This is a genomic window from Pseudomonas faucium (assembly GCF_021602585.1).
GTDB lineage: Bacteria > Pseudomonadota > Gammaproteobacteria > Pseudomonadales > Pseudomonadaceae > Aquipseudomonas > Aquipseudomonas faucium.
Map to the genome: position 1 here is coordinate 1 of NZ_BQIP01000017.1, position 57,671 is coordinate 57,671.

At 65.8% G+C, this 57,671-nt stretch carries 45 protein-coding genes (1 of these 45 running past the window's edge); 19 read left to right on the forward strand and 26 right to left on the reverse strand.

Annotation, left to right across the window (positions count from 1 at the left end; genetic code table 11):
* On the reverse strand, positions 1-2,300 hold a 2,300-nt coding region (locus tag L6D75_RS18840; protein ID WP_236193766.1), incomplete at its 3' end, for a diguanylate cyclase.
* Positions 2,301-2,393: 93 nt separating this feature from the next.
* A complete protein-coding gene (rlmKL, locus tag L6D75_RS18845; RefSeq protein ID WP_176511838.1) occupies positions 2,394-4,586 on the reverse strand; it encodes a bifunctional 23S rRNA (guanine(2069)-N(7))-methyltransferase RlmK/23S rRNA (guanine(2445)-N(2))-methyltransferase RlmL in 2,193 nt (730 codons plus the stop codon).
* 562 nt (positions 4,587-5,148) lie between these two features.
* Between rlmKL and rmf the strand changes: the two genes are divergently transcribed.
* Complete coding sequence (gene rmf, locus L6D75_RS18850) at positions 5,149-5,364, forward strand: ribosome modulation factor (RefSeq protein ID WP_003248687.1); 216 nt, start codon at positions 5,149-5,151, stop codon at positions 5,362-5,364.
* Positions 5,365-5,461: 97 nt separating this feature from the next.
* Here rmf and L6D75_RS18855 read toward each other — a convergent pair whose 3' ends face one another.
* The 9 genes from L6D75_RS18855 to ppsA form a co-directional block, all read right to left on the reverse strand.
* Positions 5,462-6,487, reverse strand: a complete 1,026-nt coding sequence (locus tag L6D75_RS18855) for a quinone-dependent dihydroorotate dehydrogenase (RefSeq protein WP_176511839.1) — start codon at positions 6,485-6,487, stop codon at positions 5,462-5,464.
* Between the two features lie 144 nt (positions 6,488-6,631).
* Positions 6,632-7,669 (reverse strand): OmpA family protein, encoded by a 1,038-nt coding sequence (locus L6D75_RS18860; protein ID WP_176511840.1) that lies wholly within the window; start codon positions 7,667-7,669, stop codon positions 6,632-6,634.
* A 110-nt stretch (positions 7,670-7,779) separates the two neighbouring features.
* Positions 7,780-8,346 carry an RNA polymerase sigma factor SigX gene (gene sigX / locus L6D75_RS18865; protein ID WP_033696348.1) on the reverse strand — a complete coding sequence of 189 codons (567 nt, stop codon included), beginning with the start codon at positions 8,344-8,346 and terminating at the stop codon, positions 7,780-7,782.
* A gap of 113 nt (positions 8,347-8,459) precedes the next feature.
* Complete coding sequence (locus L6D75_RS18870) at positions 8,460-9,284, reverse strand: mechanosensitive ion channel family protein (protein ID WP_176511841.1); 825 nt, start codon at positions 9,282-9,284, stop codon at positions 8,460-8,462.
* A 2-nt stretch (positions 9,285-9,286) separates the two neighbouring features.
* Positions 9,287-9,538, reverse strand: coding sequence for a CrfX protein (locus L6D75_RS18875; protein WP_176511842.1), 252 nt, complete (start codon positions 9,536-9,538; stop codon positions 9,287-9,289).
* A 114-nt stretch (positions 9,539-9,652) separates the two neighbouring features.
* The gene (locus L6D75_RS18880; RefSeq protein WP_176511843.1) at positions 9,653-10,648 is read right to left on the reverse strand and encodes a zinc transporter ZntB; all 996 of its coding nucleotides are present in this window, start codon (positions 10,646-10,648) and stop codon (positions 9,653-9,655) included.
* A gap of 27 nt (positions 10,649-10,675) precedes the next feature.
* Positions 10,676-11,167: a ribonuclease E activity regulator RraA gene (rraA, locus tag L6D75_RS18885; RefSeq protein WP_176511844.1), complete on the reverse strand. Its 492-nt coding sequence runs from the start codon at positions 11,165-11,167 to the stop codon at positions 10,676-10,678.
* A 184-nt stretch (positions 11,168-11,351) separates the two neighbouring features.
* Positions 11,352-12,344, reverse strand: a complete 993-nt coding sequence (locus tag L6D75_RS18890; RefSeq protein ID WP_176511845.1) for an alpha/beta fold hydrolase — start codon at positions 12,342-12,344, stop codon at positions 11,352-11,354.
* A 101-nt stretch (positions 12,345-12,445) separates the two neighbouring features.
* Complete coding sequence (gene ppsA, locus L6D75_RS18895; RefSeq protein WP_176511846.1) at positions 12,446-14,821, reverse strand: phosphoenolpyruvate synthase; 2,376 nt, start codon at positions 14,819-14,821, stop codon at positions 12,446-12,448.
* Between the two features lie 177 nt (positions 14,822-14,998).
* Between ppsA and ppsR the strand changes: the two genes are divergently transcribed.
* Positions 14,999-15,817 (forward strand): posphoenolpyruvate synthetase regulatory kinase/phosphorylase PpsR, encoded by an 819-nt coding sequence (gene ppsR, locus L6D75_RS18900; RefSeq protein WP_176511847.1) that lies wholly within the window; start codon positions 14,999-15,001, stop codon positions 15,815-15,817.
* 93 nt (positions 15,818-15,910) lie between these two features.
* Here the strand turns inward: ppsR and L6D75_RS18905 are convergent, their stop codons facing one another.
* On the reverse strand, positions 15,911-20,776 hold the full coding sequence (locus tag L6D75_RS18905) for an NAD-glutamate dehydrogenase (RefSeq protein ID WP_176511848.1): 4,866 nt from the start codon (positions 20,774-20,776) through the stop codon (positions 15,911-15,913).
* A 245-nt stretch (positions 20,777-21,021) separates the two neighbouring features.
* On the opposite strand from L6D75_RS18905, the gene L6D75_RS18910 reads away from it, so the two are divergent.
* The 4 genes from L6D75_RS18910 to L6D75_RS18925 all read left to right on the forward strand — a co-directional run bounded on the left by L6D75_RS18910 (position 21,022) and on the right by L6D75_RS18925 (position 24,932).
* Entirely contained in the window at positions 21,022-21,375 is a 354-nt protein-coding gene (locus tag L6D75_RS18910) for a hypothetical protein (RefSeq protein WP_008092792.1), read from the forward strand.
* 173 nt (positions 21,376-21,548) lie between these two features.
* Entirely contained in the window at positions 21,549-22,259 is a 711-nt protein-coding gene (locus tag L6D75_RS18915) for a FadR/GntR family transcriptional regulator (protein WP_176511849.1), read from the forward strand.
* A gap of 103 nt (positions 22,260-22,362) precedes the next feature.
* Positions 22,363-23,556, forward strand: a complete 1,194-nt coding sequence (gene lhgO, locus L6D75_RS18920) for an L-2-hydroxyglutarate oxidase (RefSeq protein WP_176511850.1) — start codon at positions 22,363-22,365, stop codon at positions 23,554-23,556.
* A 44-nt stretch (positions 23,557-23,600) separates the two neighbouring features.
* Positions 23,601-24,932 (forward strand): MFS transporter, encoded by a 1,332-nt coding sequence (locus L6D75_RS18925; protein ID WP_176511851.1) that lies wholly within the window; start codon positions 23,601-23,603, stop codon positions 24,930-24,932.
* A gap of 51 nt (positions 24,933-24,983) precedes the next feature.
* Here the strand turns inward: L6D75_RS18925 and L6D75_RS18930 are convergent, their stop codons facing one another.
* Positions 24,984-26,267, reverse strand: a complete 1,284-nt coding sequence (locus tag L6D75_RS18930; RefSeq protein WP_176511852.1) for a phospholipase effector Tle1 domain-containing protein — start codon at positions 26,265-26,267, stop codon at positions 24,984-24,986.
* Positions 26,268-26,451: 184 nt separating this feature from the next.
* On the opposite strand from L6D75_RS18930, the gene L6D75_RS18935 reads away from it, so the two are divergent.
* From L6D75_RS18935 to L6D75_RS18975, 9 genes are all read left to right on the forward strand, one after another.
* Entirely contained in the window at positions 26,452-27,411 is a 960-nt protein-coding gene (locus L6D75_RS18935; RefSeq protein ID WP_176511853.1) for an AAA family ATPase, read from the forward strand.
* 185 nt (positions 27,412-27,596) lie between these two features.
* A complete protein-coding gene (locus tag L6D75_RS18940; protein ID WP_176511854.1) occupies positions 27,597-28,541 on the forward strand; it encodes a DUF58 domain-containing protein in 945 nt (314 codons plus the stop codon).
* The gene (locus L6D75_RS18945) at positions 28,538-29,032 is read left to right on the forward strand and encodes a DUF4381 domain-containing protein (RefSeq protein WP_176511855.1); all 495 of its coding nucleotides are present in this window, start codon (positions 28,538-28,540) and stop codon (positions 29,030-29,032) included. Before L6D75_RS18940 ends, L6D75_RS18945 begins: the two co-directional genes overlap by 4 nt.
* Positions 29,025-30,101, forward strand: coding sequence for a vWA domain-containing protein (locus tag L6D75_RS18950; protein ID WP_176511856.1), 1,077 nt, complete (start codon positions 29,025-29,027; stop codon positions 30,099-30,101). The genes L6D75_RS18945 and L6D75_RS18950 overlap by 8 nt, the downstream gene beginning before the upstream one ends.
* Complete coding sequence (locus tag L6D75_RS18955; protein WP_176511857.1) at positions 30,098-31,816, forward strand: tetratricopeptide repeat protein; 1,719 nt, start codon at positions 30,098-30,100, stop codon at positions 31,814-31,816. The genes L6D75_RS18950 and L6D75_RS18955 overlap by 4 nt, the downstream gene beginning before the upstream one ends.
* The gene (locus L6D75_RS18960; RefSeq protein WP_176511858.1) at positions 31,813-33,441 is read left to right on the forward strand and encodes a BatD family protein; all 1,629 of its coding nucleotides are present in this window, start codon (positions 31,813-31,815) and stop codon (positions 33,439-33,441) included. The genes L6D75_RS18955 and L6D75_RS18960 overlap by 4 nt, the downstream gene beginning before the upstream one ends.
* A 147-nt stretch (positions 33,442-33,588) precedes the next feature.
* Positions 33,589-34,827, forward strand: a complete 1,239-nt coding sequence (locus L6D75_RS18965; RefSeq protein WP_176511859.1) for an exonuclease SbcCD subunit D C-terminal domain-containing protein — start codon at positions 33,589-33,591, stop codon at positions 34,825-34,827.
* A complete protein-coding gene (locus L6D75_RS18970; RefSeq protein WP_176511860.1) occupies positions 34,824-38,468 on the forward strand; it encodes an AAA family ATPase in 3,645 nt (1,214 codons plus the stop codon). The genes L6D75_RS18965 and L6D75_RS18970 overlap by 4 nt, the downstream gene beginning before the upstream one ends.
* The gene (locus L6D75_RS18975; protein WP_176511861.1) at positions 38,465-39,058 is read left to right on the forward strand and encodes a glutathione S-transferase; all 594 of its coding nucleotides are present in this window, start codon (positions 38,465-38,467) and stop codon (positions 39,056-39,058) included. The genes L6D75_RS18970 and L6D75_RS18975 overlap by 4 nt, the downstream gene beginning before the upstream one ends.
* A 121-nt stretch (positions 39,059-39,179) precedes the next feature.
* Here L6D75_RS18975 and L6D75_RS18980 read toward each other — a convergent pair whose 3' ends face one another.
* The 11 genes from L6D75_RS18980 to L6D75_RS19030 all read right to left on the reverse strand — a co-directional run bounded on the left by L6D75_RS18980 (position 39,180) and on the right by L6D75_RS19030 (position 51,223).
* Positions 39,180-39,359 carry a hypothetical protein gene (locus L6D75_RS18980; RefSeq protein ID WP_176511862.1) on the reverse strand — a complete coding sequence of 60 codons (180 nt, stop codon included), beginning with the start codon at positions 39,357-39,359 and terminating at the stop codon, positions 39,180-39,182.
* Between the two features lie 123 nt (positions 39,360-39,482).
* Positions 39,483-40,613, reverse strand: coding sequence for a lactonase family protein (locus L6D75_RS18985; RefSeq protein WP_176511863.1), 1,131 nt, complete (start codon positions 40,611-40,613; stop codon positions 39,483-39,485).
* Positions 40,579-40,869, reverse strand: coding sequence for a DUF5629 family protein (locus L6D75_RS18990; RefSeq protein WP_176511864.1), 291 nt, complete (start codon positions 40,867-40,869; stop codon positions 40,579-40,581). Before L6D75_RS18990 ends, L6D75_RS18985 begins: the two co-directional genes overlap by 35 nt.
* Before the next feature lie 153 nt (positions 40,870-41,022).
* Positions 41,023-43,398 carry an efflux RND transporter permease subunit gene (locus tag L6D75_RS18995; RefSeq protein WP_176512288.1) on the reverse strand — a complete coding sequence of 792 codons (2,376 nt, stop codon included), beginning with the start codon at positions 43,396-43,398 and terminating at the stop codon, positions 41,023-41,025.
* A 20-nt stretch (positions 43,399-43,418) separates the two neighbouring features.
* Positions 43,419-44,459, reverse strand: coding sequence for a YCF48-related protein (locus L6D75_RS19000; RefSeq protein ID WP_176512285.1), 1,041 nt, complete (start codon positions 44,457-44,459; stop codon positions 43,419-43,421).
* A 255-nt stretch (positions 44,460-44,714) separates the two neighbouring features.
* Positions 44,715-47,372, reverse strand: coding sequence for an aminopeptidase N (gene pepN / locus L6D75_RS19005; RefSeq protein WP_176512284.1), 2,658 nt, complete (start codon positions 47,370-47,372; stop codon positions 44,715-44,717).
* Positions 47,373-47,385: 13 nt separating this feature from the next.
* On the reverse strand, positions 47,386-48,216 hold the full coding sequence (locus tag L6D75_RS19010) for a DUF2797 domain-containing protein (RefSeq protein WP_176512283.1): 831 nt from the start codon (positions 48,214-48,216) through the stop codon (positions 47,386-47,388).
* Positions 48,213-48,473 carry a YeaC family protein gene (locus tag L6D75_RS19015; RefSeq protein ID WP_176512282.1) on the reverse strand — a complete coding sequence of 87 codons (261 nt, stop codon included), beginning with the start codon at positions 48,471-48,473 and terminating at the stop codon, positions 48,213-48,215. The genes L6D75_RS19010 and L6D75_RS19015 overlap by 4 nt, the downstream gene beginning before the upstream one ends.
* Before the next feature lie 13 nt (positions 48,474-48,486).
* Complete coding sequence (locus L6D75_RS19020; protein WP_176512281.1) at positions 48,487-49,365, reverse strand: rhomboid family intramembrane serine protease; 879 nt, start codon at positions 49,363-49,365, stop codon at positions 48,487-48,489.
* Positions 49,362-50,336 (reverse strand): metallophosphoesterase, encoded by a 975-nt coding sequence (locus tag L6D75_RS19025; RefSeq protein WP_176512287.1) that lies wholly within the window; start codon positions 50,334-50,336, stop codon positions 49,362-49,364. The genes L6D75_RS19020 and L6D75_RS19025 overlap by 4 nt, the downstream gene beginning before the upstream one ends.
* Positions 50,333-51,223, reverse strand: a complete 891-nt coding sequence (locus L6D75_RS19030; RefSeq protein ID WP_176512280.1) for an NAD(+) kinase — start codon at positions 51,221-51,223, stop codon at positions 50,333-50,335. The genes L6D75_RS19025 and L6D75_RS19030 overlap by 4 nt, the downstream gene beginning before the upstream one ends.
* Positions 51,224-51,267: 44 nt before the next feature.
* Between L6D75_RS19030 and L6D75_RS19035 the strand changes: the two genes are divergently transcribed.
* Together L6D75_RS19035 and cybB are read left to right on the forward strand one after the other, a co-directional pair.
* Positions 51,268-52,248: a DUF1853 family protein gene (locus tag L6D75_RS19035; protein ID WP_176512279.1), complete on the forward strand. Its 981-nt coding sequence runs from the start codon at positions 51,268-51,270 to the stop codon at positions 52,246-52,248.
* Between the two features lie 162 nt (positions 52,249-52,410).
* Positions 52,411-52,956 (forward strand): cytochrome b561, encoded by a 546-nt coding sequence (cybB, locus tag L6D75_RS19040; RefSeq protein ID WP_176512278.1) that lies wholly within the window; start codon positions 52,411-52,413, stop codon positions 52,954-52,956.
* On the opposite strand, the gene L6D75_RS19045 is transcribed toward cybB, so the two are convergent.
* Positions 52,947-53,846 carry a 1-aminocyclopropane-1-carboxylate deaminase/D-cysteine desulfhydrase gene (locus L6D75_RS19045; protein WP_176512277.1) on the reverse strand — a complete coding sequence of 300 codons (900 nt, stop codon included), beginning with the start codon at positions 53,844-53,846 and terminating at the stop codon, positions 52,947-52,949. The genes cybB and L6D75_RS19045 overlap by 10 nt on opposite strands.
* A 52-nt stretch (positions 53,847-53,898) precedes the next feature.
* Positions 53,899-55,935, reverse strand: a complete 2,037-nt coding sequence (locus L6D75_RS19050; RefSeq protein WP_176512276.1) for an NADPH-dependent 2,4-dienoyl-CoA reductase — start codon at positions 55,933-55,935, stop codon at positions 53,899-53,901.
* Between the two features lie 184 nt (positions 55,936-56,119).
* Between L6D75_RS19050 and L6D75_RS19055 the strand changes: the two genes are divergently transcribed.
* Both L6D75_RS19055 and L6D75_RS19060 read left to right on the forward strand, forming a co-directional pair.
* On the forward strand, positions 56,120-57,238 hold the full coding sequence (locus L6D75_RS19055; RefSeq protein ID WP_176512275.1) for a nitrilase-related carbon-nitrogen hydrolase: 1,119 nt from the start codon (positions 56,120-56,122) through the stop codon (positions 57,236-57,238).
* A gap of 4 nt (positions 57,239-57,242) precedes the next feature.
* Positions 57,243-57,671, forward strand: partial view of an AraC family transcriptional regulator gene (locus tag L6D75_RS19060; protein ID WP_176512274.1) — the 5' end (the start) only. It continues 612 nt past the right edge of the window; 429 of the gene's 1,041 nt are visible here — the first part of the coding sequence; it begins with the start codon at positions 57,243-57,245; the stop codon falls past the right edge of the window.

Here is a 57,671-nt window from a genome sequence, read left to right on the forward strand (position 1 = left end):
CACCCCGCCACGCCAACACTCGCCGTCCGCCTGGCCACCCCGTCGACAGGCACGCTGCGCACCCCCTGCCACAACCTCATCGCCAACATCCGCGCCTGCTCGGCATTGCTGCCCGGGCACAGCACCATGAACTCCTCACCGCCGAGCCGGCAGAACACGTCGGTACGCCGCAATCGATGGCCAATGCGCTGGCACAGGCTGCGCAGCACATGGTCGCCCACGGCATGGCCATACTGGTCGTTGATGCGCTTGAAGTGGTCGATATCGAGCATGATCACGGCCAGGTCCTGATTGTCACGCTGGGCGCGATCCAGTTCGGCCTTCAGCCGCTCCTGGAAATAGCGGCGGTTGTGGATGCCGGTGAGCGAATCGGTCACCGACAGCGTGCGCAAGTCTTCCTCGACGCCCTTGAGGTCGGAAATGTCGGTGAGGTAGCCATGCCAGAGCGTGCAGCCCGCCTCGCCCACTTCCGGCGTCGCCTCGCCGCGCACCCAGCGCAAGCCGGCACGTGGCAGGCACACGCGATACTCCTCGCGCCACGGCGTCAGGTGCTCGGCCGAATAGCGCACCGAGCGGCGCACGTGCTCGAGGTCGTCGGGGTGAATCCGTTCGAATACCGCCGTGGCATCCTCGCGCAGCAGCTGCAGGTCGACTTCGTAGATCTCGAACATGCCCTGGCTGGCATAGGGGAAGCAGGAATGGCCATCGGCATCCAGCCGATATTGGTAGATGCCCCCCGGCACTTGCGCACTGAGCTTCTCCAAGAGCCGGTCACGCATCGCCAGCGCCTCGTGCACGCGGCGCCGCTCGGTGACATCGATGCAAATGGCCAGGTAACCCACCCACAGCCCCTGCTCATCGAGCACCGCGGTGACCAGCATGTTGGCCAGCAGCTGGCTGCCGTCCTTGCGCACCAGGGTCCACTCGCTGGGCTCGGCGCCGCCCTCCTGCAGGGTATCGGCGAACATCGCCTGGCCACCGGCGATGTGCCGCCCGTAGCGCAGGCTCAGGGCGTGGGCGCGCTGGTTGAGCTCCTCAGGCAGCACCAGGTATTCCAGGCGCAGTTGCCCTACCGCCTCGCCCGCCTGGTAGCCGAGCATGCGCTCGGCACCGGCGTTGAAGGTACTGACCACGCCCTTGAGGCTGGTGGCGATGATGGCCACCTGGGTGGCGGCGTTCAGCACGCTGCGCAACTGGTTGTGGGTGTCGCGCAGTGACTGCTCGCTGACACGCAGCTGCGCGGTGCGCTGCTCCACCAGCTTCAGGGCGCGTTGCCGCTGGCTGAACAGGTTGTAGAGCAAGGCACTGAGCAGCAGGCTCAGCAGGCCGCCGAGAAGCCCCACCGCCAGCGCCGCCGAGGAGCGGTTGCCCTGCATGAACACCTGGCTTGGGCGGATATCGAGCTGGAAGTGGTGGTCGGCCAGGTGCAGCAACTGGTTGCTGAGCAGCGCCAAGGGGGCCGGCGGGTTCTGTGAATCGAACAGCACTTCGTGGCCATCGCGCCCGCTGGGGTCGATGATGCGCACCACCAGGTTGTCCTCGCCGGCCGATGGCAGGCCATCGCTGATCAATTGCCGCAGGTTCAGCAGGGCCATGACGTAACCGGCGGGTGCGCCTTGCGCCTCGCCTGGGGCCTTGTCGGAGAAGACTGGCGCGACCATCAGCAGCCCGCGGCTGTAACCCGCGGCAACGTTGATCATGTCCAGCGGCTCGGACACCGCCATGCTGCCCGGCAACAGCGCACGCTGCAGGGTCTGCTCGCGCACCGGCTGGCCGCGCAAGTCGAGCCCGTAAGGTTGGCCCTGCTGCTGCGTAGCCTGGGTGTAGAGCACCGGGAAGTAGTGATCGCGAGGGGGCGCCGCCTGCCAATTGCCCTGGCTATCCAGGTCGCGTATCTCATAGGGCTGCCCGAGCCTGGCGCTGGCTTGGCGTTCGAAATCGCCCCGCTGCCCCTGCTCGACGCGTGGCGCCCAGGAGTAGGCCTGGGTGCGGCGCAGCAGCGGGCCGGCGAAACCGTCGAATTCGCCGGGGGTGATCTCGTTGGAGAAACTGAAGAAGCGCCGCAGGCTGTCCAGGCGCTGCTCCTGGTCGTCGAAGCGCTCGGCGATGCGGCTATAGCGCTCGCTGGCCAGCAGCTCGAAGCGCTGGCGCAACTGCTGCTTGTAGAACGCCTGGGTGGCCAACGCCAGGCCGGCCGACAGCAAGCCGCCGGCCACCAGCGCCACCAGGGCCACGGCCCAGGCAGCCAGGGCCTCGCGGCACAGGCCCATCACCTTCGCACGCACGCCATACTTCGACATAGATCGATCTCGTCACGTCAGCGTCCTGCGATTGTCCGGCCCTGTGCTGAGTTATAGCTATTGGCCATTAGCTATGCAATCACGCTGGTCGCTTCAGCGCAGTTGCAGGCGCCAGGCCCGGTGGATGCGGTTGTTGCGGGCGAAGTCCGGGTCCAGGGTCTGGGCACTGATTTCTTCCACCACGTAGCGCGCCGCCAGGTGCTCATCTAGCTGGAACTTGCGGAAGTTGTTGGAGAAGTACAGCACGCCACCCGGGGCCAGGCGCGCCATGGCCAGGTCCAGCAACTGCACATGGTCGCGCTGCACGTCGAACACCCCTTCCATGCGCTTGGAGTTGGAGAAGGTCGGCGGGTCGATGAAGATCATGTCGTAGCTGTCGCGGTTGCCTTCCAGCCAGGCCATGACATCCCCCTGCTCCAGGCGGTTGCGCTCGGAGAAGCCGTTCAGCGCCAGGTTGCGGCGCGCCCAGTCCAGGTAGGTTTTCGACAGATCGACGCTGGTGGTGCTGCGCGCGCCACCCTTGGCCGCATGCACGGTGGCCGTGGCGGTGTAGCAGAACAGGTTGAGGAAGCGTTTGCCTTCGGCCTCGCGCTGGATGCGCATGCGCATCGGGCGGTGGTCGAGGAACAGCCCGGTGTCGAGGTAGTCGGTAAGGTTGACCAGCAACTTCACACCGCCTTCCTTGACCTCCAGGAAGCGCCCTTCGGTGGCCTGGCGCTCGTACTGGCGGGTGCCAGCCTGCCGCTCGCGGCGCTTGAGCACCACGCGCTGCGGGTCGATGTTCAGTGCCTGGGGGATTGCCGCCAAGGCGTCGAGCAGGCGTGCCTGGGCCTTTTCCGGGTCGATCGAGCGCGGCGCGGCGTATTCCTGCACGTGCACCCAATCCTGATAGAGGTCGACCGCCAGGGCGTACTCGGGCATGTCGGCATCGTACAAGCGGTAGCAGTCAACTTGCTCGCGACGGGCCCACTTGCCCAGCTGCTTGAGGTTCTTCTGCAGGCGGTTGGCGAACATCTGCGCACCTTCCGACAGGCGTGCCGGCTCGCTGGCCACGGCTGCCGGGCTGCGCGCCTCGCTGTTGTCACCCTGGGCGTCGCGACGCTCACCGGTGACGAACTGGTCAGGCTGCACCTTGAACAGCAGCAGCTTGCACGGCAGCGCGCCGTTCCAGAAGGCATATTGCTTGTGGCTGCGGATGCCCATGCGCTTGCCCAGCTCAGGGGCCCCGGTGAATACCGCCGCTTCCCAGCCCATGCACGCCTGGCGCAGGCGCTCGCCGAGGTTCTGGTAGAGGTACAGCAAGCTGGCTTCATCGCCCAAGCGCTCGCCGTAAGGCGGGTTGCTGATGACCAGGCCCTTCTGGTTCTGGTCCGGGCGCGGCTCGAAGCTGGCCACTTCGCCCTGGTAGATCTTGATCCAGTCGCCAAGGCCTGCGCGCTCGACGTTGTTGCGCCCCGGCTGGATCAGCCGCGGGTCGGCCTCGTAGCCGCGGATCCACAGCGGCGGCTTGGCCAGGCCGGCCTGGGCACGGGCCTGGGCTTCTTCATGCACCTTGCGCCAGGTGGCCGGCACATGGCCGAGCCAGGCGCTGAAGCCCCAGCGCTCGCGCTTGAGGTTGGGGGCGATGTCGGCGGCGATCATCGCCGCTTCGACCAGGAAGGTACCCACACCGCACATCGGGTCGGCCAGCGCGCCGCCTTCGGCGGCAATGCGCGGCCAGCCGGCACGGATCAACACGGCGGCGGCGAGGTTTTCCTTCAGCGGCGCGGCGCCTTGCTGCAGGCGGTAGCCGCGCTGGTGCAGGCTGTGGCCGGAGAGGTCGAGGGACAGGATCGCCTCGCCACGGTCCAGGCGCAGGTGAACCCGCACGTCCGGGTCGACCTTCTCCACCGACGGGCGCAGGCCTTCACGGTTGCGCAGCTTGTCGACGATCGCATCCTTGACCTTGAGTGCGCCGAAGTGGGTGTTGTCGATGCCCGAGCCGTGGCCGCTGAACTCCACCGCCAGGGTGCCGTCGGCGGCCAGGTGGTCGGCCCAGTCCAGGGCATGCACGCCGTCGTACAGGTCGTCGGCGTTTTTCATCGAGAAGCGCTTGAGCACCAGCAGCACGCGGTTGGCCAGGCGCGACCAGATGCACAGGCGGTAGGCGGTTTCCATGTCGGCGGTGCCGCGGATGGCCGAGGTGTGCTCGCGCACTTCGTCCAGGCCAAGGCCCTTGGCCTCTTCGGCAAGCAGGCCTTCAAGGCCTTTGGGGCAGGTGAGGTAGAGTTCGAAACGGTCCGACATGTGTATTCCAGAGCCTTGGGCTATTTGAGTGACGAGGCGACGCATCGCCCCGCCGATGTTTGCCCGAACGCCTTTCCAGCAAGCGTCCGAGTGGCCTTCGCCCCTGCCTCATGGCAGCGGGCCGGCCGGGCCGCCTGATCGATCTGCCGCTCGCCGGGTGGCAGGAACAGCTTAGATCATCGGGCAGTACGAATAATTTCTGGCGAGCGAGGATCAGGCGTGACCCTTCGTCGCATTACCAAATATTTCTGTCATCAGGGCGCCACGCTGGCGAAATGACGTCAACTCTCAGCAAACCCCAGCCATAGCGGGCTAAAGGCCAAACAAGGTTGAGTCGCATTTATTTACTTATCCCCTGACCCTTGGAAAGGTTACGTGCTTATGACAAATCGATCATTCCCTCTGTGACCTGCATTCGTTAGAACTGGTCTCAGGCCGCTTCGCAACGAGGCGGCACCTTCAGCCCGCCACGCCGGCAGCGGGCGCACACCGGCAGAAAGACTCTGCCCGGCCTCGGAGAGGCCGACGGGACATTACAGTCAACAAGTGAGGGCAACACCCTATGAGAAGACTTAAGCGTGATCCGTTGGAAAGAGCATATTCACGTGGCTACCAATACGGGGTCACCGGCAAATCCCGCGAACTTTGCCCCTTCAATCTTCCTTCTGTTCGCCAAGCCTGGATCAACGGCTGGCGCGAAGGTCGCGGTGATAACTGGGACGGAATGACTGGCACCGCTGGCATCCATAGACTCAACGAAAATCACGCCGTTGGCTGATCGAGGACACTGAATTCGAGTTACCATGCACGCCCCATCCGGGCGGCGGGCTAAGGCCCAGGGGCCCCTAGATGGGGCCCTTTTTTATGCCTGCAGGTTAGCCCCGCGGCATCGCGGCAATCGCATCCACCGCTTCACGGATCAGCGCCGGGCCCTTATAGATGAAGCCCGAGTAGATCTGCACCAGGCTCGCGCCGGCAGCGATCTTCTCTGCCGCATGACGGCCTTCGGTGATGCCCCCTGCGGCGATGATCGGCAGCTTGCCGCCCAGCTCGCCGGCCAGCACCTTGACGATGTGGGTGCTCTTTTCCAGCACCGGCGCACCCGACAGGCCGCCCGCTTCGCCACCATGAGCGAGGCCCTCGACGCCTTCGCGACCGAGGGTGGTGTTGGTGGCAATCACCGCGTCCATTCCCGACTCCATCAGCGCCGCCGCCACCAGTGCGGTTTCTTCATCGCTCATGTCCGGGGCGATCTTGATCGCCAGCGGCACGCGCTTGCCGTGGCGGGTAGCCAATTGCTCACGGCGCTCGGCCAGGACATCGAGCAACTGCTTGAGCGAGTCGCCGAACTGCAGGCTGCGCAGGCCCGGGGTGTTCGGCGAGCTGACGTTGACTGTGATGTAGCTGGCCGCGGTGTAGACCTTGTCCAGGCAGATCAGGTAGTCGTCGACCGCACGCTCCACCGGGGTATCGAAGTTCTTGCCGATGTTGATGCCCAGCACGCCGTCGTAACGCGCGGCGCGCACACGCTGCAGCAGGTGATCGACACCCAGGTTGTTGAAGCCCATGCGGTTGATGATCGCAGTGGCTTGCGGCAGGCGGAACAGGCGTGGCTTGGGGTTGCCCGGCTGCGGGCGCGGGGTCACGGTGCCGATCTCGACGAAGCCGAAGCCCAGCTGGGCAAAGCCGTCGATGGCCGCGCCATTCTTGTCCAGGCCCGCGGCCAGGCCTACCGGGTTGGCGAAATTCAACCCCATCACCGTCACCGGCAACGCTGCTGGCTGCTTGCACAACACGCCGTTGAGCCCCAGGCGGCCACCGGCGCCGATCAGGTCCAGGGACAGGTCATGGGAGGTTTCCGGAGAAAGCTTGAACAGCAGCTGGCGGGCCAGGGTATACATGGGCGGGCAAGGCTCGGGGTGAATGAGGGTGCGATTATAGCCAGCACGCGCTCACCATGACAGGGCCTTGGCATACGCACCCGCAAATCGCAGGCAAAGAAAAACCCGGCCTAGGCCGGGTTTTTCATTGAAGCTTCAGGCCAATTACTTGGACTGGGCTTCTACCTGAGCTTCAACGCGACGGTTGATAGCACGGCCTTCTTCGGTGGCGTTGTCGGCAACCGGACGGGTTTCGCCGTAGCCAACCGAGTCAACACGGCTGGATTCTACGCCGTACTGCTGGGTCAGGACCTGCTTGACAGCGTTGGCACGACGCTCGGACAGCTTCTGGTTGTAAGCGTCTGGACCCACGGAGTCAGTGTGACCTTCAACCACGGTGGTGGTTTGTGGGTACTGCTTCATGAAGTCAGCCAGGTTCTTGATGTCGCCGTAGCTGTTAGGCTTGACGACCGACTTGTCGAAGTCGAACTTGACGTCCAGCTCAACGCGAACGACTTCAGCAACAGCTGGGCAGCCATCGGCGTCAACGGTGACGTTGGCCGGGGTGTCCGGGCACTTGTCGACGTTGTCGCACACGCCGTCGTTGTCGCTGTCGGAGCAGACTTCAGCAACTGGAGCCGGAGCAGGAGCAACTTTGCCACCGCTGCCACCGAAGTTCAGACCAACACCAACGGATGGGCCCCACTCGGTGTTGCCGTTGTCGATGTTGTACATGGCTTCAACGCCGGCACGGGCGAAGAACATGTCGGTGATGTACCACTTGGCGCCAGCGCCAACGTTGGCGAAGGTGGAGTGGTCACGGCCGCTACGAGTGGCCTGACCCAGGCTCTCGTGAGCGAAACCAGCGGAAACGTACGGACGCAGTGCATCGCCGACGGTACCGAAGTGGTAGGTAGCGTCCAGCTTAGCCTTGGAACCTTTGATGTCTTTGTTGAAGACTTCGCCACGAGCGTTGTGAGTCTCGTTGTAGCCCAGGTCCAGGGAGACGTCGTCGGTCAGGAAGTAACCGAGGCGAACACCAGGATTGGTGCCGTCGTTCTTGAAGTTACGCTCGCTGTCGTAGTACTGCTTGGTAACGTTACCTTCGATTTCGACTGCGCCTTGGCCTTGAGCCAGAACGCCGAACGAAGTAGCGGCTACGAGCGAGCCAATGGCCAAGCCCAAGGTGTTTTTCAATTTCATCCGTTAAATCCCCATCTGGTGATAGTTAAGCAGTCCCACCAACATCCGGGGGACAACTCGACGGCAAGTCTAGCAGAACTCGCCGATTCGTTAGAGATATTTACAAGCCGCTAAGTTTCATCCAGGCCTGCAAATTTCTCTCTTAGCTTGTCTAGCGCGCGCTTGTAGCGCATTTTCGTAGCGCTCAGGCCCATGTGCATGATATCGGCGATTTCCTGAAATTCCAGTTCTGCGACAAAACGCAGCACCAGAATCTCCCGGTCGATCGGGTTCACATGCACCAGCCACTTGTCCAGCCCGCCCTTTTCTTCCGGCTTCGGAGCCTTTTCTTCAGACGCCTCTTCAACAGGGTCAAGACTCAAGGCATCCATCAACCGGCGTTTGCGACGCTCCTTGCGGTACTGGGTAATGCACTCGTTGTAGGTGATGCTGTAGAGCCAGGTCTTGAACTTGGATTTACCCTCGAAGTTCTTCAGACCGTACAACACCTTCAGCATCACCTCCTGACAGACATCGTCGGCATCCCGGTCGTTCCCCAGATAACGTGCACAGACGTTGAACAGGGTCCGCTGGTAGCGCCGCATGAGTTCCTCATAGGCGCGGGTAACGTGATACAGCTCCTCATGCGAACGCGCCACCAACTCCTCGTCGGTGAGCTCGCGGGGGTCGTAACGCATGGGCGGCGAATGAACTTTATTCAAAACGGATCTGGCCGACAGTCAGGTCAATGTCGCCGCTCAGCCCCACGGGCCGATTTTTGCGGCGGCATACATTAACAGCTTTTGTGCGGTTAGCGGCTATTCACGCGCTGCTCGAGCAGCACGCGATTGGACAGCGACACTAACTCACCCTCATCGGTCAGCAGCGTCGTCTTGACCGTACCGATCTCCTCGATCTGCCCTTCGACCTCTCCAATTCGCACCTGCTGGCCGACCTGGAAGAGTTCGCGCACGTAGATCCCGGCCAGAATCTGCCCGGCAATTTCGCGGCTGCCCAGGCCCATCGCCAGGGCGACGGCCAGACCAACGGTAATCAGGCCAATGACGATCACATGGTTCAGCAGGTCGGTCTTGACCTCGAGCTGGCTGATGGCCACCGAGATGCTGATGATGATCACCAGGCCCTGGGTGATGCGCCCAAGCCCCGCCGAGTACTCAAGGCCAATGCCTTCGGCAGCGCCGCGCACCAGGCCATTGGCGACCTGCGCCAGGAGCACGCCGGCCAGCAGCACCAGCGCCGCACCGAACACCTTGGGCAGGTACAGGGCGAGCATGTCGAGGGTGGCCGAGACGCGCTCCAGGCCCAGCGACTCGGCGGCCGAAACCAGGAAGATCAGCAGCACGAACCAGTAGACGATCTTGCCGATCAGGGTCGAGATCGGCACCTGGATGCCCACCCGGCCGAGCATCTTGGTCAGCCCGGTACCGGCCATCAGGCGGTCCAGGCCGAACTTGGCGAGCAGTTTCGACAGCAGCGTATCAAGCAGCTTGGCCACCACGAAACCGAGCAGCACCACGACCAGCGCGCCGAACAGGTTGGGGATGAAGTTCGCTACCTTGGTCCATAGGGCGGTCATCGCGGTGACCAGGCTCTGGGTCCAGAGATCGAGTTCCATATTCAATCGGCCTTATCAGCTTTGCTGCCAGCGGCAGCGTTACGACGTACAGGCGCAACATGCGCCGAGCCATTGTTCACGGCAATCAGCAGCGCCTGGCTCCAACGGCCAAGCAGGCTGAACAGATCGCCCGCACCAACCTGGCGGTTGGCGGTTTTCAGCACGCGCCCCAGGCACGCGGCATCGTCCCGGTCTTCACCGGATGGCGATGCCTTGAGCAGGTCACGCAGGGATTGTTCAAACGGATCGTGCATGGGCACCTCGCGCAGTATCAGTCAGAGACGAGAGCGCCGGGCGACGGGTCACACATCCGGTTAGGACGCGTGTCTCAAAATGCGCGAGGCTTGCCAGTACGGCCCCCTGCACCACTAGACCCACCGCAACCGCCGGAACAGCCACCACTGCCCGACCGCCAGCGCCAGCACGATGGCGCAGGCAAACAGGAAGCCATAGGGGTTCTCGGCGCCCGGAATACCGCCCACGTTGATGCCCAGAAGCCCGGTGATGAAGCTCATGGGCAGGAAAATGCAGGTGATGATGCCGAAGCGGTACATGGTCCGGTTCATCCGCTCGCTGCGCCGGCGGTCCTCGCTTTCCAGCACCAGCGCGGCCCGCTCGCGGGTCAACTCGAGCTCTTCGAGGTAGCGGATCAGGCTGTTGTTCAACTCGTTCCAGTAGTCGGCATCGGCCTCGGCGAACCAGCTCCACTTGCTGCGCGACAGCTGTGCGTAGATTTCCCGCTGCGGCGCCAGGAAACGCCGCAGGCCGGCAGCGCGACGGCGAATCTGCTGCAGGCTGCCGTTCTCAGGCGTATACCGTTCGTCGGATTCAACCTTTTCCTCTTCCAGGTCGACCAGCTCGGACAGGTCGCTGACCAGCGCCTGGACCTTCTCGGTGAGCAGTTCACCCATCAGCAGCAACAGCTCGGAAGCCGATGTCGGCCCCCTGCCCTCGCTCAGCAGCTGCAGCACCTCGTCACTGGCGCGCAACGGCCGCAGGCGCAGGGAAATGACCCGTTGCGCCTCGGCGAAGATACGTACCGAGACCATGTCCTCGGGCTCGGCGCCCGGGTTCAGGTTGACCCCGCGCAGAAACAGCAGCAGCTGCTCCCCCACCATGGGCAGCAAGCGCGGGCGGGTGTTTTCTTCCAGCAGCAGGTCACAGGCGAACTCGCTCAGGCCGCTTTCCTGCAGCAACCAGGTGCGGGTCTGTGGATGACTGCGGTCCCAGTGCAACCACAGGCTCTCCTGTGGCTGCAATTGCAGGCCGCCCAGCTCGGTCCGGGCGATCGAGCGCGCGCCGCCTTTGCCATCGAGCACCAGGGCATGCACCAGCCCCCACTGCGCGTTGTCTTCCTCGAACATCAAAGCTCCATCAGCGCGCGGGGCGCGTCACTCCGGCATTTTCAGCGGGCTTGGCGAGATGATCACGCCGTTGTTGTCGGCGTACACGTATTCGCCCGGGCGGAAGGTCACGCCGGCGAAGGTCACGGCCACGTTCAGGTCGCCGATGCCGCGCTTGTCGGTTTTCATCGGGTGGCTGGCCAGGGCCTGTACACCCACGTCGGTCTGGATCAGCACGTCGACGTCACGCACGCAACCGTAGATCACCAAGCCTTCCCAACCGTTTTTGGCAGCCTTTTCGGCAAGCATGTCACCCAGCAGGGCCCGGCGCAGCGAACCGCCGCCATCGACCACCAGGACCTTGCCCTTGCCATCGAGCTCGACCTGCTCTTTGACCAGCGAGTTGTCTTCGAAGCACTTGATGGTGACGATCTGGCCGCCAAACGAGTCGCGGCCACCGAAGTTGCTGAACATCGGTTCCAGCACCTGGACCAGGTCGGGGTAGGCATCGCAGAGGTCGGGCGTTACGTAATGCTGCATGGGAAGCTCCTGTCAGTCACAACGAAAGCGGATGTCGGGCAAGGCTACACCGGGGAGGCGGTTGCAGTCATCCGGGACCGGGCAGTCAGTTATGCGCAAGCTGCACCGGCCCTATCGCCGGCAAGCCGGCTCCCACAGGGAAACCACTGTCATTGAGAAATGTGGGAGCCTACACATCACACGATCAGCTGGCCGGTACAGGCTCGCCAACCAGCGTCGACTCATGCACAGCAAGCAAAGGCGCCCGCAACCAACGCTCCACCAGCGGCCAAACCTGCGCCTGCGCCGCCTTGCTCACCAGCATGTCGACATGCCCGAACGCCTCGAAACCTTGCTCGCGCCCCAGGCGCAAAAACTGCTTGCGCTCGCCACCGAGCTGATCGAACAGCTTGCGACAAGCCCAGACCGGGTCCTGGAAGTCCGCGGCTCCCGCCACCGCCAGCACCGGCACATCGACCTCGGCCAGGCCCGCCCACCAGTCGTTCTGCTTGTCGCCAAAACGCCCGAACAGGCCATGCCAGCGCATGCTTTCCAGGGCCAGGCCGATCGGTTCGTCCTCCGGCCCACGCTTGAACCGCGGCCCGGAAATCTGCCCCCAGCGCTTGAGCAGCAGCTTTGCGCCCCAGGTCAACGGCGGCACTTTCAGCGGCCAATAGACGCGGCTGACCTGGGTGCCGAAAAACGCCGCGCTGGCGACCTGCTCGGCGCGCAGGAAGCCGCCACCCAATGCCGCCGCCAAGGTCGTGCCACCCAACGAGTGGCCCACCCAATGCGGCGCCTGGCCGGCCTGCTCCTGGACGAAGGCTGCGATCAGCGGCAGGTCGTCACGGGCATAGTCGGCCACCTGGTTGTGCTTCCAGTTGCGATTGCGCGGCGACAAACCGTGGCCGCGCATCTCCGGGATCCACACATCGAAACCGGCGCGGGCCAGGTAGGCGCCCAGGCCGATGCCCTTGGGCGAATACCAGAAACGCCGGTTGGAAAAACTGCCGTGCAGGAGAATGACCGGCACGCCCTGGGCGCCGCCCTGGTCGGCCAGGCCCAGGCGGGTCAAGGCGATTTCGACGCTGGGGTCAGGGCTGTTGCCGGCCTTGATCCGGTACACGTCTTCACTGAGGTCGCCGCGCCGCTCGGCACTGAGCAGGGCGACGGGAAATAGATTGCTGCTGCTTTGCATAGGTTGCTTGGTGCACAAAAAAGGGCGGGATCCATTGCTGGAGCTCGCCCTGGATAAAACCAGGCGGGGGCACGCCAGACGCACCCCCGCATTTCACCGCATCAGGCCGCGCCCTGGCCTTCGGCCAGGAAGAACCAGGTCTCGAGCACCGAGTCGGGGTTCAGCGACACGCTTTCGATGCCTTGTTCCATCAGCCACTTGGCCAGGTCCGGGTGGTCCGACGGCCCCTGCCCGCAAATGCCGATGTACTTGCCGGCCTTGTTGCACGCCTGGATGGCGTTGGCCAGAAGCTTCTTCACGGCCGGGTTACGCTCGTCGAACAGGTGGGCGATGATCCCCGAGTCGCGGTCCAGGCCCAGGGTCAGCTGGGTCAGGTCGTTGGAGCCGATGGAGAAGCCGTCGAAGTACTCGAGGAACTCTTCGGCGAGGATGGCGTTGGACGGCAGCTCGCACATCATGATCACGCGCAGGCCGTTGTCGCCACGGGCCAGGCCGTTTTCGGCGAGCAGGTCGACGACCTGGCTGGCCTCGCCCAGGGTGCGCACGAACGGCACCATGATCTCGACGTTGGTCAGGCCCATCTCGTTGCGCACGCGCTTGAGCGCACGGCACTCGAGCTCGAAGCAGTCACGGAACGACTCGCTGATGTAGCGCGAAGCACCGCGGAAGCCCAGCATCGGGTTCTCTTCTTCCGGCTCGTACAGCTTGCCGCCGATCAGGTTGGCGTACTCGTTGGACTTGAAGTCCGACAGGCGCACGATGACCTTTTTCGGGTAGAAGGCCGCCGCCAGAGTGCTGATGCCCTCGACCAGCTTCTCGACATAGAAGCCGACCGGGTCGTTGTAGCCGGCGATGCGCTTGTCGACGCTGTCCTTCAGCTCGGCCGGCAGGCCGGCGTAGTTCAACAGCGCCTTGGGGTGCACGCCGATCATGCGGTTGATGATGAATTCCAGGCGCGCCAGGCCGACACCGGCGTTGGGCAGCTGGGCAAAGTCGAAGGCGCGGTCCGGGTTGCCGACGTTCATCATGATCTTGAACGGCAGCTCCGGCATGGCATCGACCGAGTTCTGCTTGACGTCGAAGCCCAGCTCGCCCTCGAAGATGAAGCCGGTGTCGCCTTCGGCGCAGGAAACGGTGACGCCCTGGCCGTCCTTGAGGATCTGGGTGGCATTGCCGCACCCGACCACGGCCGGGATGCCCAGCTCACGGGCGATGATCGCCGCGTGGCAGGTACGCCCGCCGCGGTTGGTGACGATGGCGCTGGCGCGCTTCATCACCGGCTCCCAGTCCGGGTCGGTCATGTCCGACACCAGCACGTCGCCTGGCTGCACCTTGTCCATCTCGGACACGTCGTTGATCACGCGAACCTTGCCGGCGCCGATGCGCTGGCCGATGGCGCGGCCTTCGACCAGCACGGTGCCCTTCTCCTTGAGCAGGTAGCGTTCCATGACATTGGCACTGGCGCGGCTCTTCACCGTTTCAGGGCGGGCCTGGACGATGTACAGCTTGCCGTCGTCACCGTCCTTGGCCCACTCGATGTCCATCGGGCGCTGGTAGTGCTGCTCGATGATCATGGCCTGCTTGGCCAGTTCGTTGACTTCGTCGTCGCTCAGGCAGAAGCGTGCACGCTCGGCACGCTCGACTTCGACGGTCTTGACCGAACGGCCGGCCTTGGCTTCGTCGCCATAGACCATCTTGATCGCCTTGCTGCCCAGGTTGCGGCGCAGGATGGCCGGGCGGCCGGCCTGCAGGGTCTGCTTGTGGACGTAGAATTCGTCAGGGTTGACTGCACCTTGCACCACGGTTTCACCCAGGCCGTAGGCGCCGGTGATGAACACCACGTCGCGAAAGCCCGACTCGGTGTCGAGGGTGAACATCACCCCGGCAGTGCCGGTTTCCGAGCGGACCATGCGCTGCACGCCGGCCGACAGGGCCACCAGCTTGTGGTCGAAGCCCTGGTGCACGCGGTAGGCAATGGCGCGGTCGTTGAACAGCGAGGCGAACACTTCCTTGGCCGCGCGGATCACGTTGTCGACGCCGCGGATGTTGAGGAAGGTTTCCTGCTGGCCGGCGAACGAGGCGTCCGGCAGGTCTTCGGCGGTGGCCGAGGAACGCACGGCCACGGCCATGTTGTCGTTGCCCTGGGACATGGCGGCGAAGGCGGTGCGGATTTCCGCATCCAGGCGCGCCGGGAACTCGGCTTCCATGACCCACTGACGGATCTGCGCGCCGGTTTTGGCCAGGGCGTTGACGTCGTCCACGTCCAGCGCGTCGAGCGCGGCGTGGATGCGCTCGTTCAGGCCACTCTGATCGAGAAAGTCGCGGTACGCCTGAGCCGTAGTGGCAAAGCCGCCCGGCACCGAAACGCCAGCACCTGCGAGGTTGCTGATCATCTCGCCCAGGGATGCGTTCTTGCCCCCCACATGCTCTACATCATGGACGCCGAGCTTTTCGAGGGAAACTACGTACTCTACCAAGGTGATCTCTCCACTAACTGTATTGGAAAAGCTCAAGGGCGCCCGCCTGCCTGCTTGGACTTGGCCGGGCGCTTGTGGCCTGTACCTGGAAAATAAGTGAGAATGCCGACAGCCGCATTCGGCAAACCGAACTTATCATATCCAAGAATCGTCATCAGCTTAAGGCCCAGATCGCAAATGAAACGAACCGCGTTCTTCATCTCCGATGGCACCGGCATTACCGCCGAAACCCTGGGCCAAAGCCTGCTTGCGCAATTCGAGAGCATCCCGTTCAACAAATTCACCCGCCCGTACATCGATACGCCGGACAAGGCGCGCACCATGGTGCAGCAGATCAACACGGCCGCCGAGCGCGACGGCATGCGCCCGATCATCTTCGACACCATCGTCAACCAGGACATCCGCGAAATCCTGGCCACCTCGAACGGCTTCATGATCGACATCTTTTCGACGTTTTTATCCCCGCTCGAGCAGGAATTGACCGCCCATTCGTCGTATTCCGTGGGTAAATCCCACTCGATCGGCGGCAACTCCAACTACATGGAGCGCATCGAGGCGGTGAACTTCGCCCTCGACAACGACGATGGCGCGCGCACCCACTACTACGACAAGGCCGACCTGATCCTGGTGGGCGTATCGCGCTGCGGCAAGACGCCGACGTGCCTGTACATGGCCATGCAGTTCGGCATCCGCGCCGCCAACTACCCGCTGACCGAAGACGACATGGAGCGCCTGCAGCTGCCGGCGGTGCTGAAGAAGCACCACAACAAGCTGTTCGGCCTGACCATCGACCCGGACCGCCTGACCGCCATCCGCCACGAGCGCAAGCCCAACAGCCGCTATTCGAGCTTTGCCCAGTGCGAGTTCGAGGTGCGCGAGGTAGAGAGCCTGTTCCGCCGGGAGAACATCCCCAACATCAACTCCACGCATTTTTCGGTGGAAGAGATTTCGGCGAAGATCCTCGTGGAAAAAGGGGTGGAGCGCAGGTTCAAGTAGGCCTGTGGGAGCCGGCTTGCCGGCGATAGGGCCAGAACAGGCACAAAAAAGCCCCGGCATCACTGCCGGGGCTTTTTCATTTCAGCCTGAAGATCAGGACGGCACCACCGCCGCCTGCCCACTCATCGCCAGGTCGACCAGCTCGCGGTTGGCCACCGCATACATCGCATAGTCGGTGCCCGTGGCGTTGCGCAGGTCGTCGAGCATGGCGCGCCAGCGCTCGACCATCACCCGGTGCTGCTCGGCCCACAACGCCACGCGCGCGTCCATGTCCTGCGGCGCATCGGCCATCTGCAGCACGGAAATGGTGATCGCCCGCTGCTGCAGGTCGATGTCGTCGCGGAACGCCTCGCGGGCCAGGGCCTGCCAGTTGTTCTCCACCGGCAGGTTGCTGATCTCCTGCAGGTACCAGGTCAAGTCCAGCGCGCTGCCCACGGCGAAGAACGCCTTGGCCACCTGGGCCGGCTCATGCCCGGTGACATCCGCCGCCTCGATGATCGGCAACAGCGTGTACAGGTGGCTGGTGCCGGCGACCATGCGCGCCAGGAGCTCCGGCACGCCAGCCTCGACGAAGCTCTGGTAGCGCACCATCCAGCGCTCGCGGGTCGGGCCTTCGAGCAGCTCGTCGAGCTTGAGCCCCAGCTGGGCGATTTTCGGCCCGAAGTGCGCGGTATCGCGCCCGGCATCCTGTTCGTTGCGCCGGCTGCGCAGGAACCAGCGGGTGGCGCGGCGGCCCAGGCGCATCAGCTCGTCCATCAGGGTCAGCTGGATTTCCGCCGGCACCTGGTAGTCCAGCGCCTCGATCTGGCGGAACCAGTGCGGCAGGTGGAAGATATCGCGCACGATCACGTAGGCACCGGCCACGTTGGCCGGGCTCATGCCGGTGGACTCCTTCAGGCGCTGCACGAAGGTGATGCCCATGTTGTTGACCAGGTCGTTGGCGATCTGGGTGCTGACGATCTCGCGCTTGAGGCGGTGGCGGCGCATGGCCTCGGCGAACTTGCTGACCAGCGACGGCGGGAAGGCGGTTTCCATGTCGCGGGTCAGGTAGTCGTCGTCCGGCACCAGCGACTTGAGCAGTTGCTCCTTGAGGTCGATCTTGCTGTAGGAGATCAGCACCGACAGTTCGGCACGGGTCAGGCCCTGGCCGGCCGCCAGGCGCTCGGCCAGCTGCTCCTCGGACGGCAGGAACTCGATGGCCCGGTCAAGCTTGCCGCGGCTTTCGAGGTCGGCCATCAGGCGCTTGTATTCGGCAATCCGCTCGCGGGCGCGGCGGGCGGCCAGCGACAGCGCCTGGGTCTGCTTGTAGTTGTTGCCCAGCACCAGGCCGGCCACTTCATCGGTCATGCTGCCCAGCAGCTGGTTGCGCTGCTTCTCGGTCATGTCGCCACCCTGCACCACTTCGTTGAGCAGGATCTTGATGTTGACCTCGTGGTCGGAACAGTCCACGCCGCCGGCGTTGTCGATGAAGTCGGTGTTGGTGGCACCGCCCTGCAGGCCGAACTCGACGCGGCCCAGCTGAGTCATGCCGAGGTTGCCGCCCTCGCCCACCACCTTGCAGCGCAGCTCGTTGCCGTTGACCCGCAGCGCGTCGTTGGCCTTGTCGCCGACATCGGCGTGGCTTTCGCTGCTGGCTTTCACGTAGGTGCCGATGCCGCCGTTCCACAGCAGGTCCACCGGCGCCTTGAGCAGTGCATGCAGCAGCTCGGTCGGGGTCAGGCGGTCGGCTTCGATGGCGAAGCGTTCTTTCATCTGCGGGCTGATGGCGATGCTCTTGGCACTGCGCGGGAAGATCCCGCCGCCTTCGGACATGATGCTGGTGTCGTAGTCGCTCCAGGCCGAGCGCGGCAGGTCGAACAGGCGCTTGCGCTCGACGAAGCTGGTGGCTGGGTCCGGGTTGGGGTCGATGAAGATGTGCAGGTGGTTGAACGCGGCCACCAGTTGCAGTTTGTCCGACATCAGAAGGCCGTTGCCGAACACGTCACCGGCCATGTCGCCGACGCCGATCACGGTGATCGGGTCTTGCTGCACGTTGATGCCACGCTCGCGGAAGTGGCGTTGCACGCCGACCCACGCGCCGCGCGCGGTGATGCCCATCTTCTTGTGGTCGTAACCGGCCGAGCCGCCCGAGGCGAACGCATCGCCCAGCCAGAAGCCGTAGTCGATGGCGATGCCGTTGGCGATGTCGGAGAAGGTCGCGGTGCCCTTGTCGGCCGCCACCACCAGGTACGGGTCGTCGTCATCGTGACGCACCACGTTGGCCGGCGGCACCACGCCACCGTCCTTGAGGTTGTCGGTGATGTCGAGCAGGCCGGAGATGAAGATGCGGTAGCAGGCCACGCCTTCGGCAGCGATTTCATCGCGGGTGCCGCCCAGCGGCAGGCGCCGTGGCAGGAAGCCGCCCTTGGCGCCGACCGGCACGATCACCGAGTTCTTCACCTGCTGGGCTTTGACCAGGCCCAGCACTTCGGTACGGAAGTCTTCTTCGCGGTCCGACCAGCGCAGGCCGCCGCGGGCGACGTTGCCAAAGCGCAGGTGCACGCCTTCGACCCGCGGCGAATAGACGAAGATTTCGAACTTCGGCACGGGCTTGGGCAGCTCGGGAATCAGCTTGGGGTTGAACTTGAAGCTGAAGTACGACTTGTTCTGGCCGTTGGCGTCAGGCTGGTAGAAGTTGGTGCGCAGGGTGGCCTTGATCAGGTCCAGGTAGCGGCGCAGGATGCGGTCCTCGTTGAGCACCTGGACATCGTCCAGGGCGGTGAGGATCGCCTGCTCCAGGCGCTGCTGCTTGTCGTCCAGGTCTTCGTTGGTGAGCTTGCGCGCCAGGTAGAAGCGGGTCTTGAACAACCGGGTCAGCTCGCGGGCGATGTCGGTGTGGTTGTTCAGGGTGCTGGCGATGTAGCCCAGGTCGAAGCCCAGGCGGATCTGCTTGAGGTAGCGGGCATAGGCGCGCAGCAGCGCCACGTCACGCCACGGCAGGCCGGCGGTGAGCACCAGGCGGTTGAAGGCGTCGTTCTCGGCGTCGCCCTGGACGATATGCACGAACGCATCCTGCAGCACATCGTTGAGCTGCTGGATGTCCAGGTTCAGGCCTTCGCTGTAGGTGAAGGCGAAGTCGTGGATCCAGTACTCGCGGCCACTGGCGTGGCGCAGCCGGTACGGGAACTCGCCGAGCACGCGCAGGCCCAGGTTCTCGAGGATCGGCAGCACGTCCGACAGCGCCAGCGGGGTATCGGCGTGGTACAGCTTGCAGTGCAGCAGGCGCTCGCCCAGGCGCGTCAGCGGCTGGTAGAAGCTCATTGCCAGTGGCTTGGCCTCCGACAGCGCCAGCACGTGCTGCAGGTCAACCACCGCCGAGTGCGCGGCAAAGCGCTCGCGGTAGCCGGCGGGGAAGCCTTTGGGGAAGTCGGCGAGGATGTTGGTGCCCTGGGCTTCGCCGAAGTTTTCCACCACCAGCGCCGAATAGTCGTCATGCCACGAGCGGCACGCCTGGATCACTTCGTTTTCCAGCTGCTGCGGGTCGATGTCGATGCGGTTTTTCGGGTCGACCCGCAAAATCAGCTGCACACGCGCCAGCACCGATTCGGAGAAGAAGGTCCAGAACTCGCAGTCGCTGGCTTTGAGGCGCTCCATCAGCACCTGCTGGATCTTCTGGCGCACCTCGGTGGAATAGATTTCCCGCGGCACGTAGGCCAGGCAGTAGCAGAAGCGCCCGTAAGGGTCCTTGCGCAGGAACACGCGGATCTTGTTGCGCTCCTGGATCTGCACGATCGACATCACGGTGCTGAACAGCTCGTCGATCGGGGTCTGGAACAGGTCGTCGCGCGGCAGCACTTCGAGCACCTGGGCCAGTTCCTTGCCCAGGTGGGCCTTGGGGTCGAAGCCCGAACGGCGCTCGACTTCAGCGACCTTGACGCGGATGTAGGGGATGGCATGCACGCTCTCGCCGTACACCGAGGAGGTGTACAGGCCCATGAAGCGGTGCTCCTTGACCACCTTGCCGTCGGCGTCGAGCTGGCGGATCGACACATAGTCCGGGTAGGCCGGGCGGTGCACGCGGCTAGGCAGCGCGGCCTTGGCGAACGACAGCAGCAGCGGCTCGGCCAGGTAGGCCACGGCGTAGTCTTCGATACGCAGCTCTTCAGGCGTCAGGCCCACGCGCAAGCGGCGCGGCAGGCCGAGGAAGGAATGCTCGTCGTAGAGCATCTGGCCACCGGCGGCGTCGCCCTGCACGGTGAATTCTTCATAGCCGAGGAAGGTGAAATGGTTGTCCAGCAACCACTCCAGGAACGCCTTGACCTCGCCCTTCTCATGCTGCACCGGGGCAAACGGGGTTTGCTCCACCAGCGCCACCACTTCGCGCAGCTTGGCCTTCATCGGCTCGAAATCGGCCACGGCCACGCGCACTTCGGCCAGCACCTGCTCGATCTCGCGGGCCAGAACGTTCAGCTCGGCGGCGTTGGCGCAGCGGTCGATCTCCAGGTACATCAGCGACTCGTGGCGCACGCCTTCGCCATGGGTGCCCTTGGGCAGCAGCTCGAGCAGCTCGCCCTTGGGCCCGCGACGCACGCTGAGCACGGTGGTCTGCAGGGTGTGGATGCTGTAGCCGCGGCGGTTGAGCTCGGTGCGCACCGAGTCGACCAGAAATGGCAAGTCATGGTGCAGCACCTCGACCACGGTGTGGGTCGATTGCCAGCCGTTGCGTTCGTAATCGGGGTTGTACACCCGCACCTGCGGTTGCTCGGGGTCGAAGCGCTCGATGATGCGCCAGGCCGACAGGGTGCAGCCGGCCAGGTCCGACAGCCTGCGCTGGGTGAGTTCGTCCAGGGAAATGATGCCGAAGAACTGCTCGGCGAACAGCGCCACTTGTGGCAGTGACTGTTCGCTGATGTGCTGCGCCAGGGCCGCCTGCAGTTGATGCTGGAAGTCGGCTTTGCTGGCTGCGGTGAAGAACGCCATCTGTGGTACTCCGCTTGGGCTTTGTAATAGTTGAAGCGTCGCGTGCGTCCGACGGTCACGGATCAACGATAGCCAACCCGTGGCAAGCCGGACGTAAAGTTCAGGGCTCGCCGAAGCTTAACGACTGATCGGTCATCGCCGCTTGCAGCGCTGCGACAATTTCGGTCAAGGGGCGGTAACTTTACGTTTATGGATGCCCACAACACTGTCAGAATTCCCTTTCATTTCCTTGACCCGAGCCCGCTATGCAAATCAATACCGCCCTGCTCTTCGCCACCCCCTGCGATGACGAGGAAGACAACATGGCGACCTTGTGCTGCCACAGCGACAAGGGGCAGATGTTCCTGCTGACCCGCTATCCGGACGAGGACACGGTCGACCTGACCCTCGATGACGAGCCTTCGACGCTCGATGGCCTGAAGGTGACCTTGAGCGCCCAGCGCTTGCTGATCGAAGTGGCCGCCGGGGACCGTGATGCGCTCAAGGGCGATGAGGCGCTGGAAATCGTGCTGACCTCGGCGGGCACTGACCTGGAAGAGGTCGAGCTGACCTTGCGCAATATTCTCGATGGCACGGGCACCTTCGTCAGCGAGCTCTGAGCTTTTTCGGCAGTGGCCCTATCGCCGGCAAGCCGGCTCCCACAGATTCTCTGCGTGGGAGCCGGCTTGCCGGCGATAGGGCCCTGACAGACACTCCATAACCCCTTGAAAATATTGACAGCCCATCCACCGACAGGCATTGTCTGACAACCTGACCACTAGGCAACCGCCCCATGCTAGAGCTCCAGCGCCCCGACACCCTGGTCGAACGGGTTGTCAGCGCCATCCGCGCCGAGATCGATGCCGGCCGCCTGGCCGCCGAATCGCGCCTGCCCACCGAACAGCAACTGGCCGAACAGCTCAATGTCAGCCGCTCGGTGGTGCGTGAGGCAGTGGCGCAGCTCAAGGCTGATGGCGTGCTGATCGCCCGTCGCGGGCTCGGCTCCTACATCTCGCAAACCCCCAACGGCACCGTGTTCCGCTTCCCCGGCAGCCAAGGGCGCACGCCTGACCTGGTGCAGATGTTCGAGATGCGCCTGTGGATCGAAACCCAGGCCGCGGCCATCGCCGCGCGCCGGCGTGACGCCGATGACCTGGCGCACATGGCCAAAGCCCTGCAAGCCATGCTCGATAAAAGCAGCGACTTCGCCACCGCCTCGGCCGCCGACGTGGCCTTTCATCGGGCCATCGCCGAAGCCAGCAAGAACGACTATTTCGTGGCCTTTCACGACTTCCTCGGCGGCCAGCTGGCCAGCGCGCGGCGCACCGCCTGGGAAAACTCCGCCAGCCACTCGGTAGGCGGTTCGGCAGATGCCAACCGCGAACACCAGGCGCTGTACCAGGCCATCGCCGACGGCGACCGGCAAGCCGCAGCTGCCTGCGCCGAAGCGCACCTGCGCGCCTCGGCCAAACGCCTGAAAATCGACCTTCCCGCCCTCGACTGACCCCGGAGCACTCACCGTGGCCTGGCGAGGCCTTTTGCACGCACTACTTAGTCTGACAACCTGATAAGCAGATCCACCGACAAGAACACCAAGGTACCCCTGCATGACTTACGACTACTGCATCATCGGCGGCGGCATCGTCGGCCTCGCCACCGCGATGGCCCTGCTGCAACAGCGCCCCGGCGCGTCCTTGCTGATCCTGGAAAAGGAAGCCAGCCTCGGCCGCCACCAGACCGGCCACAACAGCGGCGTGATCCATGCAGGCATCTATTACGCCCCGGGCAGCCTCAAGGCCGAGCTGTGCAAGCGCGGCGCCCAGGCCACCAAGGACTTCTGCCGCGAACACGGCATCGCCTTCGACGTCTGCGGCAAGCTGCTGGTGGCCTCCAACCCGCTGGAAATGCAGCGCATGGAGGCGCTGTACCAGCGCTCGCAGCAGAACGGCCTGAAGGTCGAGCGCCTCGACGCCGGCGAACTCAAGCGCCGCGAGCCGAACATCGCCGGGCTCGGCGCGCTGTTCGTCGACGCCACCGGCATCGTCGACTACAAGCAGGTGTGCTACGCCATGGCCAAGGTGATCGAGCAGGCTGGCGGCGAAGTGCGCTTGTCTACCACGGTGCAGGGCATCCGCGAGCTGGGCGAGCATGTCGAGATCCGCGACCACGGCCAGACCTGGCGCGCCCGCCAGCTGGTCGCCTGCGCCGGCCTGCAGTCCGACCGCCTGGCGCGCCTGGCCGGGGTCAGGATCGACCATCAGATCATCCCCTTCCGCGGCGAGTACTACCGCCTGCCGGCCAGCAAGAACCAGATCGTCAACCACCTGATCTACCCGATCCCCGACCCGGAGCTGCCGTTCCTCGGCGTGCACCTGACGCGCATGATCGACGGCAGCGTCACCGTCGGCCCCAACGCCGTGCTCGGCTTCGGCCGGGAGAACTACCGCAAGTTTTCGGTGAACTGGCGCGATGTGGCCGAGTACGCCGCCTTCCCCGGCTTCTGGAAAACCATCTGGAACAACCTCGGCTCCGGCACCGCCGAGATGAAGAACTCGCTGTTCAAGCGCGGCTACCTGGAGCAGTGCCGCAAGTACTGCCCGTCGCTCGAGGTCGAGGACCTGCTGCCCTACGAGGCCGGCATCCGCGCCCAGGCGGTGATGCGCGACGGCACCCTGGTGCATGACTTCCTGTTCGCCGAGACCCCGCGCATGGTGCACGTCTGCAATGCCCCGTCGCCTGCGGCCACCTCGGCCATCCCGATCGGCCAGATGATCGCCGAGAAGATCCTCAAGGCCCGCTGAACACTGCTGCAACACAACACTACAAAGACAATAAGGAACCTCAGATGTCGGTACACGAGGCGGCGCTGGCCGCAACCGAAACCCCGCAACAGCAACGCAAGCGCCTGCGCAAGGTAGCCGCGGCAACCATCTTCGGCTCGATGCTGGAGTGGTACGACTTCTACCTCTACGCGACCATGGCGGCGATCGTGTTCTCGAAGATCTTCTTCGATGCCAGCAACCCGGCGGTGGCCTCGCTGCTGGCGTTCTCCACCTTCGCCATCGGCTTCATCGCCCGCCCCTTCGGCGGCGTGCTGTTCGGCTACCTGGGCGACCGCTTCGGGCGCAAGCACGTGCTGGTCATCACCTTCTGCATGATGGGCGTGTGCACTGCGCTGATCGGCCTGATCCCCAGCTACGCCACCATCGGCATCTGGGCGCCGATCCTGCTGGTGGTGATCCGCATCATCCAGGGCCTGGGCGCCGGCGCCGAGCTGTCGGGCGCGGCGGTCACCTCCTACGAGCATGCCAGCGAAGGCAAGCGCGGCAGCCAGGGCGCCTGGCCGGCACTGGGGCTGAACCTGGGCCTGCTGCTGTCGTCGCTGACCGTGTACCTGCTGACCATGAACGGCAACGAGTTCCTCCTGGCCGGCGGCTGGCGCATCCCGTTCATCGCCAGCATTGCCCTGGTGGCGGTCGGCCTGTGGGTGCGCAAGAGCATCCCGGAAACGCCCGATTTCAAGAAGGCGCACGACAAGGTCGACGACCAGCCCCAGGTGTCGCCGCTCAAGCTGCTGTTCAAAAACGACCTCAAAGGCCTGGCCGTGGTGTTCTTCGTGGCCATCGGCTACAACGCCCTGAGCTATATCTTCAAGACCTTCTCGCTGGCCTACCTGACCCAGTTCAAAGGGGTCGAGGCGCATGTCACCTCGCTGTCGGTGACCATCGCCAGCCTGGTGGCGATCTTCACCGTGCCGTTCTTCGGCTGGCTGTGCGACCGCTGGAGCAGCAAGACCGTGCTGATGCTCGGCGGCGTGCTGTCGGCACTGTTCGCCTACCCGTTCCTGCAGCTGCTGAGCACCGGCGAGCCGACCCTGATCTACGTGGCCATCGCCATCGGCACCGGCATCCTCGCGCCGATGATGTTCGCACCGCAGGGTTCGTTCCTCAGCCGCCAGTTCCCGACCCAGACCCGCTCTTCGGGCTTTGGCACCGGCCGCGAGATCGGCACCGCCGTGGCCGGTGGCCTGGCGCCGCTGGGCGGGCTGGCGCTGGTGGCAGGCTCGGCGACCCACTCCACCGATGGCGTGGCGTTGATCCTGGCGATCTCCGGCGTGCTGGTGGTGGTGTTCGCGCTGTTCGACCAGGGCCGCAAGCACTCCACCTCGAAGAACTGAGGGGTGTACGGCAGTACCTGCGAAGGTGCAGGCACTGCCGCCGCTTGGGCTTCAACCCAGCGGATTGTCATGCATGACCCGGCCCCCTTCCTCGGGCCGGTTGATGTACAGCATGTCCAGCGAGCTGTTGCGCAACCCCGCCAGGGCATTCCAGTGCGCCGAGGTATGCACGTATTTGCGCTGCAGCAAGGCCTGCTCGGCGGGCGTCAGTCGCAGCTCCTGGCAACGCCCAAGGGCATAGTCGTGCAGTTTTTCGCTGATCGCCTGCAGCTCTTCGGGCAGCCGATGCGCCTCATCCCCACCCAGCCCGGCGAATGGCACGCCGCAGCTCACGGCCAGCTCACGCATGATGCTCAGGTAGATGCGCGACAGATGCCCGCTCACCTCACGCTCCCGATACACGGCGACGTAGACCTGTTTTTCCGGGTCTTCACGCTTGCCTCGGCCTTCGCTGACCGGCTCCTCCCAGACCTGCAGGCAGGGCTGCGGGTCGCCCACCTGCACGATTGCCGAAGCCAGCAAGGCCTGCACCGCCGCATAGGCGCGGGTGTGCTCTGCCGGCGTGGCCGCAGGCACCCGGTTCGATTGCGGTTTGCACAACAGCACCTGCTCGCGCAGGGTAGCGGGGTAACCGCCGCCAATGTTCGAGTGCACGCCGGGCACGACAATGTCGTTGCCGCAGCGCAGCAAGGGGAAGTTGTGCCGCCGCTCGTCGCCGGCCACCAGCTGCACTACTTGCCGCGCAGTGCCCTGGCCAAGGCCCAGCTGCAAGCCATCGTAATCGTCATTGGCAGGGTCGAAGTTGCCACGCAGCGGCGCGACGATCGCCGCCACCGTGTCGAACAGGCCGATGAACTCGATCACCCGGTGGCACTGCAACTCGTCCGGCAGGCCCTCTGCCGCCTCGCTCAGCCGGTTGGCCAGGTGCCTGGCCGCTGCCGCTCCCCGGCTGAACCCGAACAGGTCGAAGGTGATCTTGCCGGGCAACACCTGCGGTTGGCTTGCCAGGCAGTCGCGCACCTGTTGCGCCACCGCGGCCAAGGCCTGCTCGACACGTGCCTGGACCCCGGCATGCCCGCGGCCAGTCGCGCCGCCGAAGGCCGAGTCGGGTGCCCCTTGGCAGGTGCCGATGCCCTGCACATAGTGCTTGAGGAAGCATTCATCATCGACCTGGCCGCCAGGGTACAGCGCATGCAACAGGGCGATGTTGCTCAAGGCGTTGGCGTAACTGCCCCCTTCACCGCCTTGCGCGGCCTGGGCATTGGCTTGGTTGTTGCCGGTTCCGTCGAAGAATATGCCCACCCGCAAATGGGCTGGGCCATGCTGCTGTTCCATGCTCACGCTCCTTGATGATTGGGAGCGTGCAAGCAAGCGACAGCGGGCGGCGGTGGAAAATCAGCCAATGCAGCAAACAGCGAGCGCAGATTTCGACGTGGCACCGCGGATGGATTAAAGTATCCCCCCTTGCCAGGCCAGTTGCCTTTCGCGCTCGCCCTGCCCATTCCAGGAACCGCCATCGATGGAACACCGTGAAGCGCTGATCGCGCTACGCACCTTTCTTTCCACCCAGATTCTCGGCCAGGAAAAGCTGGTCGAACGGCTGCTGATCGTGCTTCTGGCCGACGGCCACATGCTGGTGGAGGGCGCGCCGGGCCTGGCCAAGACCAAGGCGATCAAGGAGCTGGCCGAAGGTATCGAGGCGCAGTTCCATCGCATCCAGTTCACCCCCGACCTGCTGCCGGCGGATATCACCGGCACCGAAATCTATCGCCCGGAAACCGGCAGCTTCGTGTTCCAGCAGGGGCCGATCTTCCACAACCTGGTGCTGGCCGACGAAATCAACCGCGCCCCGGCCAAGGTCCAGTCGGCGCTGCTCGAAGCCATGGCCGAGCGCCAGGTCAGCGTGGGCCGCAGCACCTATGACCTGTCGCCGCTGTTTCTGGTCATGGCCACGCAGAACCCGATCGAGCAGGAAGGCACCTACCCGCTGCCCGAAGCCCAGCTCGACCGCTTCCTGATGCACGTGAAAATCGGCTTCCCCGATGCCGCCGTGGAGCGGCGCATCCTCGCCCAGGCCCGCGGCGAAGCCCTGGGCGGCGAAGTGAAGCCTGAGCGGCGGGTCAGCCAGCTGGCGATCTTCGCCGCGCGCAAGGAAATTCTTGGCCTGTACATGGCCGACGCGGTGGAGGAATACCTGGTGCAGCTGGTCATGGCCACGCGCACCCCGGCCAAGTTCGACAGCGAACTGGCCGACTGGATCGCCTACGGCGCCAGCCCGCGCGGCTCCATCGCTCTGGACCGCTGCGCGCGTGCCCATGCCTGGCTGGCCGGGCGCGACTTCGTCAGCCCCGAAGACATCCAGGCGGTGCTGTTCGATGTGCTGCGCCACCGCATCATCCTGTCGTTCGAAGCCGAGGCAGCTGGCGTTGACCAGGACCGGGTGGTGCAGCGCATTCTCGACGTAGTCGCCGTCGCCTGAACTCAGGTGTTCTTCTCGACCAGGGTTTTCCGAGGGGCTGTTCGAACGCACGGAACGCAATGTGGGCAATGTGCGTGCCCAGGCAATCGCGCACATTTTTAGCGAACGCATTGGTCGTCACCACTGCGGATGCATTAAAGTAGGGGCCTCTGCCCAGCGCGCCCTCGACCTCGTCGCCTGACCCCATGCCCGCCACGCACCTCGCCGCCCCCGGCATCCGCATCGGCCTCGCCGAGCTGATCGACATGCGCCACCGTGTGCGCGAGATTCAGCTGTTTTCCCGCCCCGGCCAGCGCAGCCCGCTGATTGGCCTGCACCATTCCAAGCTGCGCGGGCGTGGCGTGGACTTCGACCAGGTGCGCGTCTACCAGGCCGGCGACGACGTGCGCAACATCGACTGGCGCGTCACTGCCCGCACCCAGGAGCCGCATACCAAGCTGTTCCACGAAGAGCGCGAGCGGCCCATCTTCATCCTCGTCGAGCAAAGCCAGCGGTTGTTCTTCGGCTCGGGGCTGATGTTCAAGTCGGTGCTGGCGGCCGAGGCCGCGGCGCTGTTCGGCTGGGCCGCGCTGGGGCATAACGACCGCATCGGCGGGCTGGTGTTCGGCGACAACGAGCACCACGAAATCAAGCCGCGGCGCAGCAAGCAAAGCCTGCTGCAGCTGCTCAACCGCCTGGCCAAGGTCAACCAGGCGCTGCACACCGAGGCCGCGCCCCAGGCCGACAGCCTCGGCCTTGCCCTGCGCCGCGCCCGTGAAGTGCTGCGCCCGGGCAGCCTGGCCATCGTGATCTGCGACGAGCGCTCGCTCACCGACCAGGCCGAACAGCACCTGGCCATGCTCTCGCGCCATTGCGACCTGCTGCTGCTGCCGGTTTCCGACCCACTCGACCATGCCTTGCCCGCCGCCGGCCTGCTGCGCTTCGCCCAGCGCAGCGCGCAACTGGAGCTCGACACCCTGGACGCCAACCTGCGCCGGGCCTACCGTCAACAGGCCGAAGCGCGCATCGAACGCTGGGACTTGATGGCGCAGAAGCTGCGGGTGCTGCTGATGCCGCTGAGCACCCAGAGCGAGATGATCGAGCAGTTGCGTGAGTACCTCAACGCCCAGCGCCCACGGAGCGGCCAATGAACCCGCTGGACCAGCTGCAACCCTTGCTCGCGCCACCGGCGATCGGCCTGTGGCCACCGGCGCCAGGCTGGTGGCTGCTGCTCGCGCTGCTGCCGCTGCTGGGCTGGGGCCTGTGGCGGCTGCGCCACTGGCGCCCGGGCAAGCGCCCGGTGGTGCGCGCGGAACTGCCACTCGACCCGGTGCGCGTGGAAGCCCTGGCCGAGCTTGCGCGCCTGCCCCGCCCCTACGACGGCGCGCCGGCCGGCGCCTGGCTGCAGCAGATCAACGCACTGCTCAAGCGCCTGTGCCGCAACCACTACCCCGGCGCCAACAGCCACACCCTCAACGGCCGCCAGTGGCTGGCGTTTCTCGACAACCGCTGCCCGGCGGCCGGCCTGACGCGCTGGATGGTGCTGGTCGAAGGCGCCTACAAGCCCGAGTGCAAGCTCGACGACAAAGCCATTGCCGGGCTCAGCCAGGCCGTCGAAACCTGGATCCGCAAACATGTTTGAACTGGCCTGGCCGTGGATCTTCCTGCTGCTGCCGCTGCCTTGGCTGGCGCGCCTGCTGCTGCCCGCCGCCGACAGCGGCGAGCCGGTGCTCAAGGTCGGCTTTCTCGATGAACTGGAAAGCCTGGCCGGGCGCCGGGCGCGCCTGAACCTGCCGACCTGGCGCCAGCAGGCGCCGTTCGTGCTGATCTGGCTGTTGCTGCTGCTGGCCGCCGCCCGCCCGCAATGGCTCGGCGACCCGGTGCCGGTGGCCGCCAGCGGCCGCGACCTGCTGGTGGCGGTGGACGTGTCCGGCTCCATGGACTTCCCCGACATGCAGTGGAAGGACGAAGACATCAGCCGCCTGGACCTGGTCAAGGCGCTGCTCGGCGACTTCCTGCAGGAGCGCGAAGGCGACCGCGTCGGCCTGATCCTGTTCGGCAGCCAGGCCTACCTGCAGGCGCCGCTGACCTTCGACCGGCGCACCGTGCGCACCTTCCTCGACGAAGCGCAGATCGGCATCGCCGGCAAGAACACCGCCATCGGCGATGCCATCGGCCTTGCGGTCAAGCGCCTGCGCCAACGCCCGGCGCAGAGCCGGGTGCTGGTGCTGATCACCGACGGCGCCAACAACGGCGGGCAGATTCACCCGCTGACCGCCGCCCGCCTGGCCGCCCAGGAAGGCGTGCGCATCTACACCATCGGCATCGGCGCCAACCCCGAGGCCAGCGGCACCCCGGGCCTGCTCGGGCTGAACCCGAGCCTGGACCTGGACGAAGCGTCGCTCAAGGAAATCGCCGACATCACCCACGGCGCCTACTTCCGCGCCCACGATGGCGCCGAACTGGACGCCATCGGCGACACCCTCGACCAGCTTGAACCGGTCGCCCAGCAGCCGACCCAGGCGCGTACCGCCAAAGCCCTGTACGCCTGGCCCTTGGCCCTGGCGCTGCTGCTCAGCGTGCTGCTGGTGGCCGCCGTGCAGTGGCCGGACAACCTGCTGCAACGCGCGCTGCGCCGGCCGCGCTTCCTGCAGCCGCACCCGCAATGGCGCGAGCGCCTCAAACGGCTACGCCTGAGGAAGCGCCGATGATCGACCTCTGGCCACAATGGCTGCGCCCCCTCTGGCTGCTTGCCGTGCCGCTGCTCGCCTGGCTGCTGTTCAAGCTGTGGCATCGGCGCAAACGGGCCGGGCGCTGGCAGATGATCCTGCCGGCGGCCTTCCACCCGGTGCTGCTCGGTGGCGGCAGTGGCAGCAACAGCAAGCTGCCCTGGGTAGCCCTGGGCCTGGCCTGGCTGCTGGTGGTGCTGGCCCTGCTCGGGCCGAGCTGGCAGCGCCTGGAAGAAACCCGCCAGCGTCCGGCCGACCCGCTGGTGATCCTGCTCGAGCTAACCCCGCAGATGCTCGCCGAGGACGTTGCCCCCAACCGCCTGGAACAGGCCCGACGCAAGATCCTCGACCTGCTCGAACACCGTAGCGAAAGCCAGACCGCCCTGGTCGTCTATGCCGGCAGCGCCCATACCCTGGTGCCGCTGTCCGACGACCTGGGCACCACGCGCAACCTGCTCGAAGCGATCGACTCCTCGATCATGCCGCAGCCCGGCCAACGCGCCGACCTTGCCGTGCAAAAGGGCCTGGCGCTGCTGGCCCAGAGCGGGCTGGGCCAGGGTCGCCTGCTGCTGATCGGCTCGGAGCTGAGCGCGCCGGAGCGCCAAGGTATCGTCCAGGCCCTCGGCCGCCAGGGGCCAAGCCTGCTGATGCTGGGCATCGGCAGTGCCGAAGGCGCACCGGTGCGCCAGGCCAATGGCGAATTCCTCAAGGACCCGCAAGGCGGCATCCTGGTGCCGCGCCTGGACAGCCCGGGGCTCAAGGCCTTCATCAGCGGCACCGGCGGGCGCTACCGCCATGCCCGCATCGACGACCTCGACCTGCGCGGCCTGGGCCTGTTCGACAACCCGCGCAGCCTGCGCAACGACGGCCACAACGTGCAGCTCGACAGCTGGGCCGACCAGGGTTACTGGCTGCTGATCCCCCTGCTGCTGCTGGCGGCCTGCGCCGGCCGGCGGGGCTGGCTGTTCTGCCTGCCGCTGCTGCTGGCGCTGCCGCAGCCCAGCCAGGCGTTCGAGCTCAACGACCTGTGGCTGCGCCCCGACCAGCAGGGCCAGCGCCTGCTCGAGCGCAATCGCCCAGCCGACGCCGCACGCCACTTCCAGGACCCGCAATGGCTGGGCATGGCCCTGTACCAGGCCGGCGACTACGCCGGCGCCGCCAAGGCATTTGCCCAGGGCAACAGCGCCGAGGCCCACTACAATCGTGGCAATGCCCTGGCCCGTGACGGCGAGCTGGAGGCGGCCCTGGACGCCTACGAACAGGCCCTGGAGCGCCAGCCCGACCTGCAGCCAGCCCTGGCCAACCAGGCGCTGGTGCAGCAGTTGCTGCAGCAGCGCGAGGCGCAAGCCGAGGAACAACCGACCAACAGCGATGCCCAAGGCACGCCCGGCAGCGAAACCGAGGGCAACAGCAGCTCGGCCAGCAGCCCGGCCCAGGGCACACCCGGTCAAGAGCAACAGGCCAGCGCCGAACAACCCGGCGAAGGCAACAGCGACAGCCAGGCAAGCCCCGGCAACCAGGCAGGCGATGACGACAGCGTGACCCAGCCGCCCCAGCGGCCGGTCTCGACCAGCCTCGATGCCGAACAACGCCAGGCCCTGGAACAATGGCTGCGGGAGATCCCGGACAACCCGGCCGAGCTGCTGCGGCGCAAATTCTGGTATGAACAGCAATTGCATCAGGAAAACCCACGATGAGTCGCCTCGGCGTCTTGCTTCTCAGCCTGCTGTGGGCCGCCCTCGCCCAGGCCGAACCGACCCTGCAGGCCAGCGTCGACCGCTCCCGCCTGGAAGCGGGCGAAACCCTGGAACTGACCCTGGAAAGCCAGGACGTCACCCAGTTCGGCAAGCCCGACCTGCGCGCGCTGGAAGGCGACTTCGAGGTGCGCGGCACGCGCCAGCTCAACAGCCTGCACACCCTCGACGGCGAAACCCGCGCCAGCACCCGCTGGATCATCACCCTGCTGCCACGGCGCAGCGGCACCCTGCGCATCCCTGAGCTGCAGCTGGGCCAGTCGCACAGTCAGGCCATCGAGCTGCAGGTGCTGCAAGCCGATGCCAACCGCCAGGACAGCGCCTCGCAGGTGTTCGTCGAAGCCACCCTGGACAGCAATGAGGTGTACGTCCAGGCCCAGGCCGTGCTGACCCTGCGCATCTACCATTCGGTGTCGCTGTACGACGACAGCAGCCTCAGCCCACTGCAGCTGGAGAACGCCAAGGTCGAACCGCTGGGCGAGTCGCGCACCTATGAAAAGGAAATCAATGGCGTGCGCCATGGGGTGATCGAGACCCGCTACGCGCTGTATCCACAGCAAAGCGGCAGCCTGGAAATCCCGCCCCTGACCTTCACCGCCACCGCCGCCGACAACCCCCAGCCGTCCGCCGGCAGTGGCCGGCAGACCGGCCGCCAGGTGCAGGTCAGCTCGCTGCCGCTGCGCCTGGCGGTACGCCCCATCCCCGCCGACTGGCCGGCCGGCGCGCCCTGGCTGCCGGCGCGCAGCCTGACCCTCGAAGAACACTGGAACCCCGACCCGAGCACCCAGCAACCGCAGATCGGCGACTCCCTGACCCGCAGCATCACCCTGCGCGCCGAGGGCCTGTCGAGCACCCAGCTGCCGCAGTTGCCGGCCACCGAGATCGTCGGCCTGCGCCGCTACCCGGACCAGCCGCTGCTGCGCAACGAAATCAGCGAGCGCGGCATGACCGCCAACCGCGAGGAACGCGAGGCGCTGGTGCCGACCCACAGCGGCAAGCTGGCCCTGCCGGCACTGGAAGTCACCTGGTGGAACACCCGCGAAGACCACCTGGAACACAGCAGCCTGCCCGCGCGCACCCTGGACGTGCTGGACAACCCGGCCCTGAGCGCGGAATCCCCCGCCGACGACAGCGCCGGCGTCAGCCACCTGCTCTGGCCCTGGCAGCTGGCCACCCTGCTGTTCGCCCTGACCACCGCGCTCGGCTTCGCGCTGTGGTGGCGCGCCCGCTCGCAACCGGCCGTACTGCGTGCCGCGCAGAATGGCCCAAGCCCTCGCACCCTGCTCGACGACCTCAAGCGCGCCTGCCTGGCCAACGACCCGCAGGCTACCCGCCAGGCGCTGGATGCCTGGGCGCGCCAGCAACCGGAAACCCTGGCCGAGATGGCGGCGCGCTTCGTGCCGCTGTCCGATGCGCTGGATGGGTTGAACGGGGCGCTGTACAGCGAGAGTGGGCAGTTTTGGCAGGGCGAGGATCTGTGGCGGGCGATCGGCACCATTCCACCGGCGGAGCAGGTGTTGCTGCCAGCGGGTGAGAGTGGCAGCTTGCCGCCGCTCTATCCCAAGTAACGCACTGCCTGTTCGGGCCTGATCGCCAGCGATCGGGCCCGGGCAAACTGCACAACCTCCAGGGTTGGGTTACCATACCCGCCTTCGCGAAGCCCACCCTTCAAGCCAAGCCCTGCGCTTGCCTGACTCGACACCAACAGGTCATCCATGCGTCTGTTTCACACCTCCGACTGGCACCTGGGCCAAAGCCTGCACGGCCAGGAACGCGACTTCGAACACGCCTGCTTCCTCGACTGGCTGCTCGGCCAGCTGCGCCTGCGCCAGCCTGATGCGCTGTTGATCGCAGGCGACATCTTCGACACCGTCAACCCGCCGGTCAAAGCCCAGGAGCGGCTCTACGACTTCATCGTCCAGGCCCACGAGCAACTGCCGAAACTGGACATCGTGATGATCGCCGGCAACCACGACTCCGGCTCGCGCATCGAACTGCCCGCAGCGCTCATGCGCCGCCTGCGCACCCACGCGCTGGGCCGGGTGCACTGGCTCGACGAAGGCCAGCTGGATGCCGAACGCCTGCTGATCCCGCTGACCAACGGCCGCGGCAAGGTCGCGGCCTGGTGCCTGGCCCTGCCCTTCCTGCGCCCGGCCGAGGTCACCGGCCCGCAGCTGGGCGACGACTACCTGCAGGGCATCACCCAGGTGCACCAGCAACTGATCGGCGCCGCGCAAAAGAAGCGCAAGAAGGACCAGGCACTGATCGCCATCAGCCATGCGCACATGGCCGGGGGCGCGGTGTCGGAGGACTCCGAGCGCAGCCTGATCATCGGCAACGCCGAAGCCCTGCCGGCCAAGTTGTTCGACAAAGACATCAGCTACGTCGCCCTGGGCCACCTGCACAAGCCGCAGAAGGTCAACCGCGAAGCTCGCATCCGCTACAGCGGCTCGCCGATTCCGTTGTCGTTCGCCGAAATCAACTACCCGCACCAGGTGCTGGAAGTCGAACTGCAAGGCAGCGAGTTGCTCAGCGTCGAAGCGCGCCCGGTGCCCCGCGCCGTGGCCCTGCAGCGCCTCGGCCCGGCGCCGCTGGGCGAGCTGCTCGAAGCGCTTGCCGAGCTGCCGGTGATCGACCTGCTGGAAGACCCCAACCGGCAACCCTGGCTGGAGGTGCGCGTGCAGCTGGACGAACCGCAACCGGACCTGCGCCAGCAGATCGAGACGGCCCTGCAAGGCAAGGCGGTGCGGCTGGTGCGCATCAGCGCCGAGTACGCCGGCCGTGGCGGCCAGGACGATGACGAGCAGGCCTTCGTCGAACTGTCGCAGATGACCCCGCAGGACCTGTTCAGCCGCGCCTGGGAGCAGGCCTACGGCAACCCCGCCGACGAGCAGGTGCTGGCCGACTTCGCCCTGCTGCTGCAGGACGTCCAGCAGCAAGAGGAGCAGCCATGAAGATTCTCGCCATCCGCCTGAAGAACCTGGCATCCCTGGCCGGCCCGGTCGATATCGACTTCACCGCAGAGCCCCTGGCCAGCGCCGGCCTGTTCGCCATCACCGGGCCCACCGGCGCCGGCAAGAGCACCCTGCTCGACGCCCTGTGCCTGGCCCTGTTCGGCACCGTGCCGCGGCTCAACGACATCGGCCGCGAAGCCAAGGTGCCGGACGCCGACGGCGACATCCCCACCTACGACCCGCGCAACCTGCTGCGCCGCGGCACCGGCAGCGGCTTTGCCGAGGTCGATTTCGTCGGCATCGATGGCCATCGCTACCGGGCGCGCTGGGAAGCCAACCGCGCCCGCGACAAGGCCAATGGCAAGCTGCAGAACAGCCGCCAGAGCCTCTATGACCTGGACAGCGAACAGTTGCTGGGCAGCGGCAAGCAGGAATACAAGCAGCTGGTGGAGGCACGCCTGGGCCTCAACTTCGAGCAGTTCACCCGTGCGGTGATGCTGGCCCAGAGCGAATTCGGCGCCTTCCTCAAGGCCGACGACCGGGAGCGCAGCGAGCTGCTGGAAAAGCTCACCAACACCGCCATCTACACCCGCCTGGGCCAGCGTGCCTTCAGCAAGGCGCGGGAAACCGGCGAGGCCCACAACGCCCTCAAGGAGCGCGCCAGCCACCTGCTGCCGATGCCCGCCGAGGCGCGTGATGAGCTCGACCAGCGCCTGGAGCAGGCGCTGGCGCAGTTCAAGGCCGACCAGGCCAGCGAGCGCCAACTGGAACAGCAACGCAACTGGCTGAACGAGCAGTGCCAGTTGCAGGCCCAGCATGCCGAAGCCGGCCAGGCCCTGGCGGCAGCCGAGCAGAACTGGCAACAGCTGGCCGAACAGCGCCTGGACCTGCAACGCCTGGAACGCCTGGCACCCCAGCGCCACCAGTTCCATCGCCAGCAACTGCTGAACGCGCAACTGGCCCCCTTGGCCGCGACCATCAGCGAACAGCAGCGCCAGCAAACCGAGCTGCAGGCACGTACCGGCGAACTGGAGCAGGCGCTGGAGGCCGCGCGCCAGGCACTCGTTCAACACCAGGCCGAACACGGCGAACAGGCCCCGCGCGTGCGCCAGGCCTTCGCCGCCCAGGACAGCCTGGCCCGCCTGGCGCAAGAGCAGCAGGCGCAACACAGCGCCAGCGAGCAGGCCGACCAGCAGGTGGTCGACGGCCAGCAGCAACTGCAGCAACTCGAAGAACACCAGCAGCGCAGCCTGCAGCAGCTCGCCCAGATCGACAGCGCCCTGGCCGACAGCCAGCACCTGGAAGGCCTGGCCAATGCCTGGCAGGCCTACCTGCCGCAACTCAAGCAGGTGATGCTCACCGGCGGGCGCCTGGCCAAAGGCCGCGAAGAGCTGCCCGGCTTGCAGGCCCAGGCCAGCCAGGCCAATGCCAAACTGCAGGCCGAGCGCGACGCCTTCGAGCTGTTGTTCCAGGAAGCCGGGGCCGAGCCCCAGGCCCTGGCCGAGCAGATCGACCTGCTCGGCAACATGCTGCAGGACAACCGCAAGCAACAGCGTGCCGTCGAGGAGCTGTCGCGCCTGCATGGCCGCGAACTGGAATTGCGCCAGCAGCTCGAGGCCCTGCGCCAGCGCCAGCAACAGGCCATGCAGCAGCGCCAGCAGCTGATTGGCGAAGGCACCGCCGCCAAGGCGGACCTGGAAGCCGCCGAGCAGGCGCTGAACCTGACCCGCCAGTTGCTGGCGCGCCAGCGCCTGGCGCGCAACACCAGCGTCGAGGAACTGCGCGCCCAGCTGCTTGACGGCGAGCCGTGCCCGGTGTGCGGCAGTGCCGAACACCCGTTCCACCAGCCTGACGCCCTGCTGCAGAGCCTGGGCCGCCATGACCAGGCCGAAGAAGATGCCGCGCAAAAGCAGGTGGAGGCGCTCAACAACAGGCTGGTGGACCTGCGCACCCAACTGGGCGTGGTCAACGCCCAACTCAAGGACTACCAGCAGCAACAGGCCCAGCTGGGCGAGCAACTGCAGCCGGTTCAGGCCCAGGTGCAGGCCCACGCCCTGTGGCCGGCCCTCGCGGCCCAGGATGACCCGGCGCGCAGCGCCTGGCTCGACAGCCAGCTGCGCCGGCTCTTGGCTGAAATCAGCCAGGACGAGCAGCGCCAGAGCGCCCTGCTCACCCTGCAAAAGGACGCCGCCCGCCTCAACCAGCAGTTGCAGGCGGCGCAGCACGCCCAGCAGCAGGCGCAACAGCAGCTCGATCACCAGCACCAGGCGCTGGCCAATGATGAGCAGCAACTGCAGCAAGGGCTCAACGACCTCGCCAACGTTCTGCCCCAGGATGTGCTCAAGGCCCTGAGCGACGACCCGGCCCACGCCTTCCTCGCCCTCGACCAGCAGATCGCCCAGCGCTTGCAGCAGCTGGAGCAACGCAAGGACGAGCAGCAGGAACAGCAGGCGCGCCAGGTACAGCTGGACAAGCTGCGCGACCAGCAGCAGGTGCGCCTGCAGGCGCAACAGCACCTGCAGCAGCAACTCGCCGCGCTGCAACAACAGCACCAGCAGGCCCGCACGGCGCTCGACGAACTGCTTGGCCAGCACAGCAGCGCCGAGGCCTGGCAACAGCACCTGGACGCACAGCTCGAGCAAGCCCGCGCCCTTGATGCCGACACCGCCCAGCGCCTGCAGGACCTGCGTACCCAAGGCGTGCAGCTGGCCAGCGAGCTGAAGGCCAACACCCAGCAGCAACAGGCCCTGGACAGCGAATGCCAGCAGTTGCAGGGCGCAATCGCCCAGTGGCGCGCAGCGCACCCGGAGCTGGACGATGCCGGCCTCGACCGCCTGCTGGCGATGGACGATGCCCAGCTCAATGCGTTGCGCCAGTGCCTGCAAGGCGCCGACCGGGCCATCGAACAAGGCCGGGTGTTGCTGCAAGAGCGCGAGCAGCGCCTGCAGCAGCACACCGCCCAGATGGCCGTGGAAACCTCGGCCGAAGGCCTGGAGCAGGCCCTCGGCGCGTTGCGCGAGCGCCTGGCCGGCCATGAGCACCAGTGCGCCGAACTGCGCGCCCAGCAGGCCGACGACCAGCGCCGCCAGCAGGCGCACCAGGCGCTGGCCGGCGAAATCGAGCAGGCGTACCAGCAATGGCAGCGCTGGGCTCGCCTGAATGCCTTGATCGGCTCGGCTTCCGGCGATGTCTTCCGCAAGATCGCCCAGGGCTACAACCTCGATCTGCTGCTGCACCATGCCAACGCGCAACTGCGCCAGCTGGCACGCCGCTACCGCCTCAAGCGCGGCGGCAGCGCCCTGGGGCTGCTGGTGATGGACACCGAAATGGGCGACGAACTGCGCTCGGTACACTCGCTGTCCGGTGGCGAGACCTTCCTGGTGTCGCTGGCGCTGGCCCTGGGCCTGGCGTCGATGGCATCGAGCACCTTGCGCATCGAATCGCTGTTCATCGACGAAGGCTTCGGCAGCCTCGACCCCGAGTCGCTGCAGCTGGCCATGGACGCCCTCGACGGCCTGCAGGCACAGGGGCGCAAGGTTGCGGTGATCTCCCACGTACAGGAGATGCACGAGCGCATCCCGGTGCAGATCCAGGTCCGCCGCCAGGGCAATGGCTTGAGTGATGTGCAGGTGTGCGGGTGATTCTGTACTCGTTCCGCCGCTGCCCCTGGGCCATGCGCGCGCGCCTGGCGCTGCGCTATGCCGGGTGCGCGGTGCAGATCTGCGAAGTGGCGATGAAGAACAAGCCGGCCGAGTTGCTGGCCGTGTCGCCAAAGGGCACGGTACCGGTGCTCGACACCGGCGCCGGGGTGCTGGAAGAAAGCCTGGACATCATGCGCTGGGCACTGCAGCAGCACGACCCGGATGACTGGCGCCTGCAGGCCGACCCCGCTGCCGCGCAGCAGGCCGAGGCACTGATTGCGCGCAACGACACGGCGTTCAAGGCGCAGGTGAACCTGTACAAGTATGCCGAGCGCTACCCTGAGCATTCACGCGAGCAGTATCGCCAGCAGGCCGAGCCTTGGCTGGCGACGCTGGAACAGCTGCTCGAAGGCCGGCCTTACCTGCTGGCCGACCACCCAAGCCTGGCCGATGCCGCGTTGCTGCCCCTGATGCGCCAGTTTGCCGGGGTCGAACCGCAGTGGTTCGCCGAGGCAGCTTATCCGCGGCTGCGGAGCTGGCTGGAGGGGTGGTTGGCATCGGAGCTGTTCAAGGGCGTGATGGCGCGCTGAACGCTGTTTGCCGCCTTGGCCCTATCGCCGGCAAGCCGGCTCCCACAGGCACTCCACAGGCTTTGAGCATTGTGCTGTAGCTGTGGGAGCCGGCTTGCCGGCGATAGGGTCATGGCAGGCTTCAATGGCTGTGCTTGGCACTCAACGCCGCATGGTAATGGGCGCTCTGGCGCAGGTACTGTTCGGTGTAGCTATGGGTGCCGGACGCCTTGGGGCTGGTGTCGGCATGGGCATGGGTCGGCAGCACCACGGAGGCGGAAATGGCGGATGCGGCAATGACCGGGAAGAGATTGAAGTTCATCTGGGCAGACCTCGACGGCGGTGGTTTGACGTGAGCCCCTGTGGGCCTTGGTTCAAACTTACGCCGCTGAGCGCGCCTGCAGAAATTCATTGCGCTGCTAAGGATTATCACGCGTATCGATAGTCACTCGATGAACTTCAGGTCCGATGGGGCGGCCTGGTCCATGGTCTGCACCGTCTCGCCCAGCTTGCCGCTGCGCGGGTCGCGGCGGATAACCACGATCTGGTTGCTCTTCTGGTTGGCCACCAGGAGGAAGTTGTCACTCGGGTCCAGGGCGAACTCGCGCGGGTGGTCGCCCTCCACCGTGCGCCGCTGCAGGAAGGCGAGCCGGCCATCGTCCTTGCCCACGCTGAACACCACGATCTCGTTGGCCGTGCCGCGGTTGCTGACATACAGGAAACGCCCATCGGCCGACAGGTGCAGGCCGCCGGCGGCCTTGGCAGCGGCATCCTGCTGGTCGGTCAGGGGCAGGCGCTGGCGTTCGAGCAAGGCATCGTTCTCGACATCGAACATCACCACTTCAGCGTTCATTTCCAGGGTCAGGTAGGCATGCCGGCCCTTGGCGTCGAACAGCAGGTGGCGCGGCCCGCTGCCAGGCGGCAGGTCTACCGCCGCAGGGATTGCCGGGGTCAGCGGGTGGTCGGCGCTGGCGCCGTCGTAACGGTAGATGAACACCTTGTCGGCGCCCAGGTCGCAGGCATAGACGTGCTGGCCGTCCGGCGACAGCACCAGCGAATGCACATGGGCGCCGGCCTGGCGCTCGGGGTTCACGCCACTGGGCTTGTGCCGCAACTGCTGCACCACGTCCTTGAGCTTGCCGTCCTTGGCCACCGGGATCACCACCAGGCTGCCACCGGGGTTGGCTGCGACCGAATAGTTGGCGACGAACAGGTAGCGCTGGTCGCGGCTGAGGCTGGCGTGGGTCGGCTCGTCGCCGCGGGTGGCGACCTGGTTGAGCGGCTTGATCTGGCCGTTGCTGGCGACGCTGAAACTGCTGGCATGGCCTTGCACGGTTTCATTGACCACGAACAGCTGGCGCTGATCGGCCGAAAGCACCAGCCACGACGGGCTGACGCTCTTGACCACTTGCTGCGGCGCAGGGTCGATATGCCCGCTCTTGCTGTCGAACGCGTAACGGTAGATGCCCTGGCTGGCGCCATCGGTGTAACTGCCGACCAGCAGCGTGGCGGCGTTGGCAGTGAGGGTCAGGCTCATCAGGCTAGCGGTCAGCAGGCTCGTCCAGATCCGGTTCATCGTCGTCTTCATCCGGGGCGCGAAAGGCACTCATACAGACTAGACGATGCTCGCCCTGGGAATCGCCCACTTGCCATTCTTCACCTGCGCCGGTGGCGGCGGCGACCTGCTCGGGGGTGAACGACCAGCGGCGCAGCTGGCGGCCATCCATGCATTCGACCGTGAGGCCGGTTTCGTCGTAGGTGAAGTCGAAGGCGTGCAGGCCATCGATCAGGAGCATGTCGCAGGATGCGAGGGCGGTGGCGAGGGAAGACATGGAAGTACTCATCTTGAATGAGCCGGCATTATAGCCTTGGCGCTGCTTGGCAGCCCAATCGCTGGCAAGCCAGCTCCCACTCTGTTCAGGCTTGTGCTGTACCTGTGGGAGCTGGCTTGCCAGCGATTGGGCCGCAAAGCGGCCCCTTACCCCTCAATGGGCGAAGATCGAGCCCCCTTCCTTGCCCACCATCTTCTCGGGCTTGATCAAAAACCGCGCCAGTGCCGGCAGCAGCCACAGGGCGCCAAACATGTTCCACAGCAGCATGAAGGTCAGCATCAGCCCCATGTCGGCCTGGAACTTGATCGCCGAGAAGATCCAGGTGCACACCCCGATGGCCAGGCACAGGCCGGTGAACAGCACCGCCTTGCCGGTGGAACGCAGGGTTTCGTAGTACGCCTCCTGCAACGGCAGGCCGGCACGCAGGAAGCTCTCCAGGCGGCTGTAGATGTAGATGCCGTAGTCCACACCAATGCCCACGCCCAGCGCCACCACCGGCAGGGTGGCGACCTTCACGCCGATGCCCATGAACGCCATCAGCGCGTTGCCCAGCACCGAGGTCAGGACCAGCGGCAGCACGATGCACAAGGTGGCGGCAAAGGAGCGGAAGGTGATCAGGCACATCACCGCCACGCAGATGTAGACCAGCACCAGGATGGTCAGCTCGGCCGACTTGATCACCTCGTTGGTGGCCGCCTCGATCCCGGCATTACCGGCCGCCAGGAGGAACTGCAGGCCGTCCTTGTTGTGGCTGTCGGCGAACGCCTTGGCCACCTGGGTGACCCGCTCCAGGGTTTCGGCCTTGTGGTCGTTGAGGAACACCAGCACCGGCGCCAGCGAGCAGTCGCCGTTGTACAGGCCGTCGGCGCGGGCGATGGAGTTGTTGAGCACATCCGGGTTGCGCGACAGGGTTTCCCACTTCAGGTTGCCCTCGTTCATGCCCTTGATCACCTGCTTGGACACGGTGACCAGGGAAATCGCCGACTGCACCCCCGGGGTGTTCTCCATGGTCCACATCAGCTCGTCGATCGGCGCCATGGTGGAATGGATCGAACAGCTTTCCGCCGGGGTCTTGACCATGATCACCAGCACATCGGAGCTGGTGGAGTAGTTGCTGATGATGAAGTTGTTGTCCTGGTTGTAGCGCGAATCGGGGCGCAGCTCCGGTGCGCCCTGGTCGAGGTCGCCGATCTTCAGGTTCTGGCTGTACCACAGGCCGCCACCGAACATCACCAGTGCCAGGATGACCGACACCGGCGCCACCTTGGCGCTGGCGAAGTTCGACAGCAGGCGCCAGAACGGGTGCTCGCGGGTGGCGTCCTTCTTGCTGCGCTCGACGGCCTTCTTGCTGATGCCGACATAGGAAATCGCCACCGGCAGCAGGATCAGGTTGGTGAAGACGATCACCGCCACGCCGATCGAGGCGCCGATGGCCAGCTCGCGGATCACGCCGATGTCGATGATCAGCAGGGTGATGAAGCCCACCGCGTCGGCGAGGATGGCGATCATCCCCGGCAGGAACAGTTGGCGGAAGGTGCGCCGGGCGGCGGTCAGGGCGTTGTCGGCGCCACTGGACTGCAAGGCGATGCCGTTGATCTTCTGCACCCCGTGGGAAATGCCGATGGCGAAGATCAGGAACGGCACCAGCATCGAGTAAGGGTCCAGGCCGAAGCCCACGGCATGCATCAGGCCCAGCTGCCAGACCACCGCCACCAGGGTGGTGATGAGCACGGCGATGGTGCTGCGGATGCACCAGGTGAACCAGTACAGCAGGATCCAGGTGATGACCAGGGCCACGCCGAAGAACATCGCCACCATCACCAGGCCGTCGATCAGGTCGCCGACCTTCTTGGCGAAGCCGACGATGTGGACCTTCACGTTGGGGTTCTGCGCCTGGAACTTGTCGCGGATCTGCGCTTCGAGCTGGTGCGAGAACTTCTGGTAGTCGAGCTTGACCTGCTTGCCCGGGTCCTGTGGGTCGGGGAAGCTCTCCAGCAACGGGATATCGACGATGCTGGACTTGAAGTTGTTGCCCACCAGGCGCCCGACCTGGCCGGACTTGAGGACGTTGTCACGCAGCGTGTCGAGGCTTTCGGCCGAGCCGTTGTAGGTATTGGGGATCACCTCGCCGCCGGAGAAGCCCTCCTCGGTCACCTCGCTCCAGCGCACGCTGGGGCTCCACAGCGACTTGAGCCCGGCGCGGTCGACGCCTGGGATGTAGAACACCTCGTCATGGATCTGGCGCAGCGTCTCCATGTAGTTTTTGTCGAAGATATCGCCGTTGACCGCCTCGACCGAGATGCGCACGGTGTTGCCCAGGTTGGCCAGGTCGTTACGGTGCTCCATCATCTGCTCGATGAAGGGGTGCTGCAGCGGGATCATCTTCTCGAAACTGGTCGAAGGGCGGATCTGCGTGGCCTGCCAGAACAGAAAAATGCTCACCAGCAGGCACAGGCCAATGACCACCGGGCGGTTGTTGAAGATCAGGCGCTCGAGCAGGGTGGCCTTGTCCTGGTGGTGCGGGTGCATGGTAATGCTCTCCCTGCTGGTCATGGACGCGGCTCCTTGTTGGCTTGGTCGGCACCTTCGGCGGTGGCCACATGCACGCCACCCTGCCCCACCAGCAACAGGCCGCCATCGGCCAGGCCACTGACCCCGGCCAGGGCGATGCGGTCGCTGCGGTTGTAGACGCTGAACGTCTGCCCATCGTCATGGCTGCGCAGCACGCTGCCGCCATTGCCGACCAATACCAGGCTGCCATCCTCCAGAAGCGTAGCGCTTGCCAGGCCGAATTCGAGGTTGCCGCGGGCGGCCTTGAGTTCGATGGGCTGCCAGCTGTCGCCGAAATCGGTGGAGCGGAACAGGTTGCCGCGCAGGCCGTAGGCCAGCAGCGTGCGGGCACTGGCGGTGCCGATCACACCGAACAGCGAGCCCTCGTAGGGGCCTTCGAGCCTGGCCCAGGTCTGGCCGTTGTCACCGGAGCGGTACATGCTGCCCTGCTCGCCGACGATGAATAGCCCGGCGTCCTTGACCACGGCGATACCGTTGAGGTGGAACTGGTCGGGGTTGTCCAGGCGCTCGCCGACGTCTTGCCAGTGCTGGCCGCCATCGGTGGTTTCCAGCATCGCGCCATAGGCACCGACGGCAAAGCCGTGGTGGGCATCGAGGAAGGCGATATCGAGCAGCGGCGCTTCACGGGAGAGGTCTTCGAACTGCTTGGTCCAGGTGGCGCCACCGTCGTTGCTGGTGAGCACCTGGGCGTCGTGGCCGACCGCCCAGCCGCGCTTGTCGTCGAGGAAGAACACGGCGGTGAGCAGTTGCCGGGTGGGTACCCGGGCCTGGGTCCAGGTCTTGCCCTGGTCGTCGGAGAACAGGATGTGGCCGCGATCGCCGACCACCACCAGGCGTGAGCCGGCATGGGCGGCTGCGATCAGCAGGCTCTGGCTGGCCCTGGCCGATTCGCTGGAGTATTCGTCGGCGCCCGCCGCTTGCGCGGTGTCTGCCCAGATGCCCAGCGCCAGCGCCAGCATCGCGCCGGCTGCCAATGGCCAGGCGCTGCGCCTGGCCTGCGTCGTTACCCGCTCCCTCATGACCGCCCCCTGTTTGTTCTTGTTAGTGGGTCTGTGCCTTGCAGGTATTGCGAAAAGCTCGTGGTAGAGGCCTGCAATAGCTTGCGGCCATCGTATCGGGGGGGATTGAGAGATTACAACGCACGCTGCGTTATGTTTTGTTAACCAGAAAAAGCAGGGGCCGCTTTGCGGCCCATCGCCGGCAAGCCCGGCTCCCACAAGAACAGGTAGGAGCCGGCTTGCCGGCGATGGGCTGCAAAGCAGCCCCAATAGCCCTCAGGCCAGGCTCTTGCTCACCACTTCATACACATCGCTGGACAGCGCCCCAGACGCGAGAATCCGCTCCAGCTCCGCTTTCATCAGCGCCTGGCGCGCAGCGTCGTACTTGCGCCAGCGCGTCAAAGGCGCCAACTGCCGCGAGGCAATCTGCGGGTTCAGTGCATTGAGCTCGATCACCAGGTCCGCCAGGAAGCGATACCCCGAGCCATCGGCCGCATGGAAGTTGACCAGGTTCTGCCCGGCAAACGCACCAACCAACGCCCGCACCTTGTTCGGGTTCTTCAAGGTGAACGCCGGGTGCTGCATCAGCGCCTTGACCCGCGCCAGCCCGCCCGGCAAGGCGCTGGCGGCCTGCACGCTGAACCACTGGTCCATCACCAGCGGGTTGTCCTTGAAGTGCTCGGCAAAGCTTTCCAGCGCCTTGGCGCGTTCGGCTTCGAACGGCGAATTGACCAGCACCGCCAGCGCCGTCAGGCGCTCGGTCATGTTGTCGCACTGTTCGAACTGCTCCAGGGTCGCTTGCAGCACCTGCGCCTTGCCGCTGAGCATCAGGTACGACAGGGCGATGTTCTGCAGGCTGCGGCGGGCGAAGTGCTCGGCGGCGGCCACGTAGGCGGTGTTGCGCGACACCTCGCGGTTGGCCTGGTAGCGCGCCCACAGGGCATCGAACAGTTGCTCGGCGATCTGCCGGCGGGCGAACTCGCGGGCGGCGTGGATGGCATCGACATCCGCCACCTGGCTGATCTCGGTGAGGTAGGCCTCGCCCGGCAGCGACAGCATCTCGGCCACCATGGCCGCGTCCAGCGCCTCATTCGCCAGCACGGTGCCCAGGGCGGTGATCAGCCGTGGGTCGAGCTTCAGCGCTTCACCGCGCTGGTGCTGGCCGATCAGCTCCTGCAGCACCTGCACCGACAACTGCTGCCCCGCTTCCCAACGGTTGAAGCCGTCGCTGTCGTGCTGCATGAGGAACATCAGCTGGTCGCGGTCGTAGGGGAAGCTCAGCTTCACCGGCGCGCTGAAACCGCGCAGCAGCGACGGCAGCGGCTTGGCGCCGATGCCTTCGAAGGTGAAGGTCTGCTCGGCCTCGGTCACCGACAGCACGCGGCTGCTGCCGGCAGCGGCCGATTCACCCACCAGGCGCAGCGGCAGGTCGTTGCCCTGGGCGTCCAGCAGGCCCAGCTCCACCGGGACCACGAACGGCAGCTTCTCGGCCTTGTCCGGGGTTGGCGGGCAGCTCTGGCGGAAGGTCAGGCTGTAGGTCTGCGCGGCGCTGTCGTAGGCCTCGCTGACTTCCAGGCGCGGCGTGCCGGCCTGGCTGTACCAGCGCTTGAACTGGGCCAGGTCGACGCCGTTGGCATCTTCCATGGCCTTGATGAAGTCGTCGGTGGTCACCGCCTGACCATCGTGGCGCTCGAAGTACAGGTCGCTGCCTTTGCGGAAGCCCTCGGCCCCCAGCAGGGTGCGGACCATGCGCACCACTTCGGCACCCTTTTCATACACGGTCAGGGTGTAGAAGTTGGAAATCTCGATGAAGCTGTCCGGGCGCACCGGGTGGGCCATGGGGCCGGCGTCTTCGGCGAACTGGTGGGTACGCAGGTAAGCCACGTCCTCGATGCGCTTGACCGTGCGCGAGTTCATGTCGGCGCTGAACTCGGCGTCACGGAACACCGTGAAGCCTTCCTTGAGCGACAGCTGGAACCAGTCGCGGCAGGTCACGCGGTTGCCCGACCAGTTGTGGAAGTACTCGTGGGCGACCACCCCTTCGACGCGCTGGTGGGCAGCATCGGTGGCGGTTTCGGCGCGAGCCAGCACGCAGCTCGAGTTGAAGATGTTCAGGCCCTTGTTTTCCATGGCGCCCATGTTGAAATCGTTGACCGCGACGATCATGAAGATGTCCAGGTCGTATTCCCGGCCGTAGACCTCTTCGTCCCAGCGCATGGACTTCTTCAGGCTGACCATGGCGTGGTCGCACTTGTCGATGTTCTCGGGCTCGACGTAGATGCGCAGGGTCACGTCGCGGCCGGACTGGCGCACGAACTTGTCTTCCACGCACCAGAGGTCACCGGCCACCAGCGCGAACAGGTAGGCCGGCTTCATGAACGGGTCTTCCCAGGTCGCCCAGTGGCGGCCGTCTTCGGCCGGGCCGCTGCCGATTGGGTTGCCGTTGCTCAACAGCACCGGGTAGCGATGCTGCTCGGCGATCACCGTGGTGGTGAAGGTGCTCATCACATCCGGGCGGTCGAGGTAGTAGGTGATCTTGCGAAAACCCTCGGCCTCGCACTGGGTGCAGAACATCTTGCCGGACTTGTACAGGCCTTCCAGCGCGGTGTTGCTTTCCGGGTGGATCTTCACGCTGGTGTCGAGGGTGAAGCGCTCGGCTTTGGGCTGCACGGTCAGGCTGTCGGCTTCGAGCTGGTAGTCGCTGGCCTGCAGCTCGGCATCGTCCAGCGAAGCGCGCAGCAGCTCCAGCGCCTGGCCATCGAGCACCAATGGCGGCAGGCCGGCACCGCGTGCCGGGTTGCGGCGCATGACCAGTTGCGCATGGACCAGGGTGTGGTCCTCGAACAGCTCGAAGGTCAGGTGCGTCTCGTCGATCAGGTACTCGGGCGCCTGGTAGTCCTTGAGGTAGATCACTCGCGGTTGTTCGGTACGCATGTGCAGGTCCTTTTTACTGGAGTACGGCCAACTGGTAGGCCGTGTACTTGCGAATGTTGATCACGCCGGTGTCGAAGATCAGGTACTGGCCCTTGATGCCCAGCAGCGTGCCTTCCACCACCGGGTCCTTGTCGAGGTTGAAGCTGACGATCTTCTTCGGGTAGGCCTCGACCGGGTATTTCATCTGCACCACTTCGGCGTCCGGCAGCGGCTGGATCGCCTGCAGGCCAAAGCGCCCCTGCAGCTCGCGCAGGCGCTCGGCGCAGGCGTCGAAGATTTGTTCGCGGATGGCCACCAGGTCGAGCACTTCGGCGTCGCCCTTGAGCAGTGCGCGCCAGTTGGTGCGGTCCGGCACCTGGCTGCGCAGCACGTCTTCGACCAGGCCCGATTGCTGGCGGGTGGCCACGCGCATGATCGGCAGCGCCTGGCTGGCACCCTGGTCGAGCCAGCGGGTGGGCAGCTGGGTGGCGCGGGTGATGCCGACCTTGATCCCCGACGAGTTGGCCAGGTAGACCACATGGTCGGTCATGCAGAACTGTTCGCCCCAGGACGGTTCGCGGCAGGTGCCGGCGTCGTAGTGGCATCTTTCCGGGGCCATGATGCACACGTCGCACTGGGCCAGCTTGGTCATGCACGGGTAGCAGTAACCCTGGCTGAAGCTGGTCTTGGTGCGCTTGCCGCAATGGCTGCAGTGGATGGCGCCCAGGTACTCCAGGCGCAGGCGCTGGCCGATCATGGGGTTGACCGGCACCTGGGTGTCATCCAGGCGCAGGTTGTACTGCACCAGCGGCGCCTGCAGGCTGACCGCCATCTTGCTCAAAGAGCCACGAGCGAGTTCGATCAATGTACCGAGTCCGACTTGAACAGGATGTTGGCAATCGGTGCGGACTTCGAGGCGCACTCCTGCGGGCCCATGTAACCGGTACGCTGGTCTTCGGGCAGGTTCTTCATCTCCCAGGCGATCACCGCCTGCAGCGACAGCTCTTTCTGCTCGGCGGTGAGCTTGCGGCCATCGGACCATTTGCCGATTTCCACCGCCGTTTTCAGGCTCTGGTAGATTTCCGGGGTGATGTTTTCGATCATTTGCGTGAACGTGGACATAGCGTCTCCTAAATCAAGCGGACAGTTTACGCCGGGCCAGCGCCCCGCCCAAGAGGCCCGTCAGGCATCCGATGAGCAGCCCGCCGACGTGGGCGGCGTTGGCGATCTGGCCGAAGCCGAGCTGGCCGACCACACCGGTCAGGCAGATGACCAGCCAGACCAGCATCATCACCAGCACGCCCTTGGGCAGGCTGAACAAACGGTTGGGCGCCAGCCACTGGTACAGCCAGACGTGGCCGAGCAGGCCGTACAGCACGCCGGACAGGCCGCCGAACAGGCTCGGCCCGCTGGTGTAGTGCTGGGCCAGGTTCGACACCAGGCTGAACAGCAAGGTCAGGCCCAGCAGCATCCAGGGGCCCTGGCGCAGTTCGATGCGCTTGCCCAGCTCCCAGTACCACAGGCCGTTCATGGCCAGGTGCAGCACGCCGAAATGCAGCAGCATCGGCGACACCAGGCGCCACCACTGGCCTTCGGCCAGGCTCTGGGCCAACGGGGTGAAGTGCAGGTATTCGCCCTGGACGCGGAAGTCGAGGAAGGTGAACCAGCTGATGGTGGCGAGGTTGTCGCCCAGGCTGGTGAGGCCGGCGACGACCAGGCAGAGCACCAGGATGAAGGCGGTGACCTTGCAGGCTTTTGCCTGTTCGGCCAGGGTCGGGCCTTGGGCCGGCAAGCCGGCTGCCACAGAGGGCGCAGCGGCTTCGATGTCGGCATTGCCGTCGGGGTAGCGCTGGTACAGCTGGAGCACATCGGCCACCAGGGTGTCCGGGGCCCAGAGCACCTGGACCTCGCCCTCTTCACTGACCCGGTGGGGCACCTGCAGGCGCTGCAGCAGGTGGACGAAGCCGCTGAGGTCAACCGACAGCGGCAGGCGCATCACTTCGACGATATTCATTGGCTGGCCTGTGGGCGGTCAACGTCGACCCAGACGAACTTGTGCGGGTCGATACGGGTTTCATCATCCAGCCGATAGGCCGCCAGCTTGCCGTACAGCACCGCGCTGTAGTCGAGGCAGGCCAGGTTGCCGCGGATCGGCGCCGGTCGGCCGCTACGCCAGTAATGGCCGACGAACAGCAGCGGCTCGTCCTCGGCATAGCGTAGCAAGGCATTCTTCTCGGTGTGGCTCAGGGGCGTGCGCGCCACATCGTCCGGCAGCGCATCGGGCTGGAAGACGATGTCGCCATAGGTTTGCGGGTCTTCTTCCCAGAACTTGGTGCGGAAGAAGGCGCGGGTCAGGCCGTCGCCGCCGGTCAGGGTCAAGCCGTCCGGCAGGCGCATGTCGGTGCCGCGCAGCAAGCGGTTGCACACGGTGGCGGCGAAGCTGCCGGGCACTGCCGAGGCCTGGATGAAATGCTCATCGATGCGCCCGTCGGGGTACTGCTGGCGCAACGGCGCGATCAGCCGCGGGTCCCAGCAGGCATGCACCAGGCGGAAACGCCCGGCGTCGACGAACAGCGGCATGTCGTAGAACCACTGGAGGAAATCGTGCCAGTCGCCGGGGTGATGGGCGAACTGGGTCAGGGTTTCGTCGATCAGCCGGGCATGGCGCGGGGTGTGCTCGCGCACGAAGGCCTTGCCGCTGCCGGGCAGCGCCGGGGTGACCCAGCCCAGGGCGTTGTATTCGTGGTTGCCCATGATGCAGAACGCCTGGCCGGCCTCGACCATGTCGTGGACGATGTGCAGCGCCTCGCGGATGCGCGGGCCGCGGTCGACGATGTCGCCGAGGAACAGCGCCTGGCGCCGCGGGTGGCGCCACACGCCGCCGACACGCTTGTAGCCGAGGGCGTCGAGCAGGCGTTCGAGGGTCAGTGCACAGCCATGCACGTCGCCGATGATGTCGAAACTTCGCGCCGGATCGAGCATCAGTCGTCCCTGCCTCCCAGGCGGCTGCCCCAGCCGAGCTTGGTGCGGCAAACCTCGTAGTAATTGTGGTCGAGCGGGTGGATCAGGCGCAGCTTCTGCGGCTTCTTGCTCACCGTGATGGTGTCGCCGGGGGCGCAGGTGAAGTGGTTCTGGCCGTCGCAGGACACTTGCGGGTAGATCTGCAGGTCCTTGGACACCACGATCTTCAGCTCGCTGTTGCCATCGACCACGATCGGCCGGCCCGACAGGGTGTGCGGGTACATCGGCACGATGACGATGGCGTCGAGCTTGGGATGCATGATCGGGCCGCCCGCCGACAGCGCGTAGGCGGTGGAGCCGGTCGGGGTGGCGACGATCAGGCCGTCGGCCTTCTGGCTGCAGACGAATTGGCCGTCGATGTAGATCTCGAACTCGATCATCCGCGTCGACTTGCCCGGGTGCAGGACCACGTCGTTGAGCGCATCGCCCTGGCCGATGGCCTCGTTGTGGCGGCGCACCTCGGCCTGCAGCAGGAAGCGGTTTTCCACCAGGTAGTGGCCGTCGAGCACCTCGGCGACTTTTTCTTCCAGCTCGTCGGGGCGGATGTCGGTGAGAAAGCCCAGGTTGCCGCGGTTGATGCCGAGCACCGGGATGTTGTGCCGCGCCAGGGCGCGAGCGGCGCCCAGCAGGCTGCCGTCGCCGCCGACGACGATGACCAGGTCGCAGACCTCGCCCAGCAGCTTGCGCGTGGAGGTCTGCAGGCCATGGCCGGGCAGCACTTCGGCGATGGTGTCCTCGAGGATCACGTGCAGGTGGCGATCGAGGAGGAATTTTTTCAGTCGGCGAATGGTGTCGAGCACCTGGGAGCTGCCAAGGCGGCCGATGATACCGATATTGCGAAATTGCTCCATGGGGCTCCTGGGAGGCTCTGCGGCGGGGTGACAATGCCGGGATTATGGGCGAAACGACCGGCCAGCGGCAAACCGGCTATGCTCGCAGCATGATGCCTTTCGCCGAGCTGCACGCGCTGCCCCGCCAATTGCGCTGCCCGGCCGTGCGCGACCTGGCCTGGGTGCTGTTGTCGCCACCGCTGCTGAGCGCCCCACCCTGCCCCCAGCGCCATCCGCTGGCGGGCAGCGCCTGGGCGGCGAACCCCGGGCGCCTGAAGAGCTGGTTGCAGGCGTTGGACAGCGACCCGCAGCCGCTGCGCCAATGGCTGGCAAAACTCACCAGCCGGCGCCTGGGGCTGTACTACGAAAGTCTGTGGCAGTTCGCCCTGCACCATGCGCCCGGTGTCGAGCTGTTGGCCGCCAACCTGGCCATTCGCGACCACAACCGGACATTGGGCGAGCTGGATATCCTGCTGCGCGACGGCGATGGCACTCATCACCTTGAGCTGGCCATCAAGCTCTACCTTGGGCCAGTCGACGGCGCGGGGCGTGATCCGGCGCAGTGGCTGGGGCCTGGCTGCCATGACCGGCTGGGCATCAAGCTGGCGCACCTGGCCGGGCATCAGCTGCCGATGTCGGGGCAGGCGCACAGCCGCGAGGCGCTGGCTGGGGTCGGGGTGCAGCAGGTGCAGGCGCACCTGTGGCTTGCCGGTTACCTGTTCTACCCCTGGCCCGGGCATGCCCAAGCGCCTGAAGGGGCCAACCCGCAGCACCTGCGTGGGCGCTGGATAAGACGGCGGGATTGGCCTGTGAGCGTGACGGAACATTGGCAGCCACTGCCCCGCCATGCCTGGCTGGCACCGGCGCGGGTCGAGGCGGATGAGTGCTGGGCGCCGCTCCAGTTCGCGCACTGGTTGGCGGAGCTGGACCCGCAGGCGCCGGCGCAGATGCTGGTGAAGCTCGAGCCCGACTCGGCGGGTGCGTGGCATGAAGCCGAGCGGGTATTCCTGGTGTCCGATAGCTGGCCGCAATTGCCCGGCTTTTAGGTCGCCTGCCCGGGCCCTATCGCCGGCAAGCCGGCTCCCACAGGTAACTCACCGATCCCTTTTACAAGACTTGGCGCAAAGCTTTATTCACTCCAGGCAGTTAGAGTTGACGATGAGCGCCACCAAGAGCGCCACACAATGACCTGATGACGAGGACCGCCCATGGTTTCATCCACCTCCGCGAACCACTATTCGCGCCTGTCCATCGCCCTGCACTGGCTGATGCTGGTGCTGCTGGCCGCCGTCTACGCCTGCATCGAGCTGCGCGGCCTGTTCCCCAAGGACAGCGCCGAGCGCAACCTGATGAAGGACCTGCACTTCATGCTCGGCCTGAGCGTGTTCGTGCTGGTGTGGCTGCGCCTGGCCGTGCGCCTGTTGCGCCCTGCCCCGCCCATCGTGCCCAAGCCGCCGGCCTGGCAGACCGGCCTTGCCCACCTGATGCACCTGGCGCTGTACCTGCTGATGATCGGCCTGCCCCTGGCCGGCTGGCTGATTCTCAGCGCCGCCGACAAGCCCGTGCCCTTCTATGGCCTGGAATTGCCGCACCTGATCGGGCCAGACCCGGACCAGGCCAAGTTCATCAAGGGCTGGCACGAGCGCGTGGCCACCTGGGGCTACTGGCTGATCGGCCTGCATGCGCTGGCCGGGCTGTACCACCACTACGTGCAGCGCGACAACACGCTGCTGCGCATGCTGCCCTACAAGTAACCGCGTCGGCCCTGCAGCCCGCCGGTGTGCAGGAAGATCAGGCGAGTACCGGGCGCGAACAGCCCGGCCTCGACCTGATCGCGCAGGGCCAGCAGGGCTTTACCGGTGTAGAGCGCCTCTAGCGGGACACCCGTGTGGGCTTCGGTTTCGGCGATGAACGCCAGCAGTTGCTCATCGACCTTGGCGAAGCCGCCCCGGCACGCCTCATGCAGTTGATAGCCACGCGTACCTGCCAGCGCTGTCACCGTCTCGGGCACGCCATGATCCCATGGCACCGCCAGCGCCCCATGCACGCCATGCGCCCCGGCCTCGGCCAGCACCAGGCCAGCCAGGGTGGTACCGGTGCCAGCGGCCAGCCACCAGGCGTCATAGTCCGCCCAACCCAGCGCCGCCAACTGCACCCGGGCCTGTTCGACGATCACTGCACACCCCTGCGCCCCGGCCAGGCCGCCGCCGCCTTCGGGGATGCAGTGCCATTTGGCGTAGCGCGCCTGCCAAGGCGCCCAGAAGCCGTCCTGGTGACGGGCGCGGTAGCCGCCGTAGCCAAGCCAGTGCAACTCCATGCCCAGTGCCTGCAGGTCACGTACCGTCGGCGTTTGCTTGGGGTGGCCGCGCAACAGGCCGACGGTGGCGAAACCGAAGCGCTTGCCTGCGGCGGCCAGGGCGTGAAGGTGGTTGGAGTGATTGCCGCCGAGGCTGATCAGCCCTGGGGCGCCGGTTTCTTGGGCTTGCTGCAGGTGGTGGCGCAGCTTGAACCATTTGTTGCCGCTGATCAGCGGGTCGATCAGGTCCAGGCGCAGGATGGCGGCTGCTATCCCGGCGGTTGCCAGCCAGGGCAGGTTCAGGGGTTGCAGAGGGGCTTGGGGGAGGTCTTGCAAGTGCGTGGTCATGGGCAGGAGTTTACAGGGAAAAACTGGGGCCGCTGTGCGGCCCCTGGCTACCTCAAAGCTCGGCTGCCAGCCGCGACCCCTGGTTGATCGCGCGCTTGGCATCCAGCTCCGCCGCCACATCCGCACCACCAATCAGGTGCACCGACTGCCCGGCCGCCAGCAGCCCTTCATGCAGCTCGCGCAGCGGCTCCTGCCCGGCGCAGATCACCACGTTGTCCACCGCCAGCACCTGCGGCTCGCCTTCGCCTACACGAATGTGCAGGCCCGCATCGTCGATCCCCAGGTACTCGACGCTGTTGAGCATCTGCACGTGCTTGTTCTTCAGCCCCGTGCGGTGGATCCAGCCGGTGGTCTTGCCCAGGCCATCGCCGACCTTGGACTTCTTGCGCTGCAGCAAGTAAACCTGGCGCGCCGGCGCATGCGGCTGGGCCTTGACCCCTGCCACGCCGCCGCGCGCCTCCAGTTGGGTGTCGATGCCCCACTCCTTCCAGAACGCCTCGCGGTCCTGGCTGGTGGCCACACCCTGGTGCACCAGGTATTCGGAAACATCGAAACCGATACCGCCAGCACCAATCACCGCCACCGCGTCGCCCACCGGCTTGCGCTGGAGCAGCACGTCCAGGTAACTCAGCACCTTGGCATGCTCGACACCTGGAATGGCCGGTGTGCGCGGGGCAATGCCGGTGGCGAGGATGATTTCGTCGAAGGCGCCATCCACCAGCGCCTGCACGCCCACCCGGGTGTTCAGCCGCAGGTCGACACCGGTACTTTCCACCTTGTTGCGGAAATAACGCAGGGTTTCGAAGAACTCCTCCTTGCCCGGTACGCGTTTGGCGACATTGAACTGCCCGCCGATCTCGCTGGCCGAATCGAACAGGGTCACCGCGTGGCCGCGCTCGGCAGCCACCGTGGCCGCCGCCAGGCCGGCCGGGCCGGCACCGACCACGGCAATGCGCTTGACGCTGCGCACCGGCAGGTAGTTGAGCTCGGTTTCATGGCAGGCACGCGGGTTGACCAGGCAGCTGGTCAGCTTGCCGCCGAAGGTGTGGTCCAGGCAGGCCTGGTTGCAGCCGATGCAGGTGTTGATGGTATCGCTGCGCCCGGCAGCGGCCTTGTTGACGAAGTCCGGGTCGGCGAGGAACGGCCGCGCCATCGAGACCATGTCGGCATCCCCCTCGGCCAGTACCGCTTCGGCCACTTCCGGGGTGTTGATGCGGTTGGTGGTGATCAGCGGGATCTTGACCGCGCCACGCAGCTTGGCGGTGACCTTGCTGAAGGCGGCCCGTGGCACCTTGGTGGCGATGGTCGGAATACGCGCTTCGTGCCAGCCGATGCCGGTGTTGATCAGCGTGGCGCCGGCCTGCTCGATGGCCTTGGCCAGCTGGACGATCTCGTCCCAGCTGCTGCCGCCTTCGACCAGGTCGAGCATCGACAGGCGGAAGATGATGATGAACTCGGGGCCAACGGCCTCGCGCACCCGGCGCACGATCTCCACGGCCAGGCGCATGCGGTTCTCGTAGCTGCCGCCCCAGCGGTCGGTACGGTGGTTGGTATGGGCGGCGAGGAACTGGTTGATGAAGTAACCTTCCGAGCCCATCACCTCGACCCCGTCATAGCCGGCGCGCTGCGACAACACGGCGCAATTGACGAAGTCGGCGATCTGCTTCTCGATGCCCGCCTCGTCCAGCTCCTTGGGCTTGAACGGGTTGATCGGCGCCTGGATCGCGCTTGGCGCCACCTGCCGCGGGCTGTAGGCGTAGCGCCCGGCATGCAGGATCTGCAGGCAGATCTTACCGCCGGCGGCATGCACGGCCTCGGTGACGATGCGGTGCTTGTCGGCTTCTTCCTCGGTGCTCAGCTTGGCCGCGCCGGAATACACGCCACCTTCATCGTTGGGCGCGATGCCTCCGGTGACCATCAGGCCGACGCCGCCTCGGGCACGCTCGGCAAAATATGCCGCCATGCGCTCGAAACCACCCGGGCGCTCCTCCAGGCCGGTGTGCATCGAGCCCATCAGGGTGCGGTTGCGCAAGGTGGTGAAGCCCAGGTCAAGCGGGGCCAGCAAGTGCGGATAACGTTCGGCAGCCATGGAAGGGTTCCCCTGGTGGCATGATCACGGAGTGCGGGTGCCTCGGCGGGCCCCGTCGTTTATGTCAGCGACATTAAACAGCCGTTTGAATGCGCTCAATGATCGAAACTGACAACTTATTGATCCTCCCGCACAGCAGGACTACCCTAGGAAACCTTTGTACTCACAGGCGCTGTACCGCTGAATGCGAAAACTCCTGGCAGGCGCCCTGGCGCTGGTGATGATTGCCGCCATCTGCGGCTACGGCTTCTGGACTCAACAACGCCCGGAGGGCCACTACCTTTCCGACTTGCGCATCGAACTGGCGCTCAACCACGGCGTGCCTGGCGATCATGGCAACCTGCTCGGCGTCGAGCCGTTACTGTTCCCCAGCGACTACCAGAACCTGCAACGTCTGCACCGCAAGCTTTCTGCCTACCTGGAGCAAGCACGCGCCCAAGGCCTGGTTGGCCCGCGCACGGTTGTTGTTCTGCCGGAACACATCGGCACCTGGCTGTGGGCCCGTGGCGAAAAGAAGGAGCTGTACCAGGTCACCCACAGCCGCGAAGCCGAGCAGTGGCTGGAGCTCAGCAACCCGCTGCGCTACGGGCTGGCCATGATGCAGGCCAGCGGCGATGACCGACGCGCCGATGCGCACTTGCGCATGAAGGCCAAGCAGATGGCCAGCGACTACCAGCAGCTGTTCGGCGGCCTGGCCCGGGAATTCGGCGTCACCCTGGTGGCCGGCTCGATCGTGCTGCCGGCCCCCTATGTCGAACAGGGCGTGTTGCATGCCGGCAATGGCCCGCTGTTCAACAGCAGCCTGGTGTTCGCCGCCGATGGCTCGCTGCTGGGCCAGCCCCAGCGCCAGCAGTACCCCGACAGCGAAGTGCGGCGCTACATCCACCACGGCCGGCACTTCCCGCTGCAAGTGCTGCAGACACCGGCCGGGCGCCTCGGCGTGCTGATCGGCAGTGACAGCTGGTACCCGGAGAACCAGCAGCAGCTTGAACAGCTACAGGTGCAACTGGTGGCCAACCCGGTATTTCTCAGCGGCAAGGGCAGCTGGCAGGCACCATGGCGTGGCAACCGCCACCAGGACGCCACGGCCGAGCTGGCCCTGCAACGCGGCGAAGTCAGCGAACAGGCCGCATGGCAGCAACTGACCCAAGCGGCCGGCAGCCAGGTGAGCAGCATGAGCGTATTCATGCGCGGGCAGTTCTGGGAACAGGGCAGCGACGGCCAGGGCTTTGCCCACCAGGCCGGCGAGCTGCTGGCGGGCCCGCCCAGCCACGGCGCGCGCCTGCTGAACCTGTGGTTGTAGGGCGATGCCTCGCCCCCGCGTGCGCCTGGGTGAGCTGTCGGTAGGGTTCATCCAACCCCTGGCCGAAGCCTTGTGCGCCCTGGGCCACGACCCGGCCCCCTTGCTGCGCCGCTACGGCCTTGACCCCACGCGCCTGGCCGAAGCCGGCGCACGCCTGTCGATCCCGCGCTATATGCACCTGGGGCATGCTGCCATCGCCTTGTGCGGGGAGCCTGCGCTGGGTTTGCACATGGGGCGCCTGAGCCGCCTGGCCCAAGCCGGCCTGGCGGGCGTCACCGCGGCCCAGGCGCCCACCTTGGGAGAAGCTGCACGTACCCTGCTGCGTTTCGAGCCGCTGTACGCCGCCAACTACCGAGGCCATTCGAGCTTTCTGGAAGACCCCCAAGGCGCCTGGCTGCGCTTCTATTCGATCAGCCCCTACAACACCTACAAC

Bases quoted from the DNA above. Each gene is read 5' to 3' on its own strand.
- L6D75_RS18935 (WP_176511853.1), top strand. From the start codon at position 26,452: ATGGAACACCGTGAAGCGCTGATCGCGCTACGCACCTTTCTTTCCACC.
- L6D75_RS19035 (WP_176512279.1), top strand. From the start codon at position 51,268: ATGGGCGAAACGACCGGCCAGCGGCAAACCGGCTATGCTCGCAGCATG.
- L6D75_RS18890 (WP_176511845.1), bottom strand. From the start codon at position 12,344: ATGCAAAGCAGCAGCAATCTATTTCCCGTCGCCCTGCTCAGTGCCGAG.
- L6D75_RS18950 (WP_176511856.1), top strand. From the start codon at position 29,025: ATGTTTGAACTGGCCTGGCCGTGGATCTTCCTGCTGCTGCCGCTGCCT.
- L6D75_RS18980 (WP_176511862.1), bottom strand. From the start codon at position 39,359: ATGAACTTCAATCTCTTCCCGGTCATTGCCGCATCCGCCATTTCCGCC.
- pepN (WP_176512284.1), bottom strand. From the start codon at position 47,372: ATGCGTACCGAACAACCGCGAGTGATCTACCTCAAGGACTACCAGGCG.
- sigX (WP_033696348.1), bottom strand. From the start codon at position 8,346: ATGCGTTACGACCCCCGCGAGCTCACCGACGAGGAGTTGGTGGCGCGT.
- L6D75_RS19055 (WP_176512275.1), top strand. From the start codon at position 56,120: ATGCGAAAACTCCTGGCAGGCGCCCTGGCGCTGGTGATGATTGCCGCC.
- L6D75_RS19015 (WP_176512282.1), bottom strand. From the start codon at position 48,473: ATGTCCACGTTCACGCAAATGATCGAAAACATCACCCCGGAAATCTAC.
- rlmKL (WP_176511838.1), bottom strand. From the start codon at position 4,586: ATGTCGGACCGTTTCGAACTCTACCTCACCTGCCCCAAAGGCCTTGAA.
- L6D75_RS18955 (WP_176511857.1), top strand. From the start codon at position 30,098: ATGATCGACCTCTGGCCACAATGGCTGCGCCCCCTCTGGCTGCTTGCC.
- L6D75_RS18910 (WP_008092792.1), top strand. From the start codon at position 21,022: ATGCAAATCAATACCGCCCTGCTCTTCGCCACCCCCTGCGATGACGAG.
- L6D75_RS18925 (WP_176511851.1), top strand. From the start codon at position 23,601: ATGTCGGTACACGAGGCGGCGCTGGCCGCAACCGAAACCCCGCAACAG.
- L6D75_RS18905 (WP_176511848.1), bottom strand. From the start codon at position 20,776: ATGGCGTTCTTCACCGCAGCCAGCAAAGCCGACTTCCAGCATCAACTG.
- L6D75_RS19045 (WP_176512277.1), bottom strand. From the start codon at position 53,846: ATGACCACGCACTTGCAAGACCTCCCCCAAGCCCCTCTGCAACCCCTG.
- L6D75_RS19020 (WP_176512281.1), bottom strand. From the start codon at position 49,365: ATGAATATCGTCGAAGTGATGCGCCTGCCGCTGTCGGTTGACCTCAGC.
- L6D75_RS19030 (WP_176512280.1), bottom strand. From the start codon at position 51,223: ATGGAGCAATTTCGCAATATCGGTATCATCGGCCGCCTTGGCAGCTCC.
- L6D75_RS18930 (WP_176511852.1), bottom strand. From the start codon at position 26,267: ATGGAACAGCAGCATGGCCCAGCCCATTTGCGGGTGGGCATATTCTTC.
- L6D75_RS18990 (WP_176511864.1), bottom strand. From the start codon at position 40,869: ATGTCTTCCCTCGCCACCGCCCTCGCATCCTGCGACATGCTCCTGATC.
- cybB (WP_176512278.1), top strand. From the start codon at position 52,411: ATGGTTTCATCCACCTCCGCGAACCACTATTCGCGCCTGTCCATCGCC.
- L6D75_RS18995 (WP_176512288.1), bottom strand. From the start codon at position 43,398: ATGCACCCGCACCACCAGGACAAGGCCACCCTGCTCGAGCGCCTGATC.
- L6D75_RS18860 (WP_176511840.1), bottom strand. From the start codon at position 7,669: ATGAAATTGAAAAACACCTTGGGCTTGGCCATTGGCTCGCTCGTAGCC.
- L6D75_RS18985 (WP_176511863.1), bottom strand. From the start codon at position 40,613: ATGAACCGGATCTGGACGAGCCTGCTGACCGCTAGCCTGATGAGCCTG.
- L6D75_RS18870 (WP_176511841.1), bottom strand. From the start codon at position 9,284: ATGGAACTCGATCTCTGGACCCAGAGCCTGGTCACCGCGATGACCGCC.
- L6D75_RS18945 (WP_176511855.1), top strand. From the start codon at position 28,538: ATGAACCCGCTGGACCAGCTGCAACCCTTGCTCGCGCCACCGGCGATC.
- L6D75_RS18965 (WP_176511859.1), top strand. From the start codon at position 33,589: ATGCGTCTGTTTCACACCTCCGACTGGCACCTGGGCCAAAGCCTGCAC.
- rmf (WP_003248687.1), top strand. From the start codon at position 5,149: ATGAGAAGACTTAAGCGTGATCCGTTGGAAAGAGCATATTCACGTGGC.
- L6D75_RS19000 (WP_176512285.1), bottom strand. From the start codon at position 44,459: ATGAGGGAGCGGGTAACGACGCAGGCCAGGCGCAGCGCCTGGCCATTG.
- L6D75_RS18875 (WP_176511842.1), bottom strand. From the start codon at position 9,538: ATGCACGATCCGTTTGAACAATCCCTGCGTGACCTGCTCAAGGCATCG.
- lhgO (WP_176511850.1), top strand. From the start codon at position 22,363: ATGACTTACGACTACTGCATCATCGGCGGCGGCATCGTCGGCCTCGCC.
- rraA (WP_176511844.1), bottom strand. From the start codon at position 11,167: ATGCAGCATTACGTAACGCCCGACCTCTGCGATGCCTACCCCGACCTG.
- L6D75_RS18915 (WP_176511849.1), top strand. From the start codon at position 21,549: ATGCTAGAGCTCCAGCGCCCCGACACCCTGGTCGAACGGGTTGTCAGC.
- L6D75_RS18880 (WP_176511843.1), bottom strand. From the start codon at position 10,648: ATGTTCGAGGAAGACAACGCGCAGTGGGGGCTGGTGCATGCCCTGGTG.
- L6D75_RS18970 (WP_176511860.1), top strand. From the start codon at position 34,824: ATGAAGATTCTCGCCATCCGCCTGAAGAACCTGGCATCCCTGGCCGGC.
- L6D75_RS19050 (WP_176512276.1), bottom strand. From the start codon at position 55,935: ATGGCTGCCGAACGTTATCCGCACTTGCTGGCCCCGCTTGACCTGGGC.
- L6D75_RS18940 (WP_176511854.1), top strand. From the start codon at position 27,597: ATGCCCGCCACGCACCTCGCCGCCCCCGGCATCCGCATCGGCCTCGCC.
- L6D75_RS18855 (WP_176511839.1), bottom strand. From the start codon at position 6,487: ATGTATACCCTGGCCCGCCAGCTGCTGTTCAAGCTTTCTCCGGAAACC.
- L6D75_RS18960 (WP_176511858.1), top strand. From the start codon at position 31,813: ATGAGTCGCCTCGGCGTCTTGCTTCTCAGCCTGCTGTGGGCCGCCCTC.
- ppsR (WP_176511847.1), top strand. From the start codon at position 14,999: ATGAAACGAACCGCGTTCTTCATCTCCGATGGCACCGGCATTACCGCC.